Consider the following 57,130-nt stretch of genomic DNA (forward strand, 5'->3'; position numbering starts at 1 on the left):
ATGTGCCGTTCGAGCTGTTGGTGGAGCGGTTGAATCCGGCCCGGAGTCTGACCCATCACCCGCTGATCCAGGTGATGTTGGCCTGGCAGAACTTCGCCGGGCCGGACGCTGCAGACGTTCAAGCACCCGGCGCCGGGATGGCACTGCGTGATCTGCACGCCACCCCACTGCCGGTCGACACCCACGCCGCCCGCATGGACCTGACCTTTACCCTGGCCGAACGCTGGACCGAGGCCGGTGAGCCCGCCGGGATCGGCGGCAGGGTGGAGTTCCGCACTGACGTGTTCGACGCGGGCAGCATCGAGGCGCTGATCGAGCGGCTGCGGCGGGTCTTGGGAGCGATGACCGCCGAGCCGGCCCAGCGGGTCTCGTTGATCGATGTGCTCGATGAGCCTGAGCATGCGCGGCTGGCTGAGGTCGGCAACCGTGCCGCGCTTACCCGGGCCGCGCCGCCGCCGGTGTCGATTCCGGCGTTGTTCGCCGCGCAGGTGGCCCGCACCCCGGACGCGATTGCGGTGAGCTTCGAGGGCCGGTCGATGACGTACCGGGAACTCGACGAGGCCGCCAACCGGCTCGCGCAGCTGTCGTCCGCCCGCGGTGCGGGCCCCGGTGCGATCGTGGCGCTGCTCTTGGAGCGGTCGGCCGAGGCGGTCATGGCGATCCTGGGGGTGCTCAAGACCGGAGCGGCCTATCTGCCCATCGACCCGGCGTTGCCGGCTGAACGGATCGGGTTCATGCTCGCCGACGCCGCGCCGGTCGCCGCGATCAGCACCGCTGACCTGGCCGTCCGGTTAGACCGGTATGGACTACCAGTCATCGACGTGCACGACCCCGTTCTCGACATCCAACCCAGCACCGCCCCACCCGCACCGGCTCCCGACGACGTCGCCCACCTCATCTACACGTCGGGCACCAGTGGCGTCCCCAAAGGCGTTGCCGTCACTCATCACAACGTCACTCAGCTGATGTCATCGCTCGACGCCGGCCTGACTGCGCCGGAACCCTGGCCGGGACCGGTAAAGGTCTCAACCCAGTGGCATCCCTACGCCTTCGACGCCTCGGTCCGCGAGATCTGGGGTGCGCTGTTCCACGGTGGCCGGCTGGTGGTGGTGCCCGAGTCGGCGGCCCGCTCCGCGGATGACCTCAACGCATTGTTGATCACCGAACAGGTCAGCGTCATTTCCCAGACGCCGTCGGCGCTCGGGGTGCTGTCTCCGGAGGGGTTGGAGTCAGCGGCGCTGGTGGTGGGCGGTGAGGCCTGCCCGGCCGAGCTGGTGGATCGCTGGGCGCCCGGGCGGATGATGATCAACGCCTACGGTCCCACCGAGACCACGGTGGATGTCTCGATCAGCGCGCCGCTCACCCCGGGCTCAGGGGCGCCGCCGATCGGTGCGCCGGTGTCGGGAGCGGCGTTGTTTGTTCTCGACGGGTTGCTGCGTCCGGTGCCGGTCGGTGTGGTCGGTGAGTTGTACGTGGCCGGCGCCGGTGTGGGCGTCGGGTATTGGCGGCGGGCCGGATTGACCGGGTCCCGGTTTGTGGCCTGCCCGTTCCCGGAGGCGGCAGGACAACGCATGTATCGCACCGGGGATCTGGTGCGGTGGGGCGCTGACGGGCAACTGCAGTACCTGGGGCGCGCCGACGAGCAGGTCAAGATCCGCGGGTATCGCATCGAGCTTGCGGAGATCGAAGCCGCGTTGGCCCGGTTGGCTGGGGTAGAGCAGGCGGTGGCGATCGCCCGCGAGGACCGTCCCGGTGACAAGCGCATCGTCGGATATGTGACCGGGACTGCGGACCCGGCGGAGATACGCGCCGCGCTGGCCGACCGGCTGCCTGGATACATGATTCCCGCCGCGGTGGTGGTGTTGCCGTCGCTGCCGCTGACACCCAACGGCAAACTCGACAAACGGGCGTTGCCGGCGCCGGAGTATTCCGATGGCGACCGTTACCGCCCACCGGCCACGCCGACCGAGGAGATCCTGGCCGAGATCTACGCCCAAGTCCTCGGGCTCGATCTGGTCGGGGTCGACGACTCGTTCTTCGATCTGGGCGGGGATTCGCTGTCGGCGATGCGGGTGGTCGCCGCGATCAATACCCGCCTGGATACCCGCCTGGCGGTGCGCACCTTGTTCCATGCGCCGTCGGTCAGTGGCTTGAGCCAGCAGTTGGGCAGCGATACCAGCGAGGTGGAAGTAGTCCCGATCGAGGTCCTCAAGGAGGGCACCGGGGTTCCGCTGTTCTGCATCCATCCCGGGGGCGGAGTGAGTTGGCCCTATCAGCGTCTTGGTACTTACCTGGACTGCCCAATCATTGGCATCCAACAAACCCTGCACGGCGACGAAACCGAACCTCAGTCAATTCGCGAGATGGCGAAAAATTATGCCGACAGGATTCAAGGGGTGCATCCTGCCGGGCCCTACCACCTGCTCGGCTGGTCTTTCGGGGGCGTCGTCGTCCATGAACTTGCCATCGAACTCCGCCGTCGCGGATGCTTGGTCGCACGCGTCGTCCTTCTCGACGCTCAACCCACCGTCGACGCCGGCGTCGCGCTACCAGACCCTGTCTCGGTCGAGCACGAGACGCTGGAGGAAGTGCTGCGGTTCTACCGCATCGATGTTCCAGAACAGGATGGGTTGCTCAGCTACGAGCAGGTGGACGAACTGATTCGCGAACGGGCAGCAGTGGAGTTTCCCCGACAAAAAGAGCTGCTGGATTCGATTGTGCAGAACCTGGATACCAATAAAGGGTTGCAGCGGGCTCACGAACCGGGTGCATTGGAGGGTGACATCGTCATATTCTCCGCTGTGCCGGATGAGAGCCATCGCAGTTCGTCACTGCTGGAAGAATGGCGACCCTACGTTGCTGGCGACATTACCGAGTACTCGATCCGCTGCTCACACGAGGAAATGTTGACTGCCGAATCGCTAAGCCTGTACGGCGCGCAACTCAAATCCTCGCTGGAAGGTTAGGGCACTCGATTTCGCGACGGTCCACGAACCGGACCTCGAACCGGACCTCGCCGATCGTCGGCGAAGCCCCGCACCACATGGGCGCTGACAAACTTGGCCACCACGTCGGGATCGTCCATGTCGCGGATCGGCGACGCGGTGCTGAACAACGAGAACAGGATTCGTGCAAACCATTCACCCGCCGACTCGACGTCGAGGTCCTTGCGCACCTCGCCGGTGAGCTTGGCGGCGGACAGGTAGGGCGCGAAGAAATCGATACACTCGCGCAGCAGCACCGCGGCGTCCTTGGTGAGCAGCAAGCTGATCGCGTCTTCGTCGAAGTACTCTTCGGAGGCGATGGCTCGCCGCGCCGCAGTGACGAATACCGCTGCGTTGGACAGCTTTTCCTCGAGCGAATCGCCGCGGTTCATCGCCCGGGTCATCTCGCGGTAGAACTGCTCGGAGGCGTGCTCCGCGCAGGCTTCCAGGATGGCGCCTTTGTCGCTGAAGTATTCATAGATCGTGCTGCGCGAAACGCCTGCCTCCCTGGCGATGTCGACGATCGTCGTCTTCAGCAGGCCGTGCTTACTGAAACACGCATACGCCGAGTCGATGATGAGTTCGCGTGTGTCGGTTCGCGTTTCGGGCGAGGCCTGGGTCATTGCGGCACCGAGTCAGCTTCCTAGTCGGCGCCGGCGAGAATCAGCCCGCTGGTCGGCACTCCCGTACCCGAGGTGACCAGTACGTGTTCCACGTTGTTGACCTGGTTGTAGGACGTGCCCCGCACCTGGCGGACCCCTTCGGTGATGCCGTTCATGCCGTGGATGTAGGCCTCGCCGAGTAGACCGCCGTTGGTGTTGATCGGGAACTCCCCACCCAGCGACAGCCGCTCGATGGTGGCGAAGTCCTTCGCCTCGCCCCGCCCGCAGAAGCCGAGTTCCTCGAGCTGAGTGAACACGAACGGCGTGAAATGGTCGTAGATGAAGGCGGTTTGGATGTCCGCAGGCTTGAGACCCGAGTCGCGCCACAGTCGGTCGGCGACGACTCCCATCTCGGGCAACCCGGTGATGTCGTCGCGGTAGTAGCTGGTCATCATCTCGCCGTTCGCCGCCGCGCCCTGGGCGGCGGCGGTGATGATCGCCGGCGGCTGGCGCAGGTTGCGTGCGCGTTCGGCGCTGGTAACCACCAACGCGACGCCGCCGTCGCTCTCCTGGCAGCAGTCCAGCAGGCGCAGCACGGGTTCGATGATCCAGCGCGAATTCTGGTGGTCTTCCAACGTGATTGGTCGCTCATAGAACCACGCGTCGGGATTGCGGGCCGCGTGTGCGCGGTCGACGACGGCAATGCGGCCGAAGTCCTCGTTGGTAACACCGTAGGTCGACATATAGCGCTGGGCGTGCAGCGCCACCCACGAGGCGGGGGTGATCAAGCCGAAGGGCGCGTAATGCGCCATGAACAACGGGGTTTCGGCACTGGTGCGCCCGCTGCCACCGAAGCGGAAGCCGGAGCGCTCGTTGAAGGCGCGCCAGCACACCACGACGTCGGCGACACCCGTGGCGACGGCCATCGCCGCGTGCACCACCGTGCCGGAAGCCGCGCCCCCGCCGTGGTGCACGCGGCTGAAGAAACTCAGGTCCCCGATGCCCACATTGCGCGCGATATCGATCTCGTCGCTGGAGTCCATGGTGAACGTGACCATGCCGTCGACGTCGCTGGGTGCCAACCCGGCATCCTCGAGTGCGTTGTTCACCGCCTCGCACGCCAACTGCAGTTCGCTGCGGCCAGACTCCTTGGAGAATTCCGTCTGACCGATTCCGACGATTGCCGCCGCGCCGGGAAGCTTGCTCATGCGCCAGTTCCGTCCAGCAAGCTGAGCACCGCCGTGCCCGATACGTGGTTGCCCAGGCTGTTGGCGCCCTGAAAAGTCACCTCGACGAAGTTCTCACCGTCGGTGCCTTCGCTTTTGCCGGTGACGCTGCCGGTGAAATGCAGCGGGTCGTCCGGAAAGGAGGGCACGCCTAGGCGAATCGACAGCTTCTTCACCATCGCCTCAGGACCGGCCCAGTCGGTGAGGAATCGCACGCAGTACCCGTTGGTGGTCAGGATGTTCATGAACAGATTGGGCGAGCCCTGCTTGTTGGCGTAGTCGCGGTCGTGGTGCACCGGCATGAAGTCGCGGGACGCGATCGCACCCGCGACGATCATCGTGGTGGTGATCGCGATGTCCAGCGGGGTCACCTCATCGCCCTCGGAGATGTCGCTCCATCGCAGAGTGCTGTGGCGGCTGGCGGTGGTCGTCATGCGTGTCCTTCCGAATATGTCGCCCCCAGGAGGGCAAGCTGCTGGGAAGCCGGACCAAGGGTGAGCTCGTTGTGCTTGGCCCACAAGAAGTAACGGTGCAGCGGGTAGGTGGTGTCGATACCGATCCCGCCGTGTACCTGCTGGGCGGTGGCGGCTACGCGAGCGCCGGCTTCGGCGGCCCAGAACTTCGCGATGCGTGCCGCGCGGTCGGCGGGCCGCCCGTCGGCGGCGAGCCACGCCGCATGCCAGGTGGTCCACCGGATCGCCTCGACGTCGATGAAGGCGTCGGCCATCCGCTGCTGCACGGCCTGGAAGCTACCGATCGGCCGGCCGAATTGCTCACGCCCGGTGGTGTATTCCGCAGCGATGTGCAGCGCCCGGTCTGCGACACCGAGTTGAATCGCGCAGAGCCCGATCAGGGCTCTGGTGTAGAGCGAGTCGATCAGCCGATCACCGGAAATTCTGTCGTCATCGGATATCATTGCACCATCGAGGAATACGTCGGCGTGCGGCTCCCGGTTGGTGGTCTTCACCGGACGAATCTCCACACCAGCGGAGTTCGCCGCAATTAGGAACAGGTCTACCTGCCCGTCGTCGGTAGACGCTGGAACCAGCACCGTGTCGGCCAGGGTAGCGGCCGGCACCAACTCTTTTGCCCCGTCCAGTCTCCAGTTCGATCCGTCCCGTCGAGCCGTCGTCACGGGAGATCTCGGATCGGAGCGACCCGGCTCGGCCAGGCCGGCGGTCAGAATACGTTGTCCGGCAACGACATCCGGCAGAATACGCTGCTGTTGCTCGGGAGTTCCGTGCCGCGCGATCGGGTCGGCGCCCAACACCAGCGTGGCGTAAGCCGGTACCGGGGCGACGCTCCAGCCGACCTCGGCCAGCAGCACCCCGAGTTCCACGAAACCGCCGCCGTTACCGCCCACCGACTCCGGCAAGGCGGTGCCCAGCAGGTCGGCGGCGGCGAGCTCTTTCCAGAGCCCCTCGTCGTAGCGGACACCATCGCCCTCGAGTTCGGTGAGCCGGTCCGGGGTGGCGCGGCGTTCGAACAGTTCGCGGGCCATCTTGGCGATGGTTTCCTGCTCTTCGGTGAAGGTGAAGTCCATGGCGTGCTACCTACCCACTCGGCCGGAACTGGTGCAGCACAAGGTCGTTGTCATAGGCCTGGAAGTAGAGTTGCACCGCCAATCCGACGGTGATGTCGGCCGGGTCGATGTCGGTCAGGTTGGACACGATCCGGACGCCTTCTTCGAGTTCGATGAGCGCAACGACGTACGGATAGTCGAAGAACGGCACCCGCGGCTGGTGTGGCATCACGTAGCTGTACACCGTGCCCTTACCCGATGCCTCGATGGTCTCCCAGTCCAGTGACCGGCAGTTCGGGCACATCGGGCGGGGCGGGTGGCGCAGTTCTCCGCATCCGCTGCACCGTTGGATCAGGAGTTTGTGCTCCTTCAACCCATTCCAGAAGAACTCGGTGTCCGGGCTGATGGCCGGTGCCATGCGCGTTGCCATCAGCGTGCCGCCGGCCTGAATCGCAGCACCCGGAAACGTTGCCGCCCAAGGATTTCGCCGTGCTGGTCGGTGTAGGTGGTGAGCCAGGTCAGGAAGAAGCCGGTCCCCAGCGCTGTCGTCTTCTCGTCGGAGACCGACTCGTACACCGTGGTCGCGCTGATCACATCGCCAAGGCGCGGATAACGTGCGATCTCGAACTCTGAATTGGTGGCCACCGTGCTGGTGTAGCCGGCCTCGTCCAGGAATGCCGTCGGGTTGGACTTGATTTCCATTGGGGCGCCGCCCCGTTCCCCGATCCCTTCGAGTTTCGGCGATGGCATCGTCCAGGTCTGCAACATCACCGGTGGCGACACGATCCCGCCGAACCGCGAAGTCGCCGCGAAATCCGGGTCGATGTAAACGGGATTGAGGTCGGCAAGCGCGTACGCCCAGTGCCGGATCATCGGCTGGTTGACGGGATCCGGTGCCACCGAGGGCTTTCCGGAACCGCCGGTGGGCCGGTCGACCAGGGCCCGCACCTTTGCTTGGAGCTCAGCGTCTGTCACTTACTCGATCCTCCCGACTCCGTTGTGGCCCGCAGGTCACGAGGTGCCCGCGGCATAAGCAGACCCGCCATGGCGATGATGTCGCGCTGAATTTCGTTGGCGCCGCCGCCGAACGTGTTGATAACCGCCTGCCGGTAGGCGGATTCCAGCGCGCCCCGCAGTGGGGCATCCGCGCCGCGACGAATGCCGTTGCCGTCCAGCACTTCGATGAGTTCGCGGGCGACCTGCTGGGTGAGTTCGGTGCCGAACACCTTCGCCGCCGACGCCTCGCCCATGTTGAGCGCGCCCTTGGTCATGGCCGCGTTCACCCGCAGGTTGACGAGTTTGTATGCGGCGACCTGTGCTTCGACACGGGCCAGTGCGAGTTGCACCCAGGGCTGGTCGATGACGCGCCCGCCGTCGAGTTCGGTGGCCGTCGCCCAGGCCAGGGTCTTTTCGAACAGCGGCTCCAGCGCGCCCAGATTCCCCAAGGCGGCGCGTTCGAAATTCAACTGGGTGGTGATCAGTTGCCAGCCCTGATTCTCCTCGCCCACCAATGCACTGACAGGTACCCGGACGTCGTCGTAGAACGTGTAGAACGTCGAGATGCCGGGCATGGTGTGCAGTGGTTGCCAGGAGAACCCAGGCGATGAGGTGGGCACGATGAGGATCGAAATGCCCTTGTGTTTCTTGGCATTCGGGTCGGTGCGGACGGCGAGCCAGATGTAGTCGGCGTAGGCGGCGCCGCTGGTGAACATCTTCTGGCCGTTGATCACGTACTCGTCACCGTCGCGGACCGCCGTGGTGCGCACCGACGCCAGGTCACTGCCCGCACCCGGCTCGGAGTAGCCGATGGCGAATTCGACCGTGCCGTCCAGAATCGCCGGCAGGAACCGCTGTTTCTGTTCCTCACTGCCGCGTTGCATCAAGGTGGGTCCGACGGTGTTGAGTGTCACCAACGGGACCGGGGCGGCGACCCGACGGGCCTCCTCGGCGAAGATGAACTGCTCGATGGCCGAAAAGCCGCGTCCACCATATTCTTTGGGCCAGCCTACGCCCAGCAGGTTGGCCTCGGCCAGCGCGCGGACGCAGTCGCGCACACCGGGGCCGCCTTCGACCTTTTCGCCGATCGCCGCGATGCGCTCCGGCGTCATCACCTGCTGGAGCGTCGCGCGCATCTCGGCGCGCAGTTGCTCCTGTTCCGGCGTGTATTCGAGTTCCATCAGCTCAAGCCCCCAGTCGTACGGGCATCCGCTTCACCCCGGGCACCATGGTCGCCCTCATCCGGTCCACCTGGCCGACCAGTTCCAACCGGGGGAAGCGTTGCAGAAGCTCCTCGAACAGCACGGTCGCCTCGAGGCGCGCCAATTGTGCTCCGATGCAGGAGTGTTCGCCGCACCCGAACGCGATGTGCGGATTCGGGTGCCGGGTCACCTTGAACTCCTCGGAGTCGCTGCCGAAGATGTCCTCGTCGCGATTGGCCGAGCCGTAGAGCATCGACACCACGTCGCCCTCGCGAATCTGCTGGCCGCGGATCTCGATATCCGTTGTCGCGACGCGCGACATGCTGACCACGGGGCTGTTCCAGCGCAACATCTCCTCCACCGCGACGGGGATCAGCGTGGGGTCCGCAACCAGCAGGCGGCTTTGGTCGGGGTGATTGATCAAGGCCAGCGTGCCCAGCGCAATCAGATTGCGCGTGGTCTCGTTGCCGGCCACCAGCAGCAGGAACGCGAAGTTGAGCAGGTCCTCATCGGTGAGTCGCTCGTCGTCGATCTCGGCTTCGGCCAGTACCGACAGCAGGTCGTCGCGGGGTTCGGCGCGCCGCGTGGCGATCAACTTCTGGAAGTACTCGAACAACTGGCCCAGTGCGACAAACGAGTCGAGTTCGATCTCGGGGTCCGCCGCCCCGGTGGCGGCGTCCGACCAGGCTCGGAACTGCTCCCAGTCCTCGGGTGGGGCGCCGATCAGTTCGGCGATCATTCGGGTGGGTAGCGGAGCGGCGATCTCTTCGGCGAACTCGTGCACCGAACCGGGTTCGACCTCATCGAGGACGCCGCGCACGATCTCGCGGATCTTTGGCTCCAGCACCGAGACGCGGCGGCGAGTGAAACCCGCGTTGATCAGCTTGCGCATCTGCCGGTGCCGCGGCGGGTCGGTGAAGATGAGGTTGCCGTCCTGCACCGGATTCGGCATCTCCGGGTCGGGGATCGTGATGCCTTTGGTCGAGGTGAACAGCGCCGGGTTGCTCGAGACGAATCGGATGTCCTCGTACTTGAGCAACGCCCAGAACTTGGTGACGTCATTCCAATGCACCGGCGACGTCGCGCGCAGCTCCCGATAGGTCGGATACGGGTCACCGGCGTAGAAGTCGGGAGAGTGCAGCGGGGCATCCGACGAGTGCAGCGGAGGGTCTGGGTGCACGGCAAGCAATCCTCCGATCCGACACATTGGCTTAAAGTGTCCTACGAGACGTGTCTACTCTGGGCTGTGTACCGCTGTCAACACAGCCTCAACACGTTGGAATGGGCAGCAATTGGGTCGATCGGTGATTGACGCCCGCGTCTAGCGGGTGTACACAAATTTGGTAGATGACCGAAATTGGGTGAGGACGCAGATGACTGCACCACTGATCGACACCTACCAGCTCTACATAGACGGAAAATGGGTAGAGCCCGCAGACGGTCGATACGACGACATCTCACCGGCAACCGAGCGGGCCTTCGCCACCGCGCCCGATGCCAGTGTCGACCAGGTGAGCGACGCGATCGGCGCCGCGCGCCGCGCATTCGACGACGGTCCGTGGGCCACCACGACCGCCGAGGGCCGAGCGAAGTGCCTCAGCCAACTCGGTGATGCACTGCTCAAACATGCCGACGACTTCTACGCCCTGTCGCAGCAGGAGTGGGGATGCATCGCCAACGAGCGGTTGATGCAGGTCGACGGTGCCGCATTCATGTCCATGCACGCCGCGCAGCTCGCGACCCAGTTGGCTGACGAGGAGGTGACCGGAATCGGCGCCGGAACCACCTTGCTGCGCCACGAACCGCTCGGCGTCGTGTCGGTCCTGACGCCGTGGAACTTCCCGCACTGCCTCAACGTCATGAAGCTCAACCACGCGCTGGCCGCGGGCAACACCGTCGTCCTGAAGCCCTCACCGCTCACGCCGCTGGCGGGGCTGGCGCTCGCGCGACTGATCGACGAGCACACCGACTTCCCGCCGGGGGTGGTCAATGTCGTCACGCCGTCCGGAGTCGAGGCCGCCAAGCTGCTCACCACGGACCCGCGGATCGACATGATCAGCTTCACCGGCAGCACGGTCGTCGGACGCCAGGTCATGTCCGCCGCGGGCGACACGTTGAAGCGGATTCTGCTGGAGCTAGGCGGCAAGTCGGCGTGCATCATCCTCGACGACGCCGAGGTCACCGACGAAATGCTGCAGCAGATGCTGTTCGACTGTTGCTCTCTGCATGCCGGACAGGCCTGCATCCTGCAGAGCAGGCTGTTGCTGCCCGGTTCGCTGCATGACGACGTCGTCGACCGGTTGGTCGCGCTGGCGCGTGCGGTCAAGGTGGGCGACCCGACGGATCCCGATGTGCAGATGGGCCCGCTGATCACCGGTGCGCAGCGCGGCCGGGTCGAGGCACACGTGGCCGCGGCGCTGCGCGACGGGGCCAAGGTGGTCACCGGAGGCGGCCGTCCGGCGGGCCTGGACGTGGGCTTCTATTTCGAGCCGACGATTCTCACCGACGTCGAGCCCAATTCGGTTATTGCACAAGAAGAAGTGTTCGGGCCGGTGCTCAGCGTGTTGCGGTACCGCGACGACAACGACGCCGTCGCGATCGCGAACAACTCGCGCTACGGCCTGTCGGGCGCGGTATGGAGCGCCGACGTGGACCGTGCCGTCGGTGTCGCCCGCCGGATTCGCACCGGCCAGATTGCGGTCAACGGGTGCGGTGCCGGTGGCGCGCCGTTCGGTGGTTTCAAACTCAGCGGGTTGGGTCGCGAAGGCGGTGGGATCGGCGGCCTGCACCAGTACATGGAACCGATGGCCATCGGGGTCCCGCTGTGACCGGACCCCTCGCGGGGCTGCACGTCGTCGAAATCGCCACAGAGATCTCTGGTCCTTACGCCACAAAGCTTTTCGTCGACCTCGGCGCCGAGGTCATCAAGATCGAACCGCCCGCCGGTGACCCGCTGCGCCGGTGGGGCCCGTTCCCGACCAATGGTCGCGACCCCGCCCCCGACCACGGCGGCCTGTTCGAGTACCTGAACGCCGGCAAGCGCGCCACGACCCTGGATCTGGACAAGCCGGGCGACCAGGCTGCTGCCCGCGATCTGATCGCACATGCCCATATCGTCGTCGAAAACTTTCCGCCCGGCACGCTCGAAAGCCGGGGACTCGGTGCCGAGGAGCTGTCCCGGATCAACCCAAATCTGGTGCTACTCAGGCTTTCTTACTTCGGGCAGTCCGGGCCGTGGCGGGACCGGATCGGCACACCGCTGACCATGCAGGCGGTGTCGGGCTGGGTCAGCCTCCGTGATCCACAGCGTCCGCCGGTCCAGGCCGGCGCTCGCATCGCCGAGTACGTCGCGGCCGGATACGGCGCACTGGGGGCGCTGACCGCACTGCGACTGCCCAAGTCGGGCCGGGTGACCGAGGTCGACGTGTCGGAGTTCGAGTCGCTGCTGTCGACCCTGCCGTACCCGATGTTGATGGCCGAGCGGATGCGCAGCTTGGGGTTACCGTCCAACGTGCGTGGCGGGCCCCTGCTGGGTGTCGTCCGCGCCGCCGACGGCTGGGTGGGCATCAACTGTCTGACCGGGCAACATTGGCTCGACGTGTGCGCGATGCTGGGTTTGCCGGAGTTCGGCGAGCACCAGATCGCCATCATGATGGGTGGCCCCGAGCGGGCCGAATTCTTCGCGAAGGCAGAACCGTTGCTTGCCGAGCGGACGGTGGCCGAGACCATCGAATTGAGCCAGGCCATGCGCATTCCGGCCGCGCCGGTCAACGACGGCGCGACGATTCTGGAGTCTCCGCAGTACGCCAAGCGCGGCTTCTTCGTCGAGTCCGGCGGCTTCCGCAGACCAGGGGCGCCGTTTCGGATGTCGAAAACTCCGGTGTCCCAGCCTGGTTCGGCGCCACGTCGCGGGGAATCGTCGGTCCGATGGACTACAAAAGCCGAATTGTCGTCGCCTGCAAACGATCCCGCGGATTCATCGCCGTTCGCAGGAATTCGGGTGCTGGACCTGAGCACCTTCTGGGCCGGTGCGTATCTGACCTGCTACCTGGGTGCCTTCGGAGCCGAGATCGTGAAGGTCGAATCCATCCAGCGCCCCGACGGGTTTCGCTACTCCGGCGCCTACCCGTTCGAGGGCGACGACTGGTACGAGCGCAGCGCCATGTGGCAGGCCACCAACCTCAACAAGCGAGACATCACGCTCGACCTCACCTCGGCGCGCGGTCGCGAGATCGCGCATCGCCTGGCCGCGGACGCCGACGTCGTCGTGGAGAACTTCTCGCCGCGGGTGGTCGAGCAGTTCGGCTTGGATTACCAGTCTTTGGTGACGCGCAACCCCGATGTGATCGCGGTTCGGATGCCCGGATACGGCCTCGAGGGGCCCTGGCGTGACTACGTGGGCTGGGCGCTCAACTTCGAACAGACGTCCGGGATGACGGCCGCCACCGGTTACGCCGACGGCCCGCCGTGCAACCTGCAGGGACCGGCCGATCCGATCGTCGGCGTGCATGCCAGCGTCGCATTGCTGGCCGCGCTGGAACACCGTCGCCGCACCGGCGAGGGCCAGTTGATCGAGATCGCCCAGATCGAAGTCGCTGCCTGTCTCACCGCCGAACCAGTGATCGAGTACTCGATGAATGGTCTGGTGCGAGCGCGGGAAGGCAACCGTGCGCGAGGCTATCTGCAGGGCGTCTATCCGACGAGTGCGGACGGGATCTGGGTGGCGTTGTCGATTCCGGACCAGGGCGCGATAAACCACGACGTGTTCGATGAGTTGACGGCAGCCTGGACTCGCACCCAGACGGCAGAATCGGTCGTCGAAACCCTTCGCGCACAGGGCATTCCGGCTGAGAAGCTGACGACCGGCGATCGGATGTACGACTTCGCTCAACTCGAGGTCCGGGCGTTCTATGAAGACTTCGAGCACCCAGTCGGCGGGGTGCACCGCTATCCCGGTTGGCCGTTCCGCATCACTCCCGGTCCCGACCGCCACCATCGCAGCGCAGCGCCGACGCTCGGTCAGCACAATGACGAGATCCTGCGCGGGCTCGGCCTTTCCGATAGCGAACTGACCGACTTGCGGGAGCGGCGGGTTATCGGGAACCGGGTACTGAACGTTTAGCTTGACGCGGTACCGGGAAAACACAAGCCGCGGTACCCTAACAGCGAAGTAAATATTGAATCGCCAGTTGTTGATAGACCGTGTGCCGGTTTAAACCCTGCCTTCATGCGCCCAATCACCAGCAAGGACGGAACGGGCAAATCATGGCTCATCGCGAACACGCTCACCAAGGCCTGATGGTCGTGGAGCAGACGGTGAATTCCGCCGTCGTGCTGTCCGCCATCGGCACCATCGACCTACTGACGGCACCGCAGTTTCAACAACATGTGGACAGCGCGACTTCGCGCCAGCCATCCGCTCTGATCATCGACTTGTCGCGGGTGGATTTCTTGGGTTCGGCCGGCATCGGGGTGCTGATCAACACCTACAACACCGCCGGCGACATGCCCTATGCGGTGGTCGCCGACGGTCCCGCCACTAGTCGGCCGCTGCACATTCTGTCGATCGATACGTTTATCGGGGTCTACCGGACGGTGGCTGACGCCGTCGCAGGTCTGGATCTCGAAGAAGCTGAGGCCGGGTAACTCCGTATGACTTCTCCTATGCCGGCGAGCGCTGCCGAATCATTTGTCGAAAGCGGTTTCGCCGACGGACAGACGGTGGCCAATTTTCGCGAGAAGGTGAAAGCCTGGCTGACCGGCGCGGTGGATATCGACAACGAGCGGCTCTGCGACATCTTGCTTGCGACCGATGAGGCGCTGGCCAACTGCGTCGACCATGCCTACGACGACACCGATAGCAACGGTCTGATGACACTGCGGATGTCGTACGACGCGAGTGCTCAGCAAGTGCAGATCAGCGTCACCGACCAGGGCGGATGGGTCGAGCCCGCCCCCCGAACACAGACTTCCATCCGTGGCCGCGGACTCATCCTGATGCGCGCCCTTGCCGACGACTGCACCATCGACGGACGGGCGGACGGCACCACGGTATTGCTCCGCTTCGGAGCCTGCCGGACCCGCAAGCGGCGAGCCCACGCCAGCTGATTTCTTGCTGCGCCTGGAGTGCAGTTAGCCAGATAACGTCGCATCGAGGCCGCTTCGCATGAAAGGCTGCTGGCCATGGTCGTTGCGATTGCCCGCCCGAAACTCGAAGGAAACATCGCCGTCGGCGAGGACCGCCAGATCGGCTTCGCCGAGTTCGGTGCGCCGCAAGGCCGTGCGGTCTTCTGGCTGCACGGGACGCCAGGGGCCCGCCGGCAGATCCCGACCGAGGCCCGGGTGTACGCCGAACACCACGACATTCGCCTGATCGGCGTCGATCGGCCCGGAATCGGCTCGTCGACCCCGCATCAGTACGAGACGATCTCGGCGTTCGCCGATGACCTGCGTGCCGTCGCCGACACCCTCGGCATCGACAAGATGGCCGTCGTCGGCCTGTCCGGTGGAGGCCCTTACACCCTGGCCAGCGCTGCGGGGCTGGCCGACCGCGTGGTGGCGGTCGGGGTGCTCGGTGGCGTGGCGCCGACGCACGGCCCCGACGCCATCAGTGGTGGCGCCATGGACCTCGGCATTCGCATCGCTCCGCTGCTGCGGATCGGCGGAAACCCGTTACGGATAGGTGCCAGTCTGCTGATTCGGGCGGCCCGGCCGATCGCCTCGCCTGCGCTCGACGTCTACGCCCTGCTCTCGCCGCAAGCTGACCGGCACATGTTTGCCCGTCCCGAGTTCAAGGCAATGTTCCTCGACGACCTGCTCAACGGCAGCCGCAAACAGCTGGCCGCGCCCTTCAATGACGTGATCATCTTTGCCCGCGACTGGGGATTCCGGCTGGCGGACGTGACGGTCCCGGTCCGTTGGTGGCACGGCGACCACGACCACATCATCCCGTTCGCGCACGGCGAGCACGTCGTGTCCCGGCTCCCGAACGCCGAGCTCTTCCACCTGCCGGGCGAAAGTCACCTCGCGGGGCTCGGCCGCGGCGAAGAGATTCTGGCCACCCTGATGAAGATCTGGGACGAGGAGGCGTGATGTGGACGGCCGAAGCTGTGAATTCGCCGGTAAATGCCCTGGCCGCCGGACTCGCCGTCGCCCCGAGCAGGGCTCTCTATCTGACTGACGTCCCGCGTGCGGTGGCCGAATACGGCCAGCTCGTGACGGTGCTGCCGCTGCGTCGGATGCTGCCGGTCGGGGACGGCCACCCGGTCCTGGTGCTGCCCGGCCTGCTGGCCGGTGACGGATCCACCTGGACGCTGCGACGGCTGCTGCGGCGACTCGGATACCGGGTGCACGGCTGGGGACTGGGCCGCAATACCGGCCCCACGAAGAAGGCGGTGTCCGGGATGCCCGACCTTCTGGACCGGCTGCATAACCGGTACGACGCCCCGGTCAGCTTGATCGGGTGGAGCCTGGGCGGCATCTTCGCGCGCGCCCTGGCCCGCAACAATCCGGCGGCGGTTCGCCAGGTGATCACGCTGGGCAGCCCGTTTGGCATTCAGCACGAAGGTCAGTCCCACGCGGCGCGCGGTTTCAACCGTCATGCACGCAACCACGTCGAGCGGGCCGATTACCCTCTCAAAGGCGAGGACGCGCCCATGCCGGTGCCCGCGACCTCGATCTATTCGCGCTACGACGGCATGGTGGCCTGGCAGACCTGCATCAACGCGCCGTCCGAGCGTGCCGAGAACATCGAGGTGCTCAGTAGCCACATCGGCTACGGACACCACCCGGCCACCATCTGGGCGATTGCGGATCGGCTGGCTCAGCCGGCGGGCACTTGGACCCCATTCCGGGCCCCGGCGGCGCTGCGGCCGTTGTTTCCGACACCGCACTCGTAAGCCCCGGCACGCGTAACGTCCGGCACAGCGCCTCTCGCATCGCAGCCAGCGGGTCGCGGTAGCCTCGCTGGAGTGCTGCTGAGCTCACTGAATCCCGCCGCTGTTACCGCCACCGACATTCCTGACGCTGTCACTATCGACGGGCTCACCCTGAGCCGCAGCGATCTGGTCGGCGCCGCCACTTCAGTGGCCGAGCGGGTGGCGGGAGCACATCGCGTTGCAGTGCTGGCCACCCCGACGGCATCGACGGTGTTGGCGATCACCGGATGCCTGATCGCCGGGGTGCCGGTTGTTCCGGTACCCGCCGATGTCGGCGTCGCCGAACGACGGCACATGATCACCGACTCCGGCGCGCAAGCCTGGCTGGGCCCGACGCCCGACGAGTCGGAGGGGTTGCCGCACATTCCGGTGCGTTTGCATGCCCGATCGTGGCACCGTTACGCCGAGCCGCCGCCCGACGCCTTGGCGATGGTGGTGTACACCTCGGGCACAACGGGATTGCCCAAGGGCGTCCAGGTGAGCCGGCGGGCCATTGCCGCCGATCTGGACGCGCTCGCCGAGGCTTGGCAGTGGACCGCCGACGATGTGCTGGTGCACGGCTTGCCGCTGTATCACATCCACGGTCTGGTGTTGGGTCTGCTCGGCTCGCTGCGGGTGGGAAATCGCTTCGTGCACACCGGAAAACCGACGCCCGCCGGGTATGCGGCGGCAAACGGCACGCTGTACTTCGGCGTGCCCACCGTGTGGTCGCGGGTGGCGGGTGACGAATCCGCAGCCAAATCCTTAAGGGGAGCAAGGCTTTTGGTGTCCGGTAGCGCAGCGCTACCGGTACCGGTGTTCGAACGGCTCGAGCGGTTGACCGGACATCAGCCGATCGAACGATATGGCGCCTCGGAGTGCCTGATCACGCTGTCGACCCGGGCCGACGGGGAGCGCCGGCCCGGCTGGGTGGGTCTGCCGCTGGCCGGTGTGCAGACCCGGTTGGTCGATGACCACGGCGACCCGGTCCCGCACGACGGGGAAACTGTTGGCAAGCTTCATATTCGGGGTGCGACGCTGTTCGACGGCTACCTGAACCGGCCCGAGGCGACGGCTGAAGCGCTCGGCGAGGATGGGTGGTATCGAACCGGGGACGTCGCCGTCATCGACGAGGGCGGTATGCACCGGATCGTGGGTCGCGAGTCCGTCGACCTGATCAAGTCGGGCGGATACCGGATCGGCGCAGGCGAAATCGAGACGGTGCTGCTCGGATATCCGGGCGTGGCGGAGGCCGCGGTTGTCGGTCTGCCCGACCAGGATCTGGGCCAACGCATCGTCGCGTACGTGGTCGGATCCGCAGACCCCATTGAGCTGACCAACTATGTCGCCCAACAGCTTTCGGTGCACAAGCGGCCACGCGAGGTACGGCTGGTGGATTCGCTGCCCCGCAATGCGCTGGGCAAGGTCCTCAAGAAGCAACTACTGGCCGAAGGGTAGCTCGCGGTCGACTACTAGCTGGCAGCTTGGTCGGCTGCGGTCCCGAGCATGTCGAACCGCATGACGATTTGGGTGCCGCTCTGCGTGCAGGTGATTTCGACGTTGTCCGCGACCTCCCGGATCAGGAGCAGTCCGCGTCCGCGATGAGTGCGGGCGGCCGGATCCGGGTGCTCCGTTATCCAGCGTCCGCTGTCTCTGACCGACACGGTCACTGTCCGGTCTTGCGCAGCAGCCTGGATCAGCACGCACTTGCTTTCGTCGCAGTCACTGCCATGTTCAACGGCGTTGGTGACGGCTTCGCTGACCGCGAGAAGAATCTCGTCGACCTGGTCTGGGTCGAGCGCCAGAGGTTGCAACCATTGAGCGAGGTCGTGTCGTGACTTCTTGATGTTTTTCGGTGCTGCGGCCAGGCCGAGAGCAAAGACACTCGCGCGATGATTGATAGTCCGATGGACTGGACGTATGCGACTGCGGGCGACCCGGTGACTGGCGCGCACAGCAGTGGCAACAGCGGTTCCGTTACTCATCGCATGACGTCTCATCGGCTTCACCTATCTGGCGCATCTGAACATTAGCTAGACAATATCCATAGGAAACTATTGAGTAAAGATAGTGTGATTGCTTGCACATATTGACGCAGGGGTGCGCAAATGCGGGGCCGACCAGCGATTTCGATCCGGTAACGCATCAGCATGGGAAGTCACGACTGGGCAACATCCAGGATGTTGCCAGCAGGTTCATGGGCGTGGATACGAGCGCGCGGCGCCGTCCGCGCATACCGTCCTTGGCGTGGAGGGACACAGCCTGGCTGTGGTGGGGGACACGGATCAGGCGGGCCCACCGAATACATCGATGCGGCGAGTTGCGGCCGCCTGCCTGGTCGGCTCGGCAATCGAGTATTACGACTTCCTCATCTACGGCACTGCCGCAGCCTTGGTGTTTCCCACCGTCTTCTTCCCGCATCTCAGCCCAGGGGTGGCCACCATCGCCTCGATGGGGACATTCGCCGCCGCATTCGTGTCACGGCCACTCGGGGCGGCCGTTTTCGGGCACTTCGGCGATCGGCTGGGGCGAAAGAAGACCCTGATCGCCACCTTGCTGATCATGGCCGTATCGACAGTGACCGTGGGCCTAGTTCCGAGCACGGCTGCCATCGGAATGGCAGCGCCATTGATCCTGACCGGCCTGCGTTTATTGCAGGGATTTGCCGTGGGTGGCGAGTGGGCCGGGTCGGCGCTGCTCAGTGCCGAATACGCGCCTCCCGGCAAGCGCGGTCTGTATGGCATGTTCACCCCGATCGGCGGAGGCATCGCGCTGGTCCTGACCAGCCTGACCTTTCTGGGCGTGAATTGGACTATCGGTGAACACAGCGCCGCGTTCATGCAGTGGGGTTGGCGAATACCTTTTCTGATCAGCGCCGCGCTGATCGCCATTGCCCTGTATGTGCGACTCAATATCAGCGAAACCCCGGTGTTCGCCCGCGAGAAGGCCAATCGGCACGGCAAGCCTGGCGCGCCCCTTATGGAAGTGATCCGCCGACAGCGACGGGAGATCCTCTTGGCGGCGGGCAGTTCGATGAGCGGTTTCTGTTTCATCTACCTGGCCAGTACCTATTTCGCCACCTACGCGCGCACCCATCTCGGGTTGTCCCGCGGCCTGATCCTGCTCGACGGCGTGCTGGGCGGGGTGGTCTGCATCGTGTTGTCGGCGCTGTCGGCGGGTCTGTGCGACCGGGTCGGGCGCCGCCGCATCCTGCTGCTCGGCCGGGCGGTCGCGCTGCCGTGGTCGCTGGTGGTCATGCCGCTGATCGATTCCGGCAATTCGAGTCTGTTCGCCGTGGCGGTGATCGGCATGTACGCCATCGCCGCATTCGGTTCCGGGCCGACCACGTCGTTCATCCCCGAACTCTTCGCCACGCGCTACCGGTACACCGGTACCGCGCTCGCGGCGAACCTCGCCGGCATCCTGGGCGGTGCAGTGCCGCCACTGATCGCCAGCACGCTGTTGGCGACCTATGGGGGCTGGGCGATCACTGCGATGCTGGTCATCATCGTGAGCATCAGCCTGTGCTGCATCTATCTGCTCCCGGAAACCGCCGGAACGGACCTGACCGAACGGGTCTAGACGTCCCCGTATTGCCCGAACTAGGGCATCAGCGCCCAGAACGGGTGGGTGACCGACCAGACCGGGTGGGTCAGATCATCGGTGTAGTGGTAAATCGGGTGTGTCGGCGGCGGGGTCGGGCGCATCGGCGGCCCGCCCGGATGCATCTGGCCGCCGACCGACGGTCCCATGTCCGGTTGACCCGGGGCCGCCGAGGCGACGGCCGGCCCGGCGAGTGCACCGGCAAGCGACAGGCCCGCGGCGCACAGGACCCCCGCGGAAATAATACGAATCTTGGCCACTGGAGGCTCCTTCCTAATTGTCATCTGTGGTTGACAATTACGGAGCGTAGGCGCGGTGCACTACATTGTCAATCATGGTTGACGATAGCGTTCTGAAGTCACCTCAGACCGAGCTCGGGCAGGCGCTGCGGATGGCCTGGTGGAGTTATGTCCACCGTCTCGATACCGAGATGGAAGCCGCGGGTTTTCCCCAGCGCCGCTTCGCGATGAACTACGTGTTCGCCCTGTATGCCCAGCCGGGTCCGATGACGATTTCCGAGATGGGACGGCAGTTCGACGTCAGCCGCCAGGCGGCCAGCAAGCTCGTCGGTGAACTGTGCCGCGAGGGTTACCTGCAGACCACGGCGTCCACCACCGACCAACGCGAAAAGGTCGTGGTGCTGACGCCGAAGGCGCTCGAATACGTGACAGCGCGCCGCCGCGCGGCGGCCGAGTTGGACCGCGCGATCGTCGAGTGCATCGACGAGTCAGGCCTGGAAGCGCTGCAGCGCGCGCTGCGGGCGATCGGCGAAGTGTCCCGAACGGGCAGCGACGACCCCGCCAACGTGTTCCGGTCACCCAAGCTGTGGTGATTGCCGCCGCAGCAATATCCAGCAAACTCGCAGCCGTCTCACGGCGCGCAACGGGAATGACGCCTTAACCTCAGCGCTGTGTCTGTACCTGACTCGTCGGCCACGCCCATGAGGCGCGTGGCGCTCGCCTGCCTCGTCGGCTCCGCCGTCGAGTACTACGACTTCTTCATCTACGGCACCGCCGCGGCGCTGGTGTTTCCGACCGTTTTCTACCCGCACCTGGGCCCGACGATGGCGACCGTCGCCTCGATGGGGACCTTCGCCACCGCCTTTGTATCCCGGCCGATCGGTGCCGCGGTCTTCGGTCATTTTGGAGATCGGTTGGGACGCAAGAGGACTCTGGTTGCCACGCTGCTGATCATGGCTCTGTCCACGGTGACGGTGGGTTTGGTACCCGGTACGGCGGTCATCGGTGCGGCCGCCCCGCTGATCCTGATTGCGCTGCGACTGCTGCAGGGATTCGCGGTCGGAGGCGAATGGGCCGGTACGGCCCTGCTGAGCGCCGAAACGGCGCCGGCGGCCAGACGTGGGCGCTACGGGATGTTCACGGTGGTGGGTGGCGCCATCGCGCTTGTGCTGACCAGCCTGACCTTCCTCGGCGTGAACTACACCATCGGCGAAGGCAGTTCGGCCTTCATGACCTGGGGGTGGCGCGTCCCCTTCCTGCTGAGCGCGGTACTGATCGTCATCGCGTTGTACGTGCGCCTCAACATCAGCGAAACGCCCGTCTTCGCCGGGCAGCAAGCGTGCAATGGCGATCTGGCAGCACCACTCGCGGAGGTGATGCGGCTGCAGCGTCGTGAGGTGCTGCTGGCCGCTGGGTGCGTGCTGGGCTGTTTCGGTCTGGTCTATCTGGCCAGCACCTATTTGACGGCGTACGCGCACACTCACCTGGGCTACTCGCGCAACGCCATCCTGCTCGTCGGGGTGCTGGGCGGGCTGGCGTGCATCGGGGGCGCCGCGGTCGGGTCGATCCTGTGCGATCGGTTCGGTCGCCGCCGGGTCATCCTGGTCGGCTGGTCGGTGGGTCTGCCGTGGTCGCTGCTGGTGATGCCGCTCATCGACCGCGGCAGCCCGGTCCTGTTCGCGGTGGCCATCGTCGGCCTGTACGCGGTCGACGGAGCCGTTTTCGGGCCCATCACCTCATTCGTGCCCGAGTTGTTCGCTACCCGCTACCGGTACACGGGCACCGCGCTGTCGATCAATCTCGCCGGCATTGTCGGTGGGGCGGTGCCGCCGCTGATCGCGGGTCCGCTGTCGGTGCATTTCGGCAGCTGGGCGATCGGGCTGATGATGGCCGCACTGGTGTCGGCCAGCCTCGCAGCGACCTACCTACTGCCGGAAACCGGTGGAACCGCACTCGATGAGCCGGCCGCGCGGCCGGCGCTAGTTGGCGTGTAGTTCTTCATTGAGCGCGAGGCCCTGGCCGTCGCGGGACACCACCTCGACCGTGCCGGTGAGCGAATTGCGCCGGAAGAGCAAGTTGCTGCGGCCGGAGAGCTCACGCGCCTTGACCGACTTGCCGTCGGGCGTGGCGACTTTGGTGCCCGCGGTGACGTAGAGACCTGCCTCCACCACGCAGTCGTCGCCCAGCGAAATGCCAATGCCGGCGTTGGCGCCGAGCAAGCAGCGCTCGCCGATCGAAATGATCTGTTCGCCACCGCCGGACAGCGTGCCCATGATCGACGCCCCGCCGCCGATATCGGAGCCGTCACCCACGACGACGCCCGCCGATATGCGGCCCTCCACCATGGAGGTGCCCAGGGTGCCGGCGTTGAAGTTGACGAAACCCTCGTGCATGACGGTGGTGCCGGCCGCCAGGTGCGCGCCGAGGCGCACCCGGTCGGCATCGGCGATGCGTACACCGGACGGCATCACGTAGTCGACCATGCGCGGGAACTTGTCGACGCCGTACACCGAAACCGGTCCGTGCCGGCGCATCCGGGCCCGTACCGCTTCGAAGCCCTCGATGGCGCAGGGGCCGCGGTTGGTCCACACCACGTTGGTCAGTACCCCGAACAGGCCGCCGGCGTTCAGTCCGTGCGGCGCCACCAGTCGGTGCGAGAGCAGGTGTAGTCGCAGGTAGGCGTCGTATGCGTCGGCGGTCGGGTCATCCAGCGAACCGATGACTGTGCGCACGGCGATGGTCTCGGTCTGGCGGTCGTCGTCGCGCCCAACCAGCACCGCCAGTTCGGGCGGAACGTCGGACTGCGCCAGGCGCGACGTCGCGCTGGTACCCGACTCGATCAGTTCCGGCGCCGGAAACCAGGTGTCGAGGACAGATCCGTCAGAGGCCAGCGTCGCCAGGCCAATACCTTCAGCTCCAGTCACGGCGGCAAGGTTACTTACCTGGCCGAGCAGACACAAAAGACTCGGCATACTTGGGGGCGTGCTGGACTTGCATGGTGATCCCGTTGAACTGACCGCCGCACTCGTCGACATACCCAGCGAATCGCGGCACGAAGCACGCATCGCCGACGAGGTGGAGGCGGCGCTGCGCGCGCAGACGTCCGGCTTCGAGATCATCCGCAACGGCAACGCGGTGCTGGCGCGCACCGCACGCAACCTGCCGTCGCGAGTGCTGCTGGCCGGGCACCTGGACACCGTGCCGGTGGCCGACAACCTGCCCAGCAGGATCGAGAACGGGGAGATACACGGCTGCGGCACCGCCGACATGAAATCCGGTGACGCGGTCTTCCTGCACCTGGCCGCCACCGTTGCCGACCCGGTGCACGACCTCACTCTGGTGTTCTACGACTGTGAGGAAATCGATTCGGCGGCAAACGGTTTGGGCCGCATCGAGCGCGAGTTGCCGGACTGGCTCGCTGCCGACGTGGCCATCCTCGGCGAGCCCACCGCAGGTTTCATCGAGGCCGGCTGTCAGGGTACGCTGCGAGTCGTGTTCAGCGCCAACGGAACTCGCGCGCATTCGGCACGTTCCTGGCTGGGCGACAACGCGATTCACAAGCTCGGCGCTGTGCTGGACCGGCTGGCTGCCTACGAAGCTCGCAGCGTCGACATCGACGGCTGTGTCTATCGCGAGGGTCTGTCGGCCGTGCGCATCGAGGGCGGCGTCGCGGGCAACGTGATTCCCGACGCGGCTTCGGTCACGATCAATTTCCGATTCGCGCCGGACCGGTCCCCGGAAACCGCACTCCAGCACGTCGGCGAGGTGCTCGACGGCCTCGATGTGCGGATCGAACTGACCGACTCCGCGGCGGGTGCACTGCCCGGTCTGTCGGCGCCGGCGGCGAAGTCACTTGTCGAGGCGGCCGGGGGGCAGGTCCGCGCCAAATACGGCTGGACCGACGTGTCCCGATTCGCCGCGCTGGGTATCCCGGCGCTCAACTACGGACCCGGTGATCCCAATCTGGCGCACAAGCGCGACGAGCGGGTCCCGGTCGGCAACATCTCCGCCGCGGCGGAGATGTTGCGCGGCTACCTGAGCCGGTAGCCCTAGCCGTTCGCGCTCAACCGCTCAGCGGCCGCGGCGGCGTCCGCCGACGCGGCGCCCATCCCGATGCGGGCAAATTCCTCGGCTACCCCCGTCAGCGCGGCCGCGTCGCGATCGGTCACTGCCCGAGCATGCCTGACGACGAGATCGCCTACTGCACAATTAATTTGAGTCGCCAGCCGAGTAACGGCGTCCAGTGCGCGGATATCGCCCATCCGGATCGCGTCGTGGTAGGCCAGCAATGCGACCGCGGATTGTCCGGAGCGTTCGGCCATCCGGGCGGCATCACGCGCTGCGGCTATCCCGCCGGTCTTGTCCCGCGCGGTGAGCCTGGTCCAGGCTCGGGCCAGCCCCAGTTCGGGCGCGAACAACGCCGACTTGGTGCCGTGTCGAGTTTCGGCACGCCGCAACGCTTTTGCCGATCCTGGTATGTCACCCTGGCGGGCAATGGCTGTCGTCAACAACATCAGCGACAACGGGCCCCACGAATAGCCGCTACGTTCCAATTCGGCGGCAGCTGGTCCCAATAGTGCTGCGGCAGAAGCATATTCGCCCTTGAAGTTCAGCACGTAGGCAAGCAGCGTCTCACCGATCGCCCGGCCGGGTTGCTGCAACTCCGCGAAGTCGGTGAACTGCTGCGCCAGGGTCTGCGCTGGTGCGACCTCACCCGCCATCAGCAGCGACGTGATCTGACCGAACCCTACCGTGAACCGCAGCAACCCGGGATGTTCTACGGCCGAGGCCTTTTCGGCCAGTTGCTCGATGTCACCGAATCGGCCCATCCGCGCCGAGGACAACACGGACGCGCTCGCCGCCCACGCCACCGCGATATCGGGGGCCACCGATCCGGACAGCACTTCGGTGGCCAGCGTCATGGCGCGTTGCAAGTTGCCGGAGTTCATCGCGAACGTGGCGGTCAGCCCGTCCAGAACGGCCCGGGCCTCCGGACCGGTGACACGATTGCGGCTGGTTTGCAGGAACGCGGTGGCACGCTCGGGTTCGCCGAGCATGAAGAACTGGTTCGCCGCGCGCGGCACCGCCCAGGCGATCAGTTCGGCCTCGGACAACTCCGCAGCGTTCACCTCCGCCAGCACGGTGCCGGCTTCGCGACCGCGTCCCTGCCAACCGATTGCCTGCGCCAGAACCAGCCGTGCGTCCAGACCGCCTGACCGGTCCACCGCCGCCCGGGCCAGCCGTTCCGCCAGCCGCAGGTCGCCCAGTCGCAGCGCCTGCTCGGCGGCAGCGGCGACCTCGGCGACCGGCTGCAGTGCGTCGCTGTCCAGCGCCAGCGAGGCCAGTCGCATCGCGTTACTGGGATGGTCGGACGGATGCTGGGAGAGCAGGTTGACCACGTCGGTGCGCCGCCGCCGGGTACCGTCGCGGCCCAATGCCACCTCCGCACGCTCGCCGAACAGCGGGTGCGCGGTGTACACCACCGGTTGATCGGCGTTACCACCCCGCACCCGGGTTTCGGCGGCGCCATAATCCTCGGCCTGACTGACCGCGCCGTCGCCGGCCAGCACGGTGAGATCGGCCAGCGACAGCGGCTCGGCGACCGCGAGATAGTCCAATACCGCCCGCGCCGGCCCCGGCAGTTCGGTGAGGAACTTGTCGACCTCGGCGGGCGTCGCCGCCCCACCCGGGGACTCGATGTCGATCCGGTCCAGCAGGCCGTCGGTCCACAACGCCGCGATGGCCGGTGGTGCCGCGTCCGCACGGGCGGTGACGATCATCCGCGCCGCACCGGTCAATGCCAACTGATACACCAAGGTGGCCGACAGGATGTCCAGGTCGTGAGCCTCGTCGACGATCAGTAGCAGATCGCCCTGCTGCGCGACGCGGGTCAGCGACGTTCTGGCCGCCCGCAACAGCGCCGCCGGCTTGCCGATGTCGGAGATGTCCACCAGATGGCCGAAGGCGCCGAACGGAACCACCCGCTCGGCGGGAGTGCCGATGACCCAGCGGGTCAAAGTGGCCGGGTGTTCGCGGCAATACTGCTCGGCGGCAAGCCGGGCCAAAGTCGATTTGCCGGCACCGTCGAACCCGAGCACGACAGCGCCGCCCTTGTCGCCCAGCGCTACACCGACGCGCTCTAACGCCGCCGCGTGCTGAGGGACGTTCCAACGAATCGGCACCGTTGGAATCTTATGGCCCGCGGAGACGCAGGGCCGCGCGAGTGGTCTACGTTTCGGAGTATGTCCCCAGAAACCAGCGGCCGGCCGACGGTGGCTGTGTACTGCACCGCCTCGTCGACGGACCCCGAGTTACTGGAACTCGCCGCTTCACTCGGAGCGGCGATCGCGCAGCAAGGCTGGACGCTGGTGTGGGGCGGGGGCCACGTCTCGGCGATGGGGGCGGTGGCGTCGGCGGCGCGGGCTCATGGTGGCTGGACCGTCGGGGTGATCCCGCAGATGCTGATGGACCGCGAATTGGCCGACCACGACTCGGATGAATTGATCGTCACCGGGAGCCTGCGTGAGCGGAAGCAGGTCATGGAAGAGCGTGCCGACGCGTTCATCACGCTGCCGGGTGGAGTCGGCACATTGGACGAGTTGTTGAGCGCGTGGACCGAGGGATACCTGGGCGGGCACGAAAAGCCCATCGTGATCCTGGACCCGTGGGGGCATTACGACGGCATGCGGGCGTGGATCGGTGAATTGCACGAGCGCGGCTTCGTCTCGAAGGCGGCAGTCGACAGGCTCATCGTGGTGGATAAAGTCGGCGATGCGCTGCAGGCGTGTGTGCCTGCCTGACAGGGAATCGAGGGATCACGTGGCCGATCACGAAAGTGGCGCGCGCACACGAGTCAAGTTCACCGATATCGCGGCCAGAGTTCCGGGGCTGGTGGCCGATGCTCCGTCGATCCTGCGCGCCGCCAGAACCGGCCTGCTGCCGCGCCCGAGTTCCAAGACCTCGATCGGCGCGGTGTTTCAGGACCGCGCCGCCCGCTATGCGGATCGGATCTTCCTCAAGTTCGGCGACGAGCAACTGACCTACCGCGAAGCCAACGCGACCGCGAACCGGTACGCCGCGGTGCTGGCCGCCCGCGGTGTCGGCCCGGGTGATGTCGTCGGCGTCATGCTGCGCAATTCACCCAACGCCGTGCTGTCGATGCTGGCCGTGGTCAAGTGCGGCGCGGTCGCCGGGATGCTCAACTACCACCAGCGGGGTGAGGTCCTGGCGCACAGCCTGGGTCTGCTCGACGCCAAGGTGCTGGTAGCCGAGTCCGATTTGGTGAGTGCCGTCAGCGAGTCCGGTGGCACGGCGGGGGAGGTGCTCACCCTCGAAGACCTGGAGCGATTCGCCACCACAGCGCCCGCCACCAATCCCGCGTCGGCGTCGTCCGTGCGGGCGAAGGACACCGCGTTCTACATCTTCACCTCGGGCACCACGGGCTACCCGAAGGCCAGCGTGATGACGCACTACCGGTGGCTCAAGGCCCTCGGCGCGTTCGGCGGACTGGGGCTGCGATTGAAGTCCACCGACACGCTGTACAGCGCGCTGCCGCTCTATCACAACAACGCGCTGACGGTGGCGGTGTCGTCGGTGATCAATTCGGGGGCGGCGCTGGCGCTGGGCAAGTCCTTCTCGGCGTCGCGGTTCTGGGATGAGGTGATTGCCAGCGATGCCACCGCGTTCATCTACATCGGCGAGGTGTGCCGCTATCTGCTCAACCAGCCGGCCAAACCGACCGACCGGAAGCACAAGATCCGTGTCATCGCCGGCAACGGGCTGCGTCCGGACATCTGGGGTGAGTTCACCAAGCGGTTCGGCATCCAGCGGGTCTGCGAGTTCTACGCCGCCAGCGAAGGCACCACCGCGTTCATCAACGTCTTCAATGTGCCCGGCAGCACCGGAATCTCGCCGATGCCGCTCGCCTACGTCGAATACGACCCCGACACAGGCGAACCGGTGCGCGACGACAACGGGCGCGTCCGCCGCGTACCGTCCGGAAAGCCGGGCCTGCTGCTCAGCCCGGTCAACCGGCTGCAGCCGTTCGACGGCTACACCGACAAGAAGGCCAGTGAGAAGAAGCTGGTGCGCAACGCGTTCAAAGAAGGCGACACCTACTTCAACACCGGCGACGTGATGAGCCCGCAGGGAATGGGCCACGCGGCGTTCGTCGACCGGTTGGGCGACACGTTCCGGTGGAAGGGCGAGAACGTGGCCACCACCCAGGTCGAGGCGGCAGTGTCCACGGACAAGAACGTCGAAGAGTGCACGGTCTACGGCGTCGAGGTGCCCGACACCGGCGGGCGGGCCGGAATGGCGGCGGTCAAACTGCGCGAGGGCAAAGAGTTCGACGGCCAGTCGCTGGCGCGTTCGGTGTACGACCAGCTGCCTGCCTATGCGCTGCCGCTGTTCGTGCGGGTCGTGGAGTCGCTGGAGCACACCACGACGTTCAAGAGCCGCAAAGTCGAGTTGCGCAAGGAGGCGTACGGCTCGGCCGACGAACCCCTCAAAGACCCGCTATACGTGCTGGCCGGCCGCAAGGACGGGTATGTCGAGTACTACGACGAGTACCCCAACGAGGTAGCGGGCGGAAAGCGGCCCCAGGGCTGAAAGGCCGGGGCGGCGCGTCTCTAGCACTCATCGCAGGCTCGGCGCCACCACCGCAGTCTCACTCGTGACCGGCAGGCACTATGGAGTCGTGCAGTCAACCCTGTGCGGTCGCCCAGTCGCGCGTGATCGTGCGCTGATCATGGCGATCGTCAATCGCACCCCGGATTCCTTCTTCGACCGCGGCGCTACCTTCTCTGACGAGGCGGCCCGCGACGCCGTGCACCGAGCGATAGCCGAAGGCGCTGACGTCATCGACATCGGCGGCGTCAAGGCCGGCCCCGGCGAGACCGTCGACACCGACACTGAGATCGCCCGACTGGTGCCGTTTATCGAGTGGCTTCGCGGCGCCTATCCGGATCAGCTGATCAGCGTCGACACCTGGCGTGCGGAAGTAGCCAGGCTGGCGTGCGCGGCCGGCGCAGACATCATCAACGACACCTGGGCCGGTGTGGACCCCGAGCTGCAAGAGGTAGCGGCGGAGTTCGGCGCGGGCCTGGTGTGCGCGCACACCGGGGGAGCGCTGCCACGCACGCGTCCCTTCCGGGTGAGTTACGGTACGACTACCCGAGGCGTGGTGGACGACGTGATTCGTCAGGTCACGGGAGCCGCCGAACGGGCAGTTGCGGTCGGGGTGGCGCGCGACCGGGTTCTGATCGACCCGACTCACGATTTCGGCAAGAACACCTTCCACGGGCTGCACCTGTTGCGACATGTCCCCGATCTTGTTAAGACCGGGTGGCCCGTGCTGATGGCGTTGAGCAATAAGGACTTTGTCGGGGAGACTTTGGGCGTGGAGTTGAACGAACGGCTTGAGGGGACACTGGCAGCGACCGCGCTGGCGGCCGCCGCCGGTGCGCGCATGTTTCGGGTCCACCAAGTCGCAGCGACGCGCAGAGTGCTGGAAATGGTGGCCTCGATCCAGGGGACGCGCCCGCCGACGCGCACCGTGAGGGGACTGGCATGACGGCATCGGAGCTGGTTGCCGGCGACCTCGCCAATGCTGGCGGGTTCGGCGGCCGGCCAGGGGACGTCTGGCGGGCCAGTCGCAGCTGGGAGCGATCCGGCCGGACGATCGCGGATTTGGTATCGGCGAAAGCTGGACGAACGATTTCGGTGGTGCTTCCCGCGCTCGACGAGGAAGAGACCATCGAGTCGGTGATCGACAGCATTAAGCCGCTGGTCTCAGACAAAGGGGGTCTGGTCGACGAGCTGATTGTGCTCGATTCGGGTTCGATCGACGACACCGAGATCCGCGCGATCGCGGCCGGTGCCCGAGTCGTCAGTCGCGAACAGGCGTTGCCCGAGATTCCGACGCTGCCCGGGAAGGGTGAGGCGCTGTGGCGCTCACTTGCGGTCACCACCGGCGACATCGTGGTATTCATCGACTCTGACCTGATCGATCCGCACCCGATGTTCGTGCCGTGGTTGGTCGAACCGCTGCTGACCGTCGACGGAGTTCATCTGGTCAAGAGCGTCTACCGTCGCCCGCTGATGGTTCGCGAGGCCGACGGCGTCAGTGATGTTGGCGAGGTTGGCTCGACCGGCGGCGGGCGGGTGACTGAGCTGGTGGCCCGGCCCTTGCTGGCGGCGCTGCGGCCTGAGCTGGGCTGCATCCTGCAGCCGCTCGGCGGCGAGTATGCGGCCACCCGGGAGCTGTTGACCGCGCTGCCGTTCGCCCCGGGTTACGGGGTTGAGATCGGCCTGCTGATCGACACCTTCGATCGGCTCGGCTTGGATGCGATTGCGCAGGTCAACCTGGGTGTGCGCGCGCACCGCAACCGGCCGCTGGCCGCGCTGGGGGCGATGAGCCGCCAGGTCATAGCGACCTTGTTGTCCCGGTGCGGGATCGCCGACTCCGGTGTGGAGTTGACCCAGTTTTTCGCCGCTGGCCCCGACGGCTGTGGCTACACCGCGCACACTTCGCCGGTGTCTTTGGTGGACCGGCCGCCGATGAATGTGGTGCGGCCACGCTGAGAGGTTTCTTGTCGGCGCTATAGGGCAAGATCGACGACGTGGCATTGGTGTTGCTCTACCTGGTGGTGCTGGTCCTGGTGGCGTTGGTGCTGTTCGGCGCGGCGAGCCTGCTGTTCGGGCGCGGTGAGCAGCTGCCGCCGCTGCCACGGGCATCGACGGCGACCGTGCTGCCGGCCTACGGCGTCACCGGCGCCGACGTCGACGCCGTCAAATTCACTCAGGTGCTGCGCGGTTACAAGACCAGCGAGGTGGACTGGGTGCTGGACCGGCTCGGCCGGGAGCTCGAGGTGCTGCGCGGCCAGCTCGCCGCTCTGCAAGCACCCGGCAGCGAACCGGAGCCGGACTCGTTCGAACCGTCCGACTCCGCTGAGCTGTCGGCGGCCGAAGCCGTCGAAGCGGAGCGGTCCGGCCCCACATGAGCGGTGACGGGCTGATTCGCTGTGGTTGGGCGGAGGTTCGGCCGGGACCCGACGCCGAGCTGTACCGCAATTACCACGACGAGGAATGGGGCCGCCCGCTGAAGGACGGCACGGCCCTGTTCGAGCGGATGAGCCTGGAGGCGTTCCAGAGCGGCCTTTCCTGGCTGATCATCCTTCGCAAGCGGGATAACTTCCGGCGAGCCTTCGCCGGGTTCGATGCGGCGGAGGTCGCCCGCTTCACCGATGCTGACCAGCAACGACTGCTGACCGATGAAGGAATTGTGCGCAACCGCGCCAAGATCGAGGCGACGATTGCCAATGCGCGCGCGGCATTGGACCTCGGGTCGCCGCAAGACCTGTCTGACCTGCTGTGGTCGTTTGCGCCCGAACCGCGTCCCCGTTTCGCCGATTTGTCTGAAATCCCCTCGGCGAGTACGGAATCAAAAGCGATGGCGAAGGAGCTCAAGCGCCGCGGCTTCCGTTTTGTGGGGCCGACCACCGCGTACGCGCTGATGCAGGCGACCGGGATGGTCGACGATCACATCCGTGCTTGCTGGGTTGAGCCGACCCCTCTTTGAGGGCCTCGAATGGTCTCAGTTCGCCTCAGTTCCGGGTCTTTGTCCACCTTGCGACACGGATAGGGAACAATGGGTTGGGTGATTTGGCAGTTCAATGTCGGGTATGGCTGGAAATTCACTGGTGGGGCATGCTCGGCGCCGACCAGGTCCGTGAGCGCGGGCCAGCTCGAATCTGGAGGGAGCACTCGATGGCGGCGATGAAGCCCCGGACCGGCGACGGTCCACTAGAAGCAACCAAGGAGGGGCGCGGCATCGTTATGCGGGTACCACTGGAAGGTGGCGGCCGCCTGGTAGTCGAGCTGACGCCCGACGAAGCCTCCGCACTGGGCGACGAGCTCAAGGGCGTCACCAGCTAGTCAGGCAGGCCCGGGCCACCGGGCTGTCTACTCACACACCTTGCGGTAGATGTCCAACGTCTCCTCGGCGATGTGTGCCCACGAGAATTCTTCGATACAGCGCTGACGGCCTGCCTGGCCGTACTGCGCTGCCCTTGCCGGGTCGGCGACCAACGCATTGACCGCCTCGGCCAGTCTGGTCTCGAACGCGTCCGGAAAGTCGGCGTCGTAGTGCACCAGTGATCCGGTGACGCCGTCCGCGACCACCTCGGGGATGCCGCCGACGTCGGAGGCCACCACCGCCGTCGCGCAGGCCATGGCCTCCAGATTGACGATGCCCAGCGGCTCGTATATCGAAGGGCACACGAAAACCGTTGCTGCCGAGAGTATTTCGCGTAGCTTTGGCTTAGGCAGCATGTCGCGGACCCAGAACACCCCGGTGCGGCTGCGAGCCAGTTTGGCGACCGCGGACCGTACCTCTTCGGCGATTTCCGGGGTGTCGGGGGCGCCGGCGCACAGCACGAACTGAACGTCCGGGCTGAAGTGGTGCGCGGCCGCCACTAGATGAGCGACGCCCTTCTGCCGGGTGATTCGCCCGACGAATGCGACCACCGGCCGGTCCGGTTCGACGCCGAGCTCGGACAACACCGACCCGGTACGCACCGCTCCCGACGGGTGCCAGACCTCGGTGTCGATCCCGTTGCGGATCACGTGCACCACGTTGGGGTCCAGCGTGGGATAGACGCGCAGGATGTCGTCACGCATGCCGGAACTGACGGCGATGACCGCGTCGGCAGCCAACACCGCGGTGTTCTCCACCCAGGACGACACTTGGTAGCCACCGCCGAGCTGCTCGGCCTTCCACGGGCGCATCGGCTCCAGCGAATGCGCCGTCAGCACGTGCGGAACGCCGTAGAGCAGCTTGGCCAGATGCCCGGCCAGGCCGGTGTACCAGGTGTGCGAGTGCACCACGGTGGCCGCGCTCGCGGCATTGGCCATCACCAGATCTGCCGACAACGTCGACAGGGCCGCGTTGGCGGCATCCAGGCGGGGGTCTGGTTGATGCGCGATGGCGCCGGGGCGGTCGTTGCCCATGCAGTGCACGTCCACCGCGCACAACCGGCGTAGTTGGGAAACCAGTTCGGTGACGTGTACGCCGGCTCCGCCGTAAACCTCCGGAGGGTATTCCCGAGTCATCATCGCCACCCGCATACCCGCACCGTAGTTCGACGAGGATGCGGCCCGCATGTCGGGCTGTTGAGGTGTCGGACACATTGGGGCTAATGTCTTCCCACAGCCGATTGCGTCCACCCCCAATCGGGGGGCTACCGGTGGCAGCCCTGCGCGCCTGCCGATAGGTTTGACCCATGCGGGTAACCCCACAGGTGCTGGGCATCGTCCTGGCCGGCGGTGAGGGCAAGCGCCTCTATCCTCTGACGGCCGATCGCGCAAAGCCGGCGGTGCCCTTCGGCGGCGCGTACCGACTGATCGATTTCGTGCTCTCGAACCTGGTCAACGCTCGCTATCTGAGGATCTGTGTTCTCACCCAGTACAAGTCGCACTCGCTGGACCGCCACATCTCGCAGAACTGGCGGTTGTCGGGTTTGGCGGGCGAGTACATCACCCCGGTACCGGCCCAGCAGCGCCTCGGGCCGCGCTGGTACACCGGCTCCGCCGATGCGATCTACCAGTCGCTGAATCTGATCCACGACGATGACCCGGACTACATCGTGGTTTTCGGCGCCGACCACGTCTATCGGATGGATCCCGAGCAGATGGTGCAGTTCCACATCGACAGTGGGGCCGGCGCCACGGTGGCGGGCATCCGGGTGCCGCGGTCCGAGGCGAGCGCCTTCGGCTGCATCGACTCCGACGAGTCGGGCCGGATCCGCAGCTTCGTCGAGAAGCCGCTCGAGCCGCCGAGCGTCCCCGGCGACCCAGACACCACGTTTGCGTCGATGGGCAACTACATCTTCACCACCAAGGTGTTGATCGACGCGATCCGCGCCGACGCCGACGACGACCATTCCGACCACGACATGGGCGGCGACATCATTCCCCGTCTGGTCGCCGACGGGCAGGCCGCGGTCTACGACTTCAACGACAACGAAGTCCCGGGAGCCACCGACCGTGACCGGGCCTATTGGCGCGACGTCGGGACGCTGGACGCGTTCTACGACGCACATATGGACCTGGTCTCGGTACATCCGGTGTTCAACCTGTACAACAAGCGCTGGCCGATCCGCGGCGCGTCGGAGAACCTGGCGCCGGCCAAATTCGTCAACGGTGGATCGGCTCAGGAGTCCGTGGTGGGCGCAGGCAGCATCATCTCGGCCGCGTCGGTGCGCAATTCGGTGGTGTCGTCGAACGTCGTGGTCGAGGACGGGGCGATCGTCGAAGGCAGCGTGATCATGCCGGGTGTGCGGGTCGGTCGCGGCGCAGTAGTGCGCCACGCGGTCTTGGACAAGAACGTCGTGGTCGGGCCCGGTGAGATGGTGGGCGTGGACCTCGAACGCGACCGGGAGCGCTTCGCGATCAGCGCCGGCGGCGTGGTCGCGGTGGGCAAGGGCGTCTGGATCTAGCGGCTAGCGGGGGATCTCCGGGATCAGAAGGTGCGCGTCATACCGGGGGCCCCACCGCAGCGTCACCAGACCGCGCGGCGGGTTCGGGTAGGCCGCGGGAAATTGGCCCGTGAGCGGATTGCGCGGCGACAGCCATCGCCCGGCGACCACCAACCGCAATTGCTCGCCGGCTCGGAAGAGGGTCGCCGACGGGCCGAGCGCCACATCGACCGCGATCACCCCGCCCGCGGGCACCGGCGCCGGCCGGTCGCAGGCCGGGACCGGCTCCGACGGCCGGGAAAGCTCGCGGTCCAGCGTGCGCAGCGACACACGTTGCCAACCAGTGGCTACCCGGTCGCGGCCGTAACCGTATGTGCCTTCGAATGCGACGTAGCAGCCGTCACGCCACTTCTCCACGCCGACAAACATATTCGCGTCGTCGCAGCCATCCAGCTGAACCCAGAGCCGGGCTGCCATCGGGCCGGTGAGTTCGATGTCCTCTGACACCGTCCAGCTGAATGCCGCCGCGCGCGAGTGAGTTTCGAAAGTGACGCTGCCCGCCGCCCTGGGTGGATCGGGGGCCAGTACCCCAGCCCCGGCGAGATACATCGGCCGCCAACGCGTGCGGGCCAACGGCCATTCGTCCTCTTCGCGCACCGCGACGACCGTGTTGCGGTCCTCGCGTACCTCGAGGCGCACACTGCGCGTCGCCGTTGCCCCATCCAGCGCACTCCGGAAGAACTTCAACTGTTCGGCAAGTGCGTTCTCGGAGTAGAACGTCGACCACTTGCCGCCCCGGTGGGTGTAGAGCCGCGCATGGCGGGAACCGCCCTGCGTGAATGCCCGCATCGAGCCGCGGCTGTGCAGGTTGTTGTCAGAGAAACTGCCGCACACCAACATCGGCACGGTGATCGCCGACAGGTCGGGTACCAGCGAGCGCCAGAAGTCGTCTCGCAACGGGTGGATGTCCTGCATCTGGTGTAGGTCGTACTCCTGGCGGGTGCCACGCCGCAACAGCCGTGACCACAACCCGGTGAACCCCGACTCGCGAATTCCGCCCGGAAAGGTCAGGTCGCGGTAGGCGTCGGTGAAGCCTTCCCATGGACAGATCGCCCGCAGCGCCGGCGGTTGCAGGGCGGCCACCGCGTACTGGGAGATGGCCAGGTAAGACACCCCCAGCATGACGACGCGACCGTCGCTGAAAGGCTGCTGGGCCAGCCACTGCACCAGGTCGTAGGTGTCTTCGGCTTCCTGACGCGACAACAGTTTTCCGGTGCCGTCGGAGCGGCCGCAGCCGCGACTGTCGGCGTTGACCACGACGAAACCGTGCCCGGTCCACCAGGCAGGATCCGGGGCCTCCCAACCGGTCAGGGCTGAAAATTCGATCGGTGTCGGCTGTCGTATCACCCGGTACTGCTTGGAAGAGGTCCACTTTTTGCGCCGCCGTTTGGGCAGGTCGTCCTTGGCATACGGATGAATGCTGAGGACCACCGGCGCGGCCGCCTGGTCTGGCCGCCGGAAGACGTTGATGCGCAGGATCGTTCCGTCCCGGGTCGGCACTTCGACGTCGCGTTCGATGTGCAGATCGGACGGCGGATCGGTCACCGTGACGGGCGGCCTGGCCACCATGCGGAGGCGGTCCAGCGCGTACCGCATAGCGCCGGGACGGCGCCACGGTCGATCCAGGGCAGGTGCCGGGTCTCGCGCCACGCCGATACCTTAAATAATGTTCCTTGGAGCTACCAGATGTAGGGCACAAGTCGGTAGTGCACCTGCTGCGTGTAGTCGCGGTAGCCGGTAAGTCCGGCTACGAGTGCCTTCTCCTCGTCGAGGATGCGGAAGACCAGCACCAGCAGGCCGGGAACGATGACGACGAGCCCCCAGTAGGAACCCAGCGCCAGCGGTGTCCCCAACATCAGGATCAGGTTTCCGACGTACATCGGGTGCCGCACAACGCCGTAGAGGCCGCTGGATACCACCTTTTGGCCCGCCTCCACCGTCACGTTCGCGGCGGCGTAGCTGTTCTGCGTGACCACGAACATCGCCATGGCGAGTCCGGCGGCCACCAGCACGTCGCCGATCAGCACCAGCGCCGTCGGCACGGACGACCATCCGAAGCGATGATCTAAAGCGCTCACGGCCATCATCGCGAACACCGACAAGAACGCGGCGACGATGATGAACTGCTGTACGGTCCGGGGTTCCGCCTTGGGGCCGGCGTGCATGCGTCGCTCCAGCGCGGCCGGATCAGTGCGTTTCAAATACAGGGTGGGCACGATCGTTGCGACGGTGAACGCGGCGATGAAAACCCATGCCTGCCAGTAGTGGAACGTGCCCGCCGGGTAGAACAGCACGAACCCGAAGATGGCCAGTCCGAGCATTCCCGAGAAGAGTGCTTGCACAACCGTTTTCATGATCGCAGATCCCTTCGCTGAAAGGCTGCCGCGCCCAACATGATCAGCGCCGCGTCGATCGCCAGCAGCCAGAGCACCGGCACTGGGCTGAAGTCGCCGCCGACCCGCGGTATGTGCGTGAACGGTTCCAGATCGAGCAGCCATTGCGGTGATCCGGACAATGATCCCAGCAGATACAGCGCGATGAATCCGACCAATACGCCCCAGGCCAGCGGCGTGAATCGTGTTGCCAATCCGAATAATCCGACAGTCACCGCCGACAGCAGCCATACCGCGGGCAGCTGCACTGCCGCCGCGCCGACGACTCCGGGCATCTTTCCCGCGACGTCGCCGGCGGCCACTCCGTAGGTGAGCCCGGCAGCGATACCGGCGATCAGGATCGCCACCGCCGATCCGGCGAGTGCCATCACCAAATGGCTTGCCATCCAGCGAATCCGGGATGCCGCGCCGGCCAACAGGGTTTCGGCGCGCTGGCCGGCCTCCTCCTGGTGCAGCCGCAATGTCAGCGATACGGCAAACGCCGCCGCGACCATGCCCAGCATGCTGAAAGCAACCGCGATGAACGCCTGCTCGAGCTCGCCGGTACCGCCCAGGCGCGCGACGATCTCCTGCGCCCTACCGCCAGCGCCCAACTCGTCGCCGATGTTGTGCACCACGCTGCCGATCAACAGGCCGTACAAGCTCAGCCCGACCGTCCAGACCAACAGCGAGCCGCGGCCCAGCCGCCAGGCCAGCCCGAAGACGTTGCCCAGCGCGGGCGCGGCGGTGCTGGGGCCGGGACGTTCAGCGATCAGTCCGGCACCCACGTCTCGTCCCGCCAGTAGCCGATAGGCCACCCCGATCAGCACCGCGGTAGTCACCAGGTGTAGCAGCAGCACCCACCAGTGGTCGCCGGCGTAGGGCCTGACCTGCAGCGACCACCCCAAGGGGGAGAACCAGGACAGCGCATCGGATCCGGCGTCGCCGATCGCCCGCAACGTGAAGGCCGCGCCCAGAACACCGAAGGCAATGCCACGGGCGACTCGGGCGCTCGGCGACAGCTGCGCGGCCACCGCGGCGACCGCGGTGAAGACGAACCCGGAGGCCGTCAGCGCTGCGCCGAAAGCCAGTGAGCCACCTGGTGCGACGTCGGTGGTGAGCAGCCCGGCCGCGCCGATCACACCGGTGGCCAGTGCTGCCCCAAGGGACAACAGCAGCGCGGCGGTGAGGCTGGCATGACGGCCGACGGCAGTCGAGTCGATCAACTCGGCCCGGCCTGTCTCTTCGTCGGCACGGGTGTGGCGAATCACGGTGAGAATCACCGCAACTCCAATGAGTAGATGGAACATGCCGGCTTTCCAGATGCCGACCGCGCCGAGGCTGTCGTTGTAAACCTGGCCGTAGATGGCGCGCTGGGCAGGGCTGGCCATGATCGAGGCGGCGAACTCAGTGCGATTGGCTGCGGTGGGGTAAACCTTCTCGATGCTGGCGATGTACACACTGGCCAACGGAACCGAGAGTAGTAACACCCACAGCGGCAGCACGATCCGATCGCGGCGCAGATACAGCCGCAACAGCCCGAGGGTACCGGCAAAGTTGGAACTACCTTGTGGCCCATGATGTTGCGCGGGCCGGTCCAGGACTGCGGTGCTCATCGTGCCGGCACCTCCCGGGACGCGCTGTTGGTGCTGTAGTGCCGCATGAACAGCTCTTCGAGCGTGGGCGGCTGGCTGGTCAGGCTGCGCACGCCCGCGTCGCCGAGTACCCGGATCAGTTCGCCCAGGCTCTCGCTTTCGACCTGCGCGCTCAGCGTGCGGCCCTTGAAGCTGACGTCGGCCACACCTTTGATACGAGTGAGATCGCCTGGGTCATTGATCATTTCGGCCTTGATCGAGGTTCGGCTGAGATGCCGCATGGATTCCAGCGAACCGCTCTCGACGGTCCGCCCGGCCGCGATGATGGTCACCCGCTCGCACAGCGCTTCGGTTTCGGCCAGGATGTGGCTGGATAGCAAAACGGTCGTGCCGCGGTCGCGTGCTTCGATAACACATTGCTGAAAGATGTTCTCCATCAATGGGTCCAGCCCACTCGTTGGCTCGTCGAGCAGCAACAGCCTGGCCCGAGAGGAGAACGCGGAAATCAGCGACACTTTCTGGCGATTGCCTTTGGAGTAGGCCCGCACCTTCTTGGTCGGGTCGAACTCGAAGCGTTCGATCAGCTGGGCCCGCAGTCCTTCGTCGATGCCGCCCCGCATCCGGGCCAGCAGGTCGATGGTCTCACCACCGGTGAGCGTCGGCCATAGTGTGACATCACCTGGTACATAGGCGATTTGGCGATGCAGCTGGACCGAGTCGGTCCATGGGTCGCCGCCCAGCAGGCGGACGGTGCCGCCGTCTGCTTTGGCCACACCCAACAAGATGCGGATCGTCGTCGACTTGCCGGCGCCGTTGGGGCCGAGGAAGCCGTGTACTTCGCCTTCGTGCACCGTGAGGTCGAGGCCGTCGAGCGCTCGGACGGAGCCGAAGTTCTTGGTAAGCCCACGAATATCGATGGGCACCTGTTGGTTAGCTGCCATGAGACCCTCCTTGGTCTTCTCGGGCAAGAAACGCGTCGTACATGGTGCGATCGGTCAGCAGGCCCTCGGAATAGACCTCGAGGGCGGGCAGCACCATGTCACGCGCGTAGTCGCGCAACACTGCGCGCAGATCCGTGGGGGTTTCGTGCATTTGTATGTAGAGCAAGAGACCGCCACCGCCGGTGATGGCCAGATATCTGGCCCGGGCATGCGGGTCGCGGCTGGGCCTGATGGTGCCGGCCCGCACGCCTTCCTGCATGTAGTCCTCGGCGTTGTCGATCATCTGCTGCCACAACATCGTCGCCAACTCGCCACCGGACTGCATGCTGCGCACCAGATACGCCATCAATGGCGCGTACGCCTCGATTTCGGCCATCGCACCCAACCAGGTTGCCGGGTCATTGGATTGGATGGTTTCGGACTTTTGGCTGCGGATTTCCTCGGCGACGTATTCGTCGCACGCCTTGCGCAGGCCGTCCTTGGAGCCGAAGTGGTGAATGACCAAGGCCGCGCTCACCCCTGCCGCGTCGGCGATGGTGCGCAGCCCGACGCCGAAGCCGTGCTCACCGAACTGCGCGATGGCCGCATCCCGGATACGGGCGGTCGCGGTGAGGTCGGCTGAACGCATGTTTAAAACACTAAACACTCGTTCAGCCGTCGTCAAGGCTGCGGGTGAGCCCGCGTAGAAGAGCCGCGACATTTCGTCGAATTTCAGCCCTTTTCCAGCGGCGGGGTGCCATGATGGCGCGAATCAATTAGCTCGGCTGACTAACTCAATGTGGAGTAGGCGATGTCATTTGTTCTGGCGGTGTTGGACGCGTTCGAGACGGCAACGGCTGACGCGGCGCAAATCGGTTCAGCGCTAGGCGCCGGCAACCTGGCCGCGGCCATACCGACGACGAATGTCGCGACGGCAGCCGCAGATGAAGTGTCCGCGGCCATTGCAACGTTGTTCGGTACGCACGCCAAGGAGTACCAGGCCGCGGCGGCGCAGGCGGCGGTCTACCACCAGGATTTTGTCGGCGCTCTGCAGGCGTCGGCAGTCTCGTACGCCGGTGCCGAGGCGTCTGCCGCATCGGCATTGGAGAGCACACTCCTGGGCGGCGGCGCGCTCGGCGCTCCGCTGACCGCGCTGAATGCTGTTGTCGCCGAAGGTTTTCAGGCCATCGTCTATCGTCCGGTCTATTCGGCGGGACAATCGTGGATCGCCAGTCCGATCGGCCAGACACTCGATCCGATCATCAACGCTCCGACCGAGTTGTTGTTCGGACGCGCCCTGATCGGCAACGGTGCCCCCGGAACGGCGGCGTCCCCGACCGGAGGTGCGGGCGGCATTCTCTTCGGCGACGGCGGTGCCGGTTACAGCCCGACTGGTGGCGTACTGCCCCTGGCCGGCGGCGCCGGCGGAGTTGCCGGGTTCATCGGTAACGGTGGCATCGGCGGCACCGGCTTTGCCGGCGGCGCGGGAGGAACTGGCGGCGTCGGCGGTCTGCTGATGGGCAACGGCGGACTGGGTGGCGCGGGTGGCGCGCTCGTGGCCGGGACCGGTGGCGCAGGCGGTGTCGGGGGACAGGCTTTGCTGCTCGGCAACGGTGGCCTGGGCGGAGTTGGCGGCGCGGGCATCACCAATGGGGCAGCAGGCGCACAAGGTTTCGGTGGGTTGTTCGTGGGCCAGGGTGGTCCGACCACCCCGACCGGCGGTGGGCAGACGATCGTCATCGACTTCGTGCGACACGGGCAGACGCCGGGCAATGTCGCGAACCTGCTCGACACGGCGGTACCCGGACCTCCGCTCACTGCACTTGGCCAGCAACAGGCGGCCAACATCGCCGCCATCTTGGCACCGCAAGGGCCTTACGCCGGCATCTTCGACTCGCAACTGATCAGGACGCAGCAGACCGCTGCCGCGTTGGCGGCGTACCCGGGCATGCCGACCCCGCAGGTGTTGGCCGGGCTCAACGAGATCAATGCCGGCCTCTTCGAAGGCTTGGGGCAGATCCCCGCTGGGCTGCTCTACATCGTCGGACCGTTCACGTGGACGCTCGGCTTCCCGGCTTTCCCGATGCTGACGCCCGGGTCCACGACCCCGTTCGGCGTATTCTTCGCCAACGGCTTCAACGACGCGGTGCAGACGATGTACAACACCGCTCTGGCGAATCCCGTCCTGGCGGCCGACGGCAACATCACAGTGGTCTCCTACTCCAGTGCCCTGACCATCGAGACGGGGACCCTGATGATGGTCGACAACCCCAACCCCTTGCTGATGTTCACCCACTCGCTGCCGAACACCGGCGTTGTCGTGGTCAAAGGCAGCCCCCAAGGTGGCTGGACGATGGTGAGTTACGACGGGACGCCTGTCCCGCCGGCCAACTTGCCGCAGAAACTGTTCGTCGACGTGCGCAACCTGATCACCGCGCCGCAATTCGCGACCCTCGACTTCGGACAGGCCCTGCTTTCCGGAGACCCGGCGACGATCGTCAACACAGTTCGCGACGGTGTCCGCAACGTGGCCAGCGCAACCGTTCACTTCCCCTTCGCGGTCACCGAGGACTTGGTCGGGGCGTTGGTCGGTGCCTGATAGGTCAGCGGACGGCGGTATGAAACAATCGGTGACGGCGCGCTGAAAGGGCCCGCTATGCCACGCATTTGGGTACGGTTTCGCCCATTCCGTCAGCTGGGCGACCGCTAGGCCGGCCCCACTTGCAGGGAGATCAATGAACTTCTCGGTGTTGCCGCCTGAGATCACGTCGGCGCAGATTTTCAGCGGCGCAGGGTCCGGTCCGATGGTCGCTGCAGCGACGGCCTGGGGCGGGTTGGCAGCCGAGTTGGGTTCGGCGGCGGACTCATTCGGCTCGGTCACCTCGGCACTGGCGGGAACGTCGTGGCAGGGTGCGGCTTCGTCGGCGATGCTGGCAGCGGCCGCGCCGTACACCGCGTGGTTGAGCACCGCCGCGGCCCAAGCCGAGGTGGCCGCCGGCCAGGCCAACGCGGTCGCCGCGGTGTTCGAGGCGGTACGTGCCGCCACGGTGCACCCGGAGTCGGTGGCGGCCAACCGATCTCAGTTCGTCGCGCTGGTGCGGTCGAACCTATTCGGATTCAACGCGCCGGCGATTGCGGCCGCCGAGTCGTTGTATGAGCAGATGTGGGCCCAGGATGTGACCGCGATGGCGGGCTACCACTCGGGGGTGTCCGCGGCCGCTGCGGAGTTGGCGCCGTTCCAGCAGCTGGTGCAAGGATTGAACCTGGGGATCGGCAACATCGGCACCCTCAACATCGGCGGCGGCAACATTGGCAGCTTCAACATCGGCGCCGCCAACAGCGGGCCGGGCTCGGGCGGCTTCAACAACTTCGGTTTTGGCAACTTCGGTTCGTCCAACATCGGTGCCGGCAACGGCAATGCCACCCTGGGCCTCGCCGGAGCGCCCTATCCCGGGTCGGCCACAAACAATGTGGGCTTCGGCAACATCGGTGGCTTCAACGTCGGATTGGGCAACGTCGGCACTGGCAACTTCGGGCTCGGCAACGGAAACCTGGCCGGCGCCATCGGGGGGATGCCGTCGGCGTTCAACTACGGGATCGACAACCTCGGCACCAACAACACCGGCATCGGCAATATCGGCATCAACAACATCGGCATCGGAAACGTCGGCAACAACAACATCGGCATCGGACTCTCCGGCAACAACCAATTCGGAATCGGTGGGCTCAACGCCAACAACACCGGCGGGAACTTCGGTTTCGGCAACAACGGAAGTTTCAACTTCGGCCTCGCCAACACCGGCAATAGCAACTTCGGGCTCGCCAACACCGGCAACGGCAACGTTGGCATCGGGCTGACCGGCGACAATCAGTTCGGCTTTGGCGGACTCAACTCAGGCAGCGGCAACACCGGCCTGTTCAACTCTGGGGTCGACAACTCGGGCTTCTTCAACTCCGGCGGCGCCAACTTCGGCATCGGAAACAGCGGCATCCACAATGCAGGACTGCTGAATTCGGGCTTCGGCAGCAGCGGGATCGGCAACGCCGGAGCCGTCAACACCGGCTTGTTCAACGCAGGCAGCTTCAACAGCGGATCGTTCAACGGCGGCAGTACCAATATGGGCCTGGCGAACGCGGGCAACGGCAACCTGGGTGCGTTCAACTCCGGGGGCACCGCCTTGTTCGGTCATAACGTGGGCTTCTTCAACGCCGGCAACCACAACGTGGGTTCGTTCAACGCCGGCTTCGGGAATGTCGGCTATTCCAACACCGGCATCAACAACGTCGGCGCATTCAACCCCGGAGGCAACGGCACCGATCCCGTCTTCGGGCCCGGAACCGCCGGCCTCGGCGGCAACACCGGATTCTTCAACACCGGCTTCACCAACACGGGCCTGTTCAATTCGGGCAACACGAACACTGGCCTGTTCAACGCCGGCAACGTCAATACCGGCCTCGGCTACACGAGCATCAATACCGGCAATTCCGGCTTCGGGAACTCAGGAACCGGCAACTCCGGCTTCTTCAACTCGGGCAACTTCAATACGGGGGTCAACAACACCGCCAGCGGCGGGTACGGATCGGGCATCGGCAACACCGGTGGCGGCCGCGACAATGTCGGCTTTTTCAACAACAGCGCCGGCGGCACCAACACCGGCTTCTTCAACCACGGCGACGACGGCCTGCAAGTGGGCTTCGGCAACTCCGGTGACCACGACATCGGCTTCATGAACTCGGGCTACTACAACACCGGATTCTTCAACTCGAGCCAGCACAGCTCGGGCGTAGGCAACCAGGGTTCGTATGACTCCGGCGGATTCAACTCAGGCCTAGGCCAGTCGGGGTTCTTCAGCGGAATGTAAGGGCGTTACAGCTAATCCCTGACCGCGGCCAAAATACCGTCGCCCAGCGGCACCAGCGCCGGCGTCAGCCGCTCGTCCTCGGCGATCAGTCGGGCCGCCTCGCGTACCGCAGTCACCTCGGCGTCCTGCGCCGACGGGTCACCGGCACGGCCGCCCAGCGCGGCCCGGTGCACCACGATGACGCCGCCGGATCGGAGCAAGCGCACCCCTTCGACGATGTAATCCGGCTGGTCGATGGGATCGGCATCGATGAACACCAGGTCGTAGGAATCGTCGGCGAGCCTGGTCAGCACATCCTGGGCGCGCCCGCTGATCAGCCTGGTGCGCCCCGGCCCGACATGTGCCTCGGCGAATGCCTGCCTGGCCAGCCGGACGTACTCCGGCTCGATGTCGATGGTGGTCAACACACCGTCGTCGCTCATGCCCGAAAGCAACCACAACCCGCTGACGCCCACCCCGGTGCCGACCTCGGCGACCGCCTTACCCCCGCTGAGCTTGGCCAACAGGCTCAGCAGTGCGCCAACCGAAGGCGTGATCGCACCGGCCCCACTGTCCACCGCCCGCTCGCGAACGCTGGCCAGGATCGCATCCTCGGATATCGATTGCTCGGCGTGCGCTACCAGCGAATCGGCCCTGCTGCGGGTCTCCTGGCTAGCCACGCTGTCACTGCTGCCGTCCATGACCGCAGAGTATGCCGAACGGATGGAGGCGTCGTTCAGGCGCGCCCGGTGCGGCTCGGGCCGACACGCCCGGGGTCCTTCCGCGACGCAAGTCACCGCGGCTGTTATAAGCGCTGGAAAGCGTAGGTAACAGTATGGTTTCTCAGCCAAAGCTCAGATTGCTCATATCTGACCCACACTCGGATAGGCGACGGTGAGCGTTATGGAACGCGGCGCACGGTGGAGTGAAGACGGCCGGAATAACGGCGGGAATACGGGATGGCAACTTCGCGTTTGGCCGAGTGAAGAAATGCCAACCCTGGATGGCAAGGAAAGTCCGGAGGAATTCACCATCACCACTTTGAGCCCGACCACGATGTCCCACCCCCAGCAGGTCCCAGAAGACTGGGTGGAGCCGACAGACAAGCTGCTGGGCACTGCGGTCTTCGACGCGACTGGGGACAAGGCGTCCATGCCGTCGTGGGACGAGTTGGTCCGTCAGCACGCGGACCGGGTGTACCGGTTGGCCTATCGGCTCTCCGGGAACCAGCACGACGCCGAGGATCTGACCCAGGAAACCTTCATCCGGGTTTTCCGGTCCGTGCAGAACTACCAGCCGGGCACCTTCGAGGGCTGGTTGCACCGCATCACCACCAACTTGTTCCTCGACATGGTTCGGCGCCGGGCGCGTATCCGCATGGAAGCGTTGCCCGAGGACTACGACCGGGTGCCGGCCGACGAGCCGAATCCCGAGCAGATCTACCACGACTCGCGGTTGGGGCCGGACCTGCAGGCCGCTCTGGACTCGCTGCCACCGGAGTTTCGTGCCGCGGTTGTGTTGTGCGATATCGAAGGTCTCTCCTACGAGGAGATCGGGGCGACCCTCGACGTCAAGCTCGGCACCGTGCGCAGCCGCATCCACCGCGGCCGCCAGGCGTTACGTGACTACCTGGCCGCCCATCCCGAACACGGCCGCAACATCGACGACCGTTCGGTGCACGCGGCCAGCTAGGCATCAGGTGTGGCCGAACAGTCGTTTTGGCCACCCAATGATTGCCGGCTGGTCCCAAATCCTGGGGTTTTAGGGGCTGAACATGGTTATCAGGCACCGCATCGCGCTACATTCGAACTCTGAGGGTTCTTTAAGGCAAGGTTCCTCAAGGCTGCGAACGATGCGAAGGGAGTCGGTGATGACCGACCGGGGACATGTGTTTCGGCGCGCGTTCTCCTGGCTCCCGGCCCAGTTCGCGTCGCAAAGTGACGCGCCGGTCGGCGCTCCGCGTCGCTTCCGATCCACTGAGCACCTGTCCATCGAGGCCATCGCCGCCTTCGTCGACGGCGAGTTGCGGATGAACGCGCATCTGCGGGCCGCACACCACCTGTCGTTGTGTTCGCAGTGCGCGGCAGAGGTCGACGATCACAGTCGGGCGCGTGCCGCCCTGCGCGACTCCAATCCGATCAGCATGCCTTCCTCGCTGCTCGGGCTGCTGTCGGAGATCCCGCATTACCTGCACGAGAACGTGTCCCCGCTGTCGGACACCTTCGCCGACCCTGATGCTCGTGACCAGCGGAAGCGTCGCTAGCTTGAGTTTTCGCCGTCCCAGCCCGGCTGACATGCGTCGAGCGAGTCGCTGAGTGTGGGTTCACGCCGACCGGCAGTTATCCGTGGATACTAGGGTGGACGCGACGGTGGATTCAGGGTTGTGCCGTCCTTTCCCTGCGCGCAAAGCCCGGTGACGGGCTCAACATGGGCTTGAAAACGAGCTTGTAATGGATCTAGAAGAGGAACCGTGACCTCCGACGAAGGCAAGAACAGCGGCCAGGACACCGAACGGCTCGCGCCGCGCCCCATCCAGCGGCCCGCGGTAGACCCCGCGTCGCGGCAGGCCTTCGGGCGCCCCTTCGGGCAGAAGGGGTCATTCGTCGCCGACCGGGTGCGACCCCAGAAGTTTCGGGATCAAACCGACTTCCGGCCCCACGAACAACCCGCCGACCCGGTGTTGGCGGAGGCTTTCAGCCGCCCCCTAGGCGGCGGCACCGAGACCCTGCAGCGTCACCCTGTTGACGCGGTCGCGCTGGCCAGCGAGAAGAACGGTGACCAACCGGACGAGCCGGACGATCCGTGGCGCGATCCAGGCGCTGCCGCCGCGCTGGGCACCCCGGCGGTGCCCGCGGAAGTGACCCACGCCGAGCTGCGGCACTCCGGCAAGCTCGGTGTGCGCGATGTGCTGTTCGGCGGCAAGGTTTCCTACCTCGCGCTGGCGATTCTGTTGTTGATAGCGCTGGTGGTCGGAGCAATCGGTGGCGTCATCGGCCGCAAGACCGCTGAAGTCGCAGAAGCCTTCACGACCTCCAAGGTGACGTTGTCGACCAACGGAAACGCCGAGGAGCCGGCCGGCCGGTTCACCAAGGTCGCGGCCGCGATTGCCGATTCCGTCGTGACGATCGAGGCGAAGAGCGACCAGGAGGGGATGCAGGGCTCCGGCGTCATCATCGACGGTCGGGGCTACATAGTCACCAACAACCACGTCATCTCCGAGGCCGCCAACAATCCCAGCCAGTTCAAGTTGACCGTGGTGTTCAACGACGGCAAGGAAGTACCGGCCAGCCTGGTCGGCCGCGACCCCAAGACCGACCTGGCGGTGCTCAAGGTCGACAACGTCAACAACCTGACCGTGGCCAAGCTCGGGAACTCCGACAAGGTGCGGGTGGGTGATGAGGTGATCGCGGCTGGCGCCCCGCTGGGCCTGCGCAGCACCGTGACGCACGGCATCATCAGCGCGCTGCACCGGCCTGTGCCGCTGTCAGGGGAGGGTTCGGACACCGACACCGTCATCGACGCCCTGCAGACCGACGCGTCGATCAACCACGGCAACTCCGGTGGGCCACTGATCGACATGGATTCCCAGGTGATCGGCATCAACACCGCCGGTAAATCGCTGTCGGACAGCGCCAGCGGACTCGGCTTCGCGATTCCGGTCAACGAGATGAAGAACGTCGCTCAGACGCTGATCAAGGACGGGAAGATCCAGCACCCGACACTTGGCATCAGCACCCGCTCGGTGAGCAACGCGATCGCCTCCGGCGCGCAGGTGGCCAATGTGAAGGCGGGCGGTCCCGCGCAAAAGGGCGGCATCCTGGAGAACGACGTGATCGTCAAGATCGGCAATCGCAAGGTCGCTGACTCCGACGAGGCGGTCGTGGCGGTGCGGCAGTTGAACATCGGCCAAGACGCCCAGATCGAGGTCGTCCGTGACGGTCGCCCTGTCACGCTAACCGTCAAGCCCGACGCCGACACGAGCCCGTGATGATTGCAAGCGCGGCGCAGCCGGGCGCAGCGGGTCATCACCATCCAACTCCGATGATTGCAAGCGCGGCGCAGCCGGGCGCAGCGGGTCATCACCCTCCGATCTGATGTTTGCCAACATCGGCTGGGGGGAGATGCTCGTACTCGTCGTAGTCGGGCTGGTGGTGCTTGGGCCCGAACGGCTGCCGGGCGCCATTCGGTGGACCACGAGCGCTCTGAAGCAGGCGCGGGACTACCTGAGCGGCATGACCAGCCAGTTACGGGACGACATGGGACCCGAATTCGACGACCTGCGCGGGCAACTCGGCGAGCTGCAGAAGTTGCGTGGCATGACGCCGCGCGCCGCGCTGACGAAGCATCTGCTTGATGGCGACGACTCGATCTTCACCGGCAACTTCGACCAACCGGCCGCCCAGAACGGCACCGGTCAGAATGGCGCCACCCCGGCCAAGCCGGCAGGCGCTGCCCCTACGACGCCGGGGCCGTCGGCACACCCCGACCACACCCCCTTCGACACCGACGCGACGTAGACTCTCGCGCCGGGAGCCGTCGAGTGTGTGGGCTGTGGATGAATTCGACCCGGCCCTTGTGCGTAGGCCCCCCTCGGCGTCATCGCTGCGCGTCCGGCCTCGTCGTTATTAGCCGCGGCGGGTGGTGTCCAGCCCCAGCGACATGCCCGCCAGACCGCGCCGGCGCGACGACAAGCTGTCGGCGATGGCGATCAGCTGCTTGCCCACCGGTGAGTCGGGCGCGCTGAGGACCACGGGTACACCCGAATCTCCGGAGGTCACCAGCGCCGGGTCCAGCGGCAGCTGTCCCAGCAAGGGCACGTCGACACCGATGGCCCGCGACAGACGCTCGGCGACCTGGGCGCCACCGCCCTCACCGAACACCTGCATTGTGGTGCCGTCCGGAAGCGTGAGGCCCGACATGTTCTCCACCACGCCGGCGATACGTTGACGGGTCTGTATCGCGATGCTGCCGGCCCGTTCGGCCACCTCGGCGGCGGCCAGTTGGGGAGTGGTCACCACCAGGATCTCGGCATTCGGCAGCAGTTGAGCCAGCGAGATTGCGACGTCGCCGGTTCCCGGCGGCAGGTCGAGCAGCAGCACGTCCAGATCGCCCCAGTACACGTCGGCGAGGAACTGCTGCAGTGCGCGGTGCAGCATCGGCCCGCGCCACACCACCGGCGTGTTGTCCTGGGTGAACTGCGCGATCGAGATGACCTTCACCTCGTGGGCGATCGGCGGCAGGATCATCGACTCGACCTGCGTGGGACGGTCGGTAGTGCCCATCATCCTGGGAATGGAGTGCCCGTGGATGTCGGCGTCCAGCACGCCGACGGACAAGCCGCGGGCAGCCATCGCCGCGGCCAGGTTGACGGTGACCGTGGACTTTCCGACGCCACCCTTGCCAGAGGCGACGGCATATACCCGGGTCAGCGAGGTCGGCTGGGCGAACGGGATGACGGGTTCGGCAGCATCGCCGCGCAACTGCTTGCGCAGTTCGGTGCGCTGCTCGTCGTTCATCACGTCCAGGCTGACCTGGACTGCCCCGGTGCCGGGCACGTCGGACACCGCCTGCGTCACCATTTCGCTGATTTCGGACTTCTTCGGGCAGCTGGCGGTGGTCAGGTAGATGCCGACGTGCACGCTCCCGTCGGGGCCCACGTCGATGCTCTTGACCATCCCGATCTCGGTGATGGGACGGCGTAGTTCGGGGTCGATTACTTTGGCAAGCGCGGCACGGATCGGGCGCACGAGCGGATGTGGGTTGGCAGCGTCATCTCGGGTTGCGGACATCACCGCCGAGTCTAGGCCGCTGGGTTGTGGACCGGCCGAACGGTCAGCTGACCGGCGCGAGCACCGGTTCGCCGGGGGCCGGCGGGCTGGGCTGCGCCGGACCTGCGGGCTTGGGCGCAGGCGCACCGTTGGGTGCCCGGGGTGCTGATGCGGCCGGTCCGGCGGGCGCCCCGGGAGCTGCAGGAGCAGCCGGAGGTTGTGGTGCCGGGGCGGCCGGGGGCGGTGCGAACGGGTCGAACACCGGCGGCGCGGCAGGCGCAGCCGGAGCTAGGACGATTCCGCCATTGGGGATGGGTGCACCGTTGGGAACGGGCGCCCCGGGCGGCAGCGAGTCCGGGGTCTGCGAGCTGATGCAGATCAGCGTGCACCCGGGAATGTTGGCCGGCACGGGCGCCGGTGCCTGAGCGGGCGGCAGCCACGGCCACATGGGTGTCTGGCCCATCGGGTACTGCCCCATCGGGTACTGCGAAACGATCTGCGGCTGCCCGAAGTCGATCAGCGGCATGTGTTGCCCCAGTGGGTCGTTCACGCCAAGGCCGGTGACATTGAGCGGCAGGTTCGGTCCGAGCCCTTCCGGGTGCTCGAGGTGCGCATCGCCGATCGGGGGTGGTGGGCCGGTGATCGGCGGCAGGTCCACCGGGACCACGCCGGTGGCGTACGCCGCGGCCCAGCCCAGCACGTTCTGGGCGTAGGACATCGAGTTGTTGTAACGCAGGATCGCGGACAACACCTGTTGCGGGTCGCGCAGGTTGAGCCCACCGCTGCACAGGTAACGGGCGGCGGCCAGGGTGGCGTCGAACAGGTTCTGCGGGTCGGGGATGCCGTCGCCGTCGCCGTCGGCGGCATAACGCGCCCAGGTGCCGGGCAGGAACTGCATCGGACCCATGGCGCGGGCGTACTGCACCCGATTTTCTTGGTTGCTCTGGATGATGACCTCGTTGCCGGGCAGTGAGCCGTCCAGCGATGGGCCGTAGATCGGGGTGGTGGCGGTGCCGCGCGAGTCGGTAGCGCCACCGTTGGCATGCATCGACTCGATGCGCCCGATACCTGCGAGCAGGTTCCAACTGACCCCGCAGGCCGGTTGGGCGCCCGCCATCTTCGTCTCGGCATTCCGGTACGCCGACAGGGCCATGATCGGAATGCCCAGTGCGCCAGGCGTATTCACGATGGTCGGCGGCGGCGGCGCGGAGCTGGTGGCCGACGCGACGTGAAAGCTGGTCGGGACTCGCCGGATGGAGATGACCGTCGGGCCGGACAGGTCGATTCGGGGGGACGGGCCCACCGCGGCGACGGGCGTGATTGCGGTGCGGAACGGTTCGTTCTTACCGTGGAAGGTCGGCGCTGCGGCGCCGACCGCACTGGCGAGGATCAACGGGGAAATCATGGCGACGCCGAACGCAGGCGTCCGCGTCACGCGGACAGCCTGCTGTCGCACCGTTGTGACAGCCGGGTTAGTGCCCCAGCGTCCCCATATGCGCACCGCGACCGTCCTCAGATTTTGTGAGTTGCCGGGAAAAACATCTGCTTAGCTTCGTGAACTAGATCACCATACATAACTCTCGTCACTCGAGATGCGCAATGGCGGACTAGGTTCTCAGCTCGTTTTCTTAGCACGTCGCTTGGGTGCGTCCGACACCCGAGTCGGTCCAGCGTCCGCCTGCAGGTTCTCCAGCAGCGATCGCAGGTCCTCCAGTTCGTGGCGCAGGTAGTCACGAGTCGGGACCTCGCCGATGGCCAGTCGAAGGGCCGCCAACTCGCGCGCGAGGTACTCGGTGTCGGCCTTGGTCTGCGATGCGCGGCGACGGTCCTCTTCCAACGCGACCCGGTCGCGGTTCTCCTGCCGGTTCTGGGCCAGCAGGATCAGTGGAGCCGCGTAGGCCGCCTGGGTGGAGAAGGCCAGGTTGAGCAGGATGAACGGGTAGGGGTCCCACCGCCATTCCGCGGCGATCAGATTGAGCGCAATCCAGATGATGACAAATACTGTCTGTAACAGCAGGTAGCGGCCGGTTCCGAAGAACCGCGCGATCGACTCGGTGAACTGCCCGACCGTCTCCGCACTCACCCGCGGCGTGAATCGGCGCGATGTTTTTGGCGTGCTGAGCCGGCGCGGGGTTGCTGGATTGCTCACTGGTCTCCTCCCGAACGCGGCGGGCGGCCGGCCGGATCCTGCTGCTGCACGTCGACGCGCCAATCGTGGGGCAGTAGATGATCGAGTAGGTCATCCACGGTCACCGCGCCCAGCAGGTGGTTCTGGTCGTCGACCACCGGACCGCAGACCAGGTTGTAGGCCGCGAAGTATCGAGTGACCGCAGCCAGTGGGGTCTCCGGGGTGAGGGTGAGTAAATCGGTGTCGACGACTCCGCCGAGGAGTTCGGACGGCGGCTCGCGTAGTAGCCGTTGCATATGCACGCAGCCCAGGTAGCGGCCGGTTGGCGTGGCTGTCGGTGGTCGCGCAACGAACACCATCGACGCCAGCGCGGCAGTCAGGTCGGGATCGCGGAGCCGGGCCAGCGCCTCGGCGACCGCGGTGTCCGGGGTGAGCACCACCGGATCGGACGTCATCAAACCGCCCGCCGTGTCGGGGGAGTGCTTGAGTAGCCGTCGCACCGGGTCGGAGTCATCGGGATCCATCCGGGTGAGCAGAACCTCGGCGTCGCTTGGATTCAGCACGCCGAGCAGGTCGGCGGCGTCGTCGGGATCCATTTCCTCGAGTACGTCGGCGGCGCGATCCGTGCCCATCTGCGCCAGCACCTCAGCCTGATCCAACTCGGGCAACTCCTGCAGAATGTCGGCCACTCGGTTGTCGTCGAGTGCCTTGAAGACTTCGTAGCGGCGCTTGGTCGGTAGTCCGCGGATGGCGTCGGCGACATCGACCGCCCGCCTTCCCTCGAACTGGTTCAGCAGTTGAGCAACCGCCTGACCGGGCATGGCCAGCGCCGACGGTGTCAGCCCGCGCACGTTCTGCCAATCCACCACGTGCACCGGGCCACGTCGTCGCAGCCGCCGCTGGGTGCGGACGGCCACCCTGGTCACCACCCAGTCCCGCGTTCGGTTCTGCTCGATACCCAGGTCAGCCACCACGACGTCGAGGCCGGACAGTTCGGGCAGGGCGGGGTCGCTGACCCGGACCTGAGTGTCGAGCACCTGACCCATGGCCAGCACCTCGCCGGGGCGCTGTTCGAAATGGCGCAGCGAGACGTTGCCGGTGCGCAGCGTGACCGCGTCGGGTTCGATCGCGGCGACTCGAAGAATCGGTATGAAGATGCTGCGGCGGGTGGCCAGGTCGACAACGAGCCCCAGCACCCGGGGCTGTGCCTGGACGATGCTGATGCTGATCACCACATCACGGACCCGCCCGAAGGATTCACCGAGTGGACCAAGCACCATCATGCGTGGCAGGCGCGCCACGTACACCCTGTCGACGGAACCCATGACTCAAGAGCGTAGGCAGCGGCCCGCGGTACGGCAGCCTGGGGCGGGATCGTCCGCGGCGGGAACAGCCTGCTATTTGCGATCGCAAGCGCGGCCGTGACGATCGCAAGCGCGGCCGTGACGATTGTAAGCGCGGCGGATCGTCACAACAGATGTAGCCCGGGCGCCGCGGGTCGCGACGCGGGGACCTACTGACCCGCGCTGACAGCCATGACGACGAAATAGACGAGCACGGTCGCAACACTGAGCACGATGCCCGCAATTGCCAGGCCATAGCCGTCTTCGCGGGTCTGCTTGATCTGGTTGAGCCCGATCGCGCCGCACACGATGCCCACGATCGAGCTAACGCAGCAGAAGATGCCGATGATGGCCGATACCAGCGAGATGATCGCCATCGTGTTCATGCCGGACTGCAAAGTGCCGTAGCCGCCATAATCCGTCGGCGGGTAGTAACCGCCGGGATACGCATCGGGGTAGCCGCCCGGCATCGCGCCGTAGGGACCCGGCATGGGTGGTGGCGGCGGATACGGTGTGCCGCCGCCGAAGGGCGGGAAGCCGTCGGGTGCGCCGTACGACTGATAACCCGGGGGCGGGTAGCCGGACGGCGGATAGGTGGGATAGCTGACCGCCGGGTCGGACGGGTAACCGCCCGGGTACGGCAGTGGAGGCGGGTAGCCGGGCAGCGGGTGGTCCTGGGTGGCGGGATAGTCCGCCACCGGCGCAGCCGCCGGGGATGCCCATGGCGCATCGGAAACTGGCTGGTCAAGAGGCTGATCGCCGGCCCAGGGGGATGCGGGCACGCCGTCGCCGCCCTCGCCGGAGGAGCCGCCGGGAGCTGTCATGGTGATCAACCTAACCTATGGGCTGATACCGGGTACGGCCGCGAACCGGTCGCCCGCGGCAGCCGCTGCCAGCGCAAATGTGCGACTGGCGGGCAGTCGGGATGTGTATTGCATAGTCGCCCGCAGTGTGTCGGAATAGTGCGCTGTGGTGGTGGTAATGGAACGATATGCAAGGCAGGAGGAGAATCAGTACCGATGACTAGCCCATTTCAGCCCGGACAGACGCCAGCGAGTGGGTCGGCGGCGCGCCGCAGTGTGCCCGCATTGCCGACCCCGCCCAAGGGCTGGCCGGTCGGCTCCTACCCCACTTACGCCGAAGCGCAGCGTGCCGTCGACTTCCTGTCCGAACAGGAGTTCCCCGTCCAGCAGGTGACGATCGTCGGTGTCGACCTCATGCAGGTAGAGCGGGTGACCGGCCGGTTGACCTGGGGCAAGGTGCTCGGCGGCGGCGTGATCAGCGGAGCCTGGCTCGGCCTGTTCATCGGGGCGGTGCTCGGCTTCTTCAGCCCGAGTCCGTGGGGCGCTCTGGTCACCGGCTTGGTCGCAGGAGTTTTCTTCGGACTGATCACGTCGGCGGTTCCGTACGCCATGGCGCGCGGCACCCGGGATTTCAGTTCGACGATGCAACTGGTGGCCGGACGCTACGACGTGCTCTGCGATCCACAGAACGCGGAGAAGGCGCGAGATCTGCTAGCCCGCCTGGCGATCTGACGCTGGGGGGCGGAGGGCTTGCGGGGGGCGGGGATTTTGCCGGGGCCGCGTTTGCAGAATCGTCGCGGCAGACTGTGGCGGTGCGGGACGGCTGCGCTTGCGGCCCTGCTCGTCGCGTCCATGGCTTCGGCCTGCGGTTCCGGCAGCAACGGCCTGGTGATCAGCTTCTACACTCCCGCCACTGACGGAGCAACCTTCGCCGCGGTCGCGCAAAGGTGCACGCAACAAGCCGGCGGCCGCTACAGCATCCAGCAGATCAGCCTGGCCAGATCGCCCGATGAACAGCGGCTCCAGTTGGCCCGGCGGCTGACCGGAAACGATCACACCATGGACGTGATGGGCCTCGACGTGGTGTGGACGGCAGAGTTCGCCGAGGCGGGGTGGGCGCTGCCGTTGTCCGACGACCCGTCCGGGCTGACCGAGACAGATGCCGCCGCCGATACCCTGCCGGGTCCGTTGCAGACGGCCACCTGGGGCGGCCGACCGTATGCCGCTCCGGTTACCACCAACACCCAATTGCTCTGGTACCGAACGGACTTGGTGCGTCAACCGCCGCGTGACTGGGCCGGCATGGTGGCTGAGGCGACCCGGCTGCACGACGCGGGCCAGCCCAGTTGGATCGCAGGGCAGGGCAGCGAGGGCGAAGGACTGGTGGTGTGGTTCAACACCCTGCTGGTCAGCGGCGGTGGCCAGGTGCTCGCCGAGGACGGGAAGCGGGTCACCTTGACCGACACTCCCGAACACCGCGCCGCGACAGTGGCAGCGCTGCGAATCATGAAGTCGGTGGCAACCGCGCCGGGCGCCGACCCGTCTTTCACCCGCGGCAACGAAAGCACCACCCGGTTGGCGGTCGAACAGGGCAAAGCCGCGCTCGAGGTGAACTGGCCCTACGTGCTGGCCTCCATGCTGGAGAACGCGGTAAAGGGCGGGGTGCCGTTCCTGCCGCTCAACCGACTTCCCGAGTTGGCCGGCAGCGTCAACAACGTCGGCACTTTCGCACCCAGCGACGAGCAGTTCGAGATCGCCTACGCGGCCAGCCAGAAGGTGTTCGGCTACGCCCGATATCCCGCGGTGTTGCCCGGCCGCCCGGCCAAGGTGACCATCGGTGGGCTGAACCTGGCGGTGGCCAGCACTACCCGCCATCGCGCCGAGGCTTTCGAAGCCGTCCGTTGTCTGCGGAACCTGCAGAACCAGAAGTACATCGCGATCCAGGGCGGGTTGCCGCCAGTGCGCACCTCGGTGTACTCCGACCCGCAGTTCCAGGCCAGATATCCGATGTACGGCACGATTCGCCAGCAGCTCACCGATGCCGCGGTGCGACCTGCGACGCCCGCGTACCAGGCGGTGTCGTTGCGGCTGGCGGCAGCGCTGAGCCCGGTCAACAGGCTCGACCCGGAGCGGACGGCCGACGAACTCACCGCCGAAGTCCGCAAGGCCATCGACGGCAAGGGCCTGCTCCCGTGACCAGTCGTGCCGGGCATCACCGTGCCGGTGCCGCGGGGCCGACGATCCACACACGCAGGACGCCGACGATCCGTGTCGGCCGGGACAAGCTGAAGATCAGTTCCGAGCGGCGCCTGGCGTACCTGCTGATCGCCCCGGCGGTGACGCTGATGCTGGCGGTCACGGCCTATCCGATCTGTTACGCCGTATGGCTGAGCCTGCAGCGCAACAACCTGGCCACCCCCAATGACACCGCGTTCATCGGGCTGGACAATTACCAGACCATCCTCACTGACCGGTACTGGTGGAGCGCGCTGGGCGTGACGCTGGGCATCACCGTGGTCTCGGTGACCATCGA

General features: G+C 66.1%; 53 protein-coding genes (1 of these 53 cut by a window edge). 29 read left to right on the forward strand and 24 right to left on the reverse strand.

Annotated elements, in window-relative coordinates; all coding sequences use genetic code 11:
- Positions 1-2,966: non-ribosomal peptide synthetase (locus ACZY1I_RS27380; protein ID WP_463759938.1), on the forward strand; the 2,966-nt coding region annotated here is incomplete at its 5' end.
- Here ACZY1I_RS27380 and ACZY1I_RS27385 read toward each other — a convergent pair.
- From ACZY1I_RS27385 to ACZY1I_RS27420, 8 genes are read right to left on the reverse strand one after another with little or no spacing between them, the layout of a single operon-like run.
- The gene (locus ACZY1I_RS27385) at positions 2,963-3,607 is read right to left on the reverse strand and encodes a TetR/AcrR family transcriptional regulator (protein WP_463759942.1); all 645 of its coding nucleotides are present in this window, start codon (positions 3,605-3,607) and stop codon (positions 2,963-2,965) included. The genes ACZY1I_RS27380 and ACZY1I_RS27385 overlap by 4 nt on opposite strands.
- 20 nt (positions 3,608-3,627) lie before the next feature.
- Positions 3,628-4,794, reverse strand: a complete 1,167-nt coding sequence (locus tag ACZY1I_RS27390; RefSeq protein ID WP_463759944.1) for a lipid-transfer protein — start codon at positions 4,792-4,794, stop codon at positions 3,628-3,630.
- Positions 4,791-5,246: a MaoC family dehydratase gene (locus ACZY1I_RS27395; protein ID WP_463759946.1), complete on the reverse strand. Its 456-nt coding sequence runs from the start codon at positions 5,244-5,246 to the stop codon at positions 4,791-4,793. Before ACZY1I_RS27395 ends, ACZY1I_RS27390 begins: the two co-directional genes overlap by 4 nt.
- Complete coding sequence (locus ACZY1I_RS27400) at positions 5,243-6,355, reverse strand: acyl-CoA dehydrogenase family protein (RefSeq protein ID WP_463759949.1); 1,113 nt, start codon at positions 6,353-6,355, stop codon at positions 5,243-5,245. Before ACZY1I_RS27400 ends, ACZY1I_RS27395 begins: the two co-directional genes overlap by 4 nt.
- 10 nt (positions 6,356-6,365) lie before the next feature.
- A complete protein-coding gene (locus ACZY1I_RS27405; protein WP_463759951.1) occupies positions 6,366-6,764 on the reverse strand; it encodes a Zn-ribbon domain-containing OB-fold protein in 399 nt (132 codons plus the stop codon).
- The gene (locus tag ACZY1I_RS27410; RefSeq protein WP_463759953.1) at positions 6,764-7,309 is read right to left on the reverse strand and encodes an FAS1-like dehydratase domain-containing protein; all 546 of its coding nucleotides are present in this window, start codon (positions 7,307-7,309) and stop codon (positions 6,764-6,766) included. Before ACZY1I_RS27410 ends, ACZY1I_RS27405 begins: the two co-directional genes overlap by 1 nt.
- The gene (locus ACZY1I_RS27415) at positions 7,306-8,511 is read right to left on the reverse strand and encodes an acyl-CoA dehydrogenase family protein (protein ID WP_463759955.1); all 1,206 of its coding nucleotides are present in this window, start codon (positions 8,509-8,511) and stop codon (positions 7,306-7,308) included. Before ACZY1I_RS27415 ends, ACZY1I_RS27410 begins: the two co-directional genes overlap by 4 nt.
- 4 nt (positions 8,512-8,515) lie before the next feature.
- On the reverse strand, positions 8,516-9,712 hold the full coding sequence (locus tag ACZY1I_RS27420) for a cytochrome P450 (protein ID WP_463759958.1): 1,197 nt from the start codon (positions 9,710-9,712) through the stop codon (positions 8,516-8,518).
- A 193-nt stretch (positions 9,713-9,905) separates the two neighbouring features.
- Between ACZY1I_RS27420 and ACZY1I_RS27425 the strand changes: the two genes are divergently transcribed.
- From ACZY1I_RS27425 to ACZY1I_RS27455, 7 genes are all read left to right on the forward strand, one after another.
- A complete protein-coding gene (locus ACZY1I_RS27425; protein ID WP_463759962.1) occupies positions 9,906-11,360 on the forward strand; it encodes an aldehyde dehydrogenase family protein in 1,455 nt (484 codons plus the stop codon).
- A complete protein-coding gene (locus ACZY1I_RS27430; protein ID WP_463759965.1) occupies positions 11,357-13,654 on the forward strand; it encodes a CaiB/BaiF CoA transferase family protein in 2,298 nt (765 codons plus the stop codon). Before ACZY1I_RS27425 ends, ACZY1I_RS27430 begins: the two co-directional genes overlap by 4 nt.
- Before the next feature lie 143 nt (positions 13,655-13,797).
- Complete coding sequence (locus ACZY1I_RS27435; protein WP_463759967.1) at positions 13,798-14,178, forward strand: STAS domain-containing protein; 381 nt, start codon at positions 13,798-13,800, stop codon at positions 14,176-14,178.
- 6 nt (positions 14,179-14,184) lie between these two features.
- Entirely contained in the window at positions 14,185-14,640 is a 456-nt protein-coding gene (locus ACZY1I_RS27440) for an ATP-binding protein (RefSeq protein WP_463759970.1), read from the forward strand.
- Between the two features lie 75 nt (positions 14,641-14,715).
- Positions 14,716-15,624, forward strand: coding sequence for an alpha/beta fold hydrolase (locus tag ACZY1I_RS27445; protein ID WP_463759972.1), 909 nt, complete (start codon positions 14,716-14,718; stop codon positions 15,622-15,624).
- A complete protein-coding gene (locus ACZY1I_RS27450) occupies positions 15,624-16,430 on the forward strand; it encodes an alpha/beta fold hydrolase (RefSeq protein WP_463759976.1) in 807 nt (268 codons plus the stop codon). Before ACZY1I_RS27445 ends, ACZY1I_RS27450 begins: the two co-directional genes overlap by 1 nt.
- A gap of 72 nt (positions 16,431-16,502) precedes the next feature.
- Positions 16,503-17,906, forward strand: coding sequence for an acyl-CoA synthetase (locus tag ACZY1I_RS27455; RefSeq protein WP_463759979.1), 1,404 nt, complete (start codon positions 16,503-16,505; stop codon positions 17,904-17,906).
- Positions 17,907-17,920: 14 nt separating this feature from the next.
- Here the strand turns inward: ACZY1I_RS27455 and ACZY1I_RS27460 are convergent, their stop codons facing one another.
- A complete protein-coding gene (locus ACZY1I_RS27460; RefSeq protein ID WP_463759983.1) occupies positions 17,921-18,448 on the reverse strand; it encodes an ATP-binding protein in 528 nt (175 codons plus the stop codon).
- Positions 18,449-18,758: 310 nt separating this feature from the next.
- Between ACZY1I_RS27460 and ACZY1I_RS27465 the strand changes: the two genes are divergently transcribed.
- Positions 18,759-20,030 (forward strand): MFS transporter, encoded by a 1,272-nt coding sequence (locus ACZY1I_RS27465; RefSeq protein WP_463760369.1) that lies wholly within the window; start codon positions 18,759-18,761, stop codon positions 20,028-20,030.
- A gap of 20 nt (positions 20,031-20,050) precedes the next feature.
- Here the strand turns inward: ACZY1I_RS27465 and ACZY1I_RS27470 are convergent, their stop codons facing one another.
- Entirely contained in the window at positions 20,051-20,311 is a 261-nt protein-coding gene (locus tag ACZY1I_RS27470; protein WP_463759987.1) for a hypothetical protein, read from the reverse strand.
- A 74-nt stretch (positions 20,312-20,385) separates the two neighbouring features.
- On the opposite strand from ACZY1I_RS27470, the gene ACZY1I_RS27475 reads away from it, so the two are divergent.
- Both ACZY1I_RS27475 and ACZY1I_RS27480 read left to right on the forward strand, forming a co-directional pair.
- Positions 20,386-20,883 (forward strand): MarR family winged helix-turn-helix transcriptional regulator, encoded by a 498-nt coding sequence (locus ACZY1I_RS27475; protein ID WP_463759990.1) that lies wholly within the window; start codon positions 20,386-20,388, stop codon positions 20,881-20,883.
- A gap of 108 nt (positions 20,884-20,991) precedes the next feature.
- Positions 20,992-22,284 (forward strand): MFS transporter, encoded by a 1,293-nt coding sequence (locus ACZY1I_RS27480; protein WP_463760372.1) that lies wholly within the window; start codon positions 20,992-20,994, stop codon positions 22,282-22,284.
- Here the strand turns inward: ACZY1I_RS27480 and dapD are convergent.
- Positions 22,270-23,262: a 2,3,4,5-tetrahydropyridine-2,6-dicarboxylate N-succinyltransferase gene (gene dapD, locus ACZY1I_RS27485; RefSeq protein WP_463759994.1), complete on the reverse strand. Its 993-nt coding sequence runs from the start codon at positions 23,260-23,262 to the stop codon at positions 22,270-22,272. The two genes, ACZY1I_RS27480 and dapD, sit on opposite strands and share 15 nt — an antisense overlap.
- Positions 23,263-23,272: 10 nt before the next feature.
- Here dapD and dapE point away from each other — a divergent pair, with 10 nt between their 5' ends.
- Positions 23,273-24,337 (forward strand): succinyl-diaminopimelate desuccinylase, encoded by a 1,065-nt coding sequence (gene dapE, locus ACZY1I_RS27490; RefSeq protein ID WP_463759997.1) that lies wholly within the window; start codon positions 23,273-23,275, stop codon positions 24,335-24,337.
- A gap of 2 nt (positions 24,338-24,339) precedes the next feature.
- Here the strand turns inward: dapE and ACZY1I_RS27495 are convergent, their stop codons facing one another.
- The gene (locus tag ACZY1I_RS27495) at positions 24,340-26,472 is read right to left on the reverse strand and encodes an AAA family ATPase (protein ID WP_463760000.1); all 2,133 of its coding nucleotides are present in this window, start codon (positions 26,470-26,472) and stop codon (positions 24,340-24,342) included.
- A gap of 60 nt (positions 26,473-26,532) precedes the next feature.
- Here ACZY1I_RS27495 and ACZY1I_RS27500 point away from each other — a divergent pair, with 60 nt between their 5' ends.
- From ACZY1I_RS27500 to ACZY1I_RS27530, 7 genes are all read left to right on the forward strand, one after another.
- Positions 26,533-27,090, forward strand: a complete 558-nt coding sequence (locus ACZY1I_RS27500; RefSeq protein WP_463760002.1) for a TIGR00730 family Rossman fold protein — start codon at positions 26,533-26,535, stop codon at positions 27,088-27,090.
- A complete protein-coding gene (gene fadD6 / locus ACZY1I_RS27505; protein ID WP_463760004.1) occupies positions 27,062-28,900 on the forward strand; it encodes a long-chain-acyl-CoA synthetase FadD6 in 1,839 nt (612 codons plus the stop codon). The genes ACZY1I_RS27500 and fadD6 overlap by 29 nt, the downstream gene beginning before the upstream one ends.
- A 139-nt stretch (positions 28,901-29,039) precedes the next feature.
- Positions 29,040-29,864: a dihydropteroate synthase gene (folP, locus tag ACZY1I_RS27510; RefSeq protein ID WP_463760376.1), complete on the forward strand. Its 825-nt coding sequence runs from the start codon at positions 29,040-29,042 to the stop codon at positions 29,862-29,864.
- The gene (locus ACZY1I_RS27515; protein ID WP_463760007.1) at positions 29,861-30,874 is read left to right on the forward strand and encodes a glucosyl-3-phosphoglycerate synthase; all 1,014 of its coding nucleotides are present in this window, start codon (positions 29,861-29,863) and stop codon (positions 30,872-30,874) included. Before folP ends, ACZY1I_RS27515 begins: the two co-directional genes overlap by 4 nt.
- A gap of 38 nt (positions 30,875-30,912) precedes the next feature.
- Positions 30,913-31,293, forward strand: a complete 381-nt coding sequence (locus ACZY1I_RS27520; protein ID WP_463760009.1) for a DivIVA domain-containing protein — start codon at positions 30,913-30,915, stop codon at positions 31,291-31,293.
- Positions 31,290-31,871, forward strand: coding sequence for a DNA-3-methyladenine glycosylase I (locus tag ACZY1I_RS27525; protein ID WP_463760012.1), 582 nt, complete (start codon positions 31,290-31,292; stop codon positions 31,869-31,871). Before ACZY1I_RS27520 ends, ACZY1I_RS27525 begins: the two co-directional genes overlap by 4 nt.
- A gap of 188 nt (positions 31,872-32,059) precedes the next feature.
- Complete coding sequence (locus ACZY1I_RS27530; RefSeq protein ID WP_127782270.1) at positions 32,060-32,227, forward strand: DUF3117 domain-containing protein; 168 nt, start codon at positions 32,060-32,062, stop codon at positions 32,225-32,227.
- A 27-nt stretch (positions 32,228-32,254) separates the two neighbouring features.
- On the opposite strand, the gene glgA is transcribed toward ACZY1I_RS27530, so the two are convergent.
- Positions 32,255-33,418 carry a glycogen synthase gene (gene glgA / locus ACZY1I_RS27535; protein ID WP_463760379.1) on the reverse strand — a complete coding sequence of 388 codons (1,164 nt, stop codon included), beginning with the start codon at positions 33,416-33,418 and terminating at the stop codon, positions 32,255-32,257.
- Between the two features lie 155 nt (positions 33,419-33,573).
- Here glgA and glgC point away from each other — a divergent pair, with 155 nt between their 5' ends.
- Positions 33,574-34,788 carry a glucose-1-phosphate adenylyltransferase gene (gene glgC / locus ACZY1I_RS27540; protein ID WP_463760016.1) on the forward strand — a complete coding sequence of 405 codons (1,215 nt, stop codon included), beginning with the start codon at positions 33,574-33,576 and terminating at the stop codon, positions 34,786-34,788.
- Positions 34,789-34,791: 3 nt separating this feature from the next.
- Here glgC and ACZY1I_RS27545 read toward each other — a convergent pair whose 3' ends face one another.
- The 5 genes from ACZY1I_RS27545 to ACZY1I_RS27565 are packed head-to-tail and all read right to left on the reverse strand — an operon-like array spanning position 34,792 to position 40,363.
- Positions 34,792-36,477: a CocE/NonD family hydrolase gene (locus ACZY1I_RS27545; protein WP_463760020.1), complete on the reverse strand. Its 1,686-nt coding sequence runs from the start codon at positions 36,475-36,477 to the stop codon at positions 34,792-34,794.
- Between the two features lie 29 nt (positions 36,478-36,506).
- Positions 36,507-37,148: a methyltransferase family protein gene (locus tag ACZY1I_RS27550; protein ID WP_463760382.1), complete on the reverse strand. Its 642-nt coding sequence runs from the start codon at positions 37,146-37,148 to the stop codon at positions 36,507-36,509.
- 29 nt (positions 37,149-37,177) lie between these two features.
- Positions 37,178-38,815 carry an ABC transporter permease gene (locus tag ACZY1I_RS27555; RefSeq protein ID WP_463760024.1) on the reverse strand — a complete coding sequence of 546 codons (1,638 nt, stop codon included), beginning with the start codon at positions 38,813-38,815 and terminating at the stop codon, positions 37,178-37,180.
- Positions 38,812-39,735: an ABC transporter ATP-binding protein gene (locus ACZY1I_RS27560; RefSeq protein WP_463760026.1), complete on the reverse strand. Its 924-nt coding sequence runs from the start codon at positions 39,733-39,735 to the stop codon at positions 38,812-38,814. Before ACZY1I_RS27560 ends, ACZY1I_RS27555 begins: the two co-directional genes overlap by 4 nt.
- A complete protein-coding gene (locus ACZY1I_RS27565) occupies positions 39,725-40,363 on the reverse strand; it encodes a TetR/AcrR family transcriptional regulator (protein ID WP_463760028.1) in 639 nt (212 codons plus the stop codon). The genes ACZY1I_RS27560 and ACZY1I_RS27565 overlap by 11 nt, the downstream gene beginning before the upstream one ends.
- Positions 40,364-40,525: 162 nt before the next feature.
- On the opposite strand from ACZY1I_RS27565, the gene ACZY1I_RS27570 reads away from it, so the two are divergent.
- Together ACZY1I_RS27570 and ACZY1I_RS27575 are read left to right on the forward strand one after the other, a co-directional pair.
- Positions 40,526-42,313 (forward strand): PE domain-containing protein, encoded by a 1,788-nt coding sequence (locus ACZY1I_RS27570; protein ID WP_463760030.1) that lies wholly within the window; start codon positions 40,526-40,528, stop codon positions 42,311-42,313.
- Between the two features lie 136 nt (positions 42,314-42,449).
- Positions 42,450-44,576: a PPE domain-containing protein gene (locus ACZY1I_RS27575; protein ID WP_463760033.1), complete on the forward strand. Its 2,127-nt coding sequence runs from the start codon at positions 42,450-42,452 to the stop codon at positions 44,574-44,576.
- A gap of 11 nt (positions 44,577-44,587) precedes the next feature.
- On the opposite strand, the gene ACZY1I_RS27580 is transcribed toward ACZY1I_RS27575, so the two are convergent.
- Positions 44,588-45,256: an O-methyltransferase gene (locus ACZY1I_RS27580; RefSeq protein WP_463760036.1), complete on the reverse strand. Its 669-nt coding sequence runs from the start codon at positions 45,254-45,256 to the stop codon at positions 44,588-44,590.
- Between the two features lie 202 nt (positions 45,257-45,458).
- On the opposite strand from ACZY1I_RS27580, the gene sigE reads away from it, so the two are divergent.
- The 4 genes from sigE to tatB all read left to right on the forward strand — a co-directional run bounded on the left by sigE (position 45,459) and on the right by tatB (position 49,072).
- Positions 45,459-46,247 carry an RNA polymerase sigma factor SigE gene (gene sigE, locus ACZY1I_RS27585; RefSeq protein ID WP_463760038.1) on the forward strand — a complete coding sequence of 263 codons (789 nt, stop codon included), beginning with the start codon at positions 45,459-45,461 and terminating at the stop codon, positions 46,245-46,247.
- A gap of 178 nt (positions 46,248-46,425) precedes the next feature.
- The gene (gene rseA, locus ACZY1I_RS27590) at positions 46,426-46,818 is read left to right on the forward strand and encodes an anti-sigma E factor RseA (RefSeq protein WP_463760041.1); all 393 of its coding nucleotides are present in this window, start codon (positions 46,426-46,428) and stop codon (positions 46,816-46,818) included.
- 207 nt (positions 46,819-47,025) lie between these two features.
- Complete coding sequence (gene htrA / locus ACZY1I_RS27595) at positions 47,026-48,543, forward strand: serine protease HtrA (RefSeq protein WP_463760044.1); 1,518 nt, start codon at positions 47,026-47,028, stop codon at positions 48,541-48,543.
- 106 nt (positions 48,544-48,649) lie between these two features.
- The gene (gene tatB, locus ACZY1I_RS27600) at positions 48,650-49,072 is read left to right on the forward strand and encodes a Sec-independent protein translocase protein TatB (protein ID WP_463760048.1); all 423 of its coding nucleotides are present in this window, start codon (positions 48,650-48,652) and stop codon (positions 49,070-49,072) included.
- A gap of 108 nt (positions 49,073-49,180) precedes the next feature.
- On the opposite strand, the gene ACZY1I_RS27605 is transcribed toward tatB, so the two are convergent.
- From ACZY1I_RS27605 to ACZY1I_RS27625, 5 genes are all read right to left on the reverse strand, one after another.
- Positions 49,181-50,344 carry an Mrp/NBP35 family ATP-binding protein gene (locus tag ACZY1I_RS27605; RefSeq protein WP_463760051.1) on the reverse strand — a complete coding sequence of 388 codons (1,164 nt, stop codon included), beginning with the start codon at positions 50,342-50,344 and terminating at the stop codon, positions 49,181-49,183.
- 43 nt (positions 50,345-50,387) lie between these two features.
- Positions 50,388-51,824 (reverse strand): lytic transglycosylase domain-containing protein, encoded by a 1,437-nt coding sequence (locus tag ACZY1I_RS27610; protein ID WP_463760055.1) that lies wholly within the window; start codon positions 51,822-51,824, stop codon positions 50,388-50,390.
- A 114-nt stretch (positions 51,825-51,938) separates the two neighbouring features.
- A complete protein-coding gene (locus tag ACZY1I_RS27615) occupies positions 51,939-52,472 on the reverse strand; it encodes a DUF1003 domain-containing protein (RefSeq protein WP_463760057.1) in 534 nt (177 codons plus the stop codon).
- Positions 52,469-53,776, reverse strand: a complete 1,308-nt coding sequence (locus ACZY1I_RS27620; protein ID WP_463760061.1) for a magnesium transporter MgtE N-terminal domain-containing protein — start codon at positions 53,774-53,776, stop codon at positions 52,469-52,471. The genes ACZY1I_RS27615 and ACZY1I_RS27620 overlap by 4 nt, the downstream gene beginning before the upstream one ends.
- A gap of 188 nt (positions 53,777-53,964) precedes the next feature.
- Entirely contained in the window at positions 53,965-54,618 is a 654-nt protein-coding gene (locus tag ACZY1I_RS27625; RefSeq protein WP_463760065.1) for a DUF4190 domain-containing protein, read from the reverse strand.
- Positions 54,619-54,813: 195 nt separating this feature from the next.
- Here ACZY1I_RS27625 and ACZY1I_RS27630 point away from each other — a divergent pair, with 195 nt between their 5' ends.
- From ACZY1I_RS27630 to ACZY1I_RS27640, 3 genes are all read left to right on the forward strand, one after another.
- Complete coding sequence (locus tag ACZY1I_RS27630; RefSeq protein ID WP_463760067.1) at positions 54,814-55,329, forward strand: YflT domain-containing protein; 516 nt, start codon at positions 54,814-54,816, stop codon at positions 55,327-55,329.
- A gap of 120 nt (positions 55,330-55,449) precedes the next feature.
- Positions 55,450-56,793 (forward strand): extracellular solute-binding protein, encoded by a 1,344-nt coding sequence (locus ACZY1I_RS27635; protein ID WP_463760069.1) that lies wholly within the window; start codon positions 55,450-55,452, stop codon positions 56,791-56,793.
- A 44-nt stretch (positions 56,794-56,837) separates the two neighbouring features.
- Positions 56,838-57,130, forward strand: the beginning of a protein-coding gene (locus tag ACZY1I_RS27640; protein ID WP_463760384.1) for a carbohydrate ABC transporter permease. It continues 628 nt past the right edge of the window; only the first 293 of its 921 coding nucleotides appear in the window; it begins with the start codon at positions 56,838-56,840; its stop codon lies off the right edge, out of view.

The sequence above is a fragment of the Mycobacterium sp. IDUB_37 genome (assembly GCF_055419245.1).

Bases quoted from the DNA above. Each gene is read 5' to 3' on its own strand.
- ACZY1I_RS27385 (WP_463759942.1), bottom strand. From the start codon at position 3,607: ATGACCCAGGCCTCGCCCGAAACGCGAACCGACACACGCGAACTCATC.
- ACZY1I_RS27390 (WP_463759944.1), bottom strand. From the start codon at position 4,794: ATGAGCAAGCTTCCCGGCGCGGCGGCAATCGTCGGAATCGGTCAGACG.
- ACZY1I_RS27395 (WP_463759946.1), bottom strand. From the start codon at position 5,246: ATGACGACCACCGCCAGCCGCCACAGCACTCTGCGATGGAGCGACATC.
- ACZY1I_RS27400 (WP_463759949.1), bottom strand. From the start codon at position 6,355: ATGGACTTCACCTTCACCGAAGAGCAGGAAACCATCGCCAAGATGGCC.
- ACZY1I_RS27405 (WP_463759951.1), bottom strand. From the start codon at position 6,764: ATGGCAACGCGCATGGCACCGGCCATCAGCCCGGACACCGAGTTCTTC.
- ACZY1I_RS27415 (WP_463759955.1), bottom strand. From the start codon at position 8,511: ATGGAACTCGAATACACGCCGGAACAGGAGCAACTGCGCGCCGAGATG.
- ACZY1I_RS27425 (WP_463759962.1), top strand. From the start codon at position 9,906: ATGACTGCACCACTGATCGACACCTACCAGCTCTACATAGACGGAAAA.
- ACZY1I_RS27435 (WP_463759967.1), top strand. From the start codon at position 13,798: ATGGCTCATCGCGAACACGCTCACCAAGGCCTGATGGTCGTGGAGCAG.
- ACZY1I_RS27440 (WP_463759970.1), top strand. From the start codon at position 14,185: ATGACTTCTCCTATGCCGGCGAGCGCTGCCGAATCATTTGTCGAAAGC.
- ACZY1I_RS27445 (WP_463759972.1), top strand. From the start codon at position 14,716: ATGGTCGTTGCGATTGCCCGCCCGAAACTCGAAGGAAACATCGCCGTC.
- ACZY1I_RS27450 (WP_463759976.1), top strand. From the start codon at position 15,624: ATGTGGACGGCCGAAGCTGTGAATTCGCCGGTAAATGCCCTGGCCGCC.
- ACZY1I_RS27460 (WP_463759983.1), bottom strand. From the start codon at position 18,448: ATGAGACGTCATGCGATGAGTAACGGAACCGCTGTTGCCACTGCTGTG.
- ACZY1I_RS27465 (WP_463760369.1), top strand. From the start codon at position 18,759: ATGCGGCGAGTTGCGGCCGCCTGCCTGGTCGGCTCGGCAATCGAGTAT.
- ACZY1I_RS27475 (WP_463759990.1), top strand. From the start codon at position 20,386: ATGGTTGACGATAGCGTTCTGAAGTCACCTCAGACCGAGCTCGGGCAG.
- ACZY1I_RS27480 (WP_463760372.1), top strand. From the start codon at position 20,992: ATGAGGCGCGTGGCGCTCGCCTGCCTCGTCGGCTCCGCCGTCGAGTAC.
- dapD (WP_463759994.1), bottom strand. From the start codon at position 23,262: ATGCCGAGTCTTTTGTGTCTGCTCGGCCAGGTAAGTAACCTTGCCGCC.
- ACZY1I_RS27500 (WP_463760002.1), top strand. From the start codon at position 26,533: ATGTCCCCAGAAACCAGCGGCCGGCCGACGGTGGCTGTGTACTGCACC.
- fadD6 (WP_463760004.1), top strand. From the start codon at position 27,062: ATGCGCTGCAGGCGTGTGTGCCTGCCTGACAGGGAATCGAGGGATCAC.
- folP (WP_463760376.1), top strand. From the start codon at position 29,040: ATGGCGATCGTCAATCGCACCCCGGATTCCTTCTTCGACCGCGGCGCT.
- ACZY1I_RS27515 (WP_463760007.1), top strand. From the start codon at position 29,861: ATGACGGCATCGGAGCTGGTTGCCGGCGACCTCGCCAATGCTGGCGGG.
- ACZY1I_RS27525 (WP_463760012.1), top strand. From the start codon at position 31,290: ATGAGCGGTGACGGGCTGATTCGCTGTGGTTGGGCGGAGGTTCGGCCG.
- ACZY1I_RS27530 (WP_127782270.1), top strand. From the start codon at position 32,060: ATGGCGGCGATGAAGCCCCGGACCGGCGACGGTCCACTAGAAGCAACC.
- glgA (WP_463760379.1), bottom strand. From the start codon at position 33,418: ATGCGGGTGGCGATGATGACTCGGGAATACCCTCCGGAGGTTTACGGC.
- glgC (WP_463760016.1), top strand. From the start codon at position 33,574: ATGCGGGTAACCCCACAGGTGCTGGGCATCGTCCTGGCCGGCGGTGAG.
- ACZY1I_RS27550 (WP_463760382.1), bottom strand. From the start codon at position 37,148: ATGCTCGGACTGGCCATCTTCGGGTTCGTGCTGTTCTACCCGGCGGGC.
- ACZY1I_RS27555 (WP_463760024.1), bottom strand. From the start codon at position 38,815: ATGAGCACCGCAGTCCTGGACCGGCCCGCGCAACATCATGGGCCACAA.
- ACZY1I_RS27560 (WP_463760026.1), bottom strand. From the start codon at position 39,735: ATGGCAGCTAACCAACAGGTGCCCATCGATATTCGTGGGCTTACCAAG.
- ACZY1I_RS27565 (WP_463760028.1), bottom strand. From the start codon at position 40,363: ATGCGTTCAGCCGACCTCACCGCGACCGCCCGTATCCGGGATGCGGCC.
- ACZY1I_RS27570 (WP_463760030.1), top strand. From the start codon at position 40,526: ATGTCATTTGTTCTGGCGGTGTTGGACGCGTTCGAGACGGCAACGGCT.
- ACZY1I_RS27575 (WP_463760033.1), top strand. From the start codon at position 42,450: ATGAACTTCTCGGTGTTGCCGCCTGAGATCACGTCGGCGCAGATTTTC.
- ACZY1I_RS27580 (WP_463760036.1), bottom strand. From the start codon at position 45,256: ATGGACGGCAGCAGTGACAGCGTGGCTAGCCAGGAGACCCGCAGCAGG.
- sigE (WP_463760038.1), top strand. From the start codon at position 45,459: ATGGAACGCGGCGCACGGTGGAGTGAAGACGGCCGGAATAACGGCGGG.
- rseA (WP_463760041.1), top strand. From the start codon at position 46,426: ATGACCGACCGGGGACATGTGTTTCGGCGCGCGTTCTCCTGGCTCCCG.
- tatB (WP_463760048.1), top strand. From the start codon at position 48,650: ATGTTTGCCAACATCGGCTGGGGGGAGATGCTCGTACTCGTCGTAGTC.
- ACZY1I_RS27605 (WP_463760051.1), bottom strand. From the start codon at position 50,344: ATGTCCGCAACCCGAGATGACGCTGCCAACCCACATCCGCTCGTGCGC.
- ACZY1I_RS27620 (WP_463760061.1), bottom strand. From the start codon at position 53,776: ATGGGTTCCGTCGACAGGGTGTACGTGGCGCGCCTGCCACGCATGATG.
- ACZY1I_RS27625 (WP_463760065.1), bottom strand. From the start codon at position 54,618: ATGACAGCTCCCGGCGGCTCCTCCGGCGAGGGCGGCGACGGCGTGCCC.
- ACZY1I_RS27630 (WP_463760067.1), top strand. From the start codon at position 54,814: ATGACTAGCCCATTTCAGCCCGGACAGACGCCAGCGAGTGGGTCGGCG.
- ACZY1I_RS27635 (WP_463760069.1), top strand. From the start codon at position 55,450: ATGGCTTCGGCCTGCGGTTCCGGCAGCAACGGCCTGGTGATCAGCTTC.